The sequence below is a fragment of the Klebsiella sp. PL-2018 genome (assembly GCF_019048985.1).
GTDB classification, from domain to species: Bacteria; Pseudomonadota; Gammaproteobacteria; order Enterobacterales; family Enterobacteriaceae; genus Klebsiella; species Klebsiella michiganensis.
The window spans coordinates 5,393,450-5,451,120 of the sequence record NZ_CP077673.1; the positions used below are offsets into that span (position 1 = coordinate 5,393,450).

The 57,671-nt window shown below is 56.8% G+C and carries 47 protein-coding genes (2 of these 47 running past the window's edge); 13 read left to right on the forward strand and 34 right to left on the reverse strand.

Features of this window, described 5'->3' with window-relative positions; translation table 11 throughout:
- The 5 genes from argD to ppiA form a co-directional block, all read right to left on the reverse strand.
- Positions 1 to 673, reverse strand: partial view of a bifunctional acetylornithine/succinyldiaminopimelate transaminase gene (gene argD, locus MKleb_RS25555; RefSeq protein WP_025107834.1) — the 5' portion only. 548 nt of this gene lie to the left of the window's left edge; 673 of the gene's 1,221 nt are visible here — the first part of the coding sequence; it begins with the start codon at positions 671 to 673; its stop codon lies beyond the left edge, outside the window.
- An 89-nt stretch (positions 674 to 762) separates the two neighbouring features.
- On the reverse strand, positions 763 to 1,326 hold the full coding sequence (gene pabA, locus MKleb_RS25560; RefSeq protein WP_014227049.1) for an aminodeoxychorismate synthase component 2: 564 nt from the start codon (positions 1,324 to 1,326) through the stop codon (positions 763 to 765).
- Between the two features lie 31 nt (positions 1,327 to 1,357).
- Positions 1,358 to 1,960 carry a putative adenosine monophosphate-protein transferase Fic gene (locus tag MKleb_RS25565; protein ID WP_009654847.1) on the reverse strand — a complete coding sequence of 201 codons (603 nt, stop codon included), beginning with the start codon at positions 1,958 to 1,960 and terminating at the stop codon, positions 1,358 to 1,360.
- Entirely contained in the window at positions 1,950 to 2,117 is a 168-nt protein-coding gene (locus MKleb_RS25570; RefSeq protein ID WP_102803170.1) for a YhfG family protein, read from the reverse strand. Before MKleb_RS25570 ends, MKleb_RS25565 begins: the two co-directional genes overlap by 11 nt.
- Positions 2,118 to 2,225: 108 nt before the next feature.
- Positions 2,226 to 2,795, reverse strand: a complete 570-nt coding sequence (gene ppiA, locus MKleb_RS25575; RefSeq protein WP_004854889.1) for a peptidylprolyl isomerase A — start codon at positions 2,793 to 2,795, stop codon at positions 2,226 to 2,228.
- Between the two features lie 277 nt (positions 2,796 to 3,072).
- On the opposite strand from ppiA, the gene tsgA reads away from it, so the two are divergent.
- Entirely contained in the window at positions 3,073 to 4,257 is a 1,185-nt protein-coding gene (gene tsgA, locus MKleb_RS25580; RefSeq protein WP_004854892.1) for an MFS transporter TsgA, read from the forward strand.
- On the opposite strand, the gene MKleb_RS25585 is transcribed toward tsgA, so the two are convergent.
- On the reverse strand, positions 4,254 to 5,576 hold the full coding sequence (locus MKleb_RS25585; protein ID WP_102803171.1) for a cytosine deaminase: 1,323 nt from the start codon (positions 5,574 to 5,576) through the stop codon (positions 4,254 to 4,256). The two genes, tsgA and MKleb_RS25585, sit on opposite strands and share 4 nt — an antisense overlap.
- A 240-nt stretch (positions 5,577 to 5,816) precedes the next feature.
- Here MKleb_RS25585 and nirB point away from each other — a divergent pair, with 240 nt between their 5' ends.
- From nirB to cysG, 4 genes are all read left to right on the forward strand, one after another.
- A complete protein-coding gene (gene nirB / locus MKleb_RS25590) occupies positions 5,817 to 8,360 on the forward strand; it encodes an NADPH-nitrite reductase large subunit (protein WP_217076353.1) in 2,544 nt (847 codons plus the stop codon).
- A complete protein-coding gene (gene nirD / locus MKleb_RS25595; RefSeq protein WP_004854898.1) occupies positions 8,357 to 8,683 on the forward strand; it encodes a nitrite reductase small subunit NirD in 327 nt (108 codons plus the stop codon). Before nirB ends, nirD begins: the two co-directional genes overlap by 4 nt.
- A 136-nt stretch (positions 8,684 to 8,819) precedes the next feature.
- The gene (gene nirC / locus MKleb_RS25600) at positions 8,820 to 9,626 is read left to right on the forward strand and encodes a nitrite transporter NirC (RefSeq protein WP_032751537.1); all 807 of its coding nucleotides are present in this window, start codon (positions 8,820 to 8,822) and stop codon (positions 9,624 to 9,626) included.
- Positions 9,627 to 9,733: 107 nt separating this feature from the next.
- On the forward strand, positions 9,734 to 11,107 hold the full coding sequence (gene cysG / locus MKleb_RS25605; RefSeq protein ID WP_004854905.1) for a siroheme synthase CysG: 1,374 nt from the start codon (positions 9,734 to 9,736) through the stop codon (positions 11,105 to 11,107).
- Between the two features lie 89 nt (positions 11,108 to 11,196).
- Here the strand turns inward: cysG and trpS are convergent, their stop codons facing one another.
- The 12 genes from trpS to MKleb_RS25665 all read right to left on the reverse strand — a co-directional run bounded on the left by trpS (position 11,197) and on the right by MKleb_RS25665 (position 21,173).
- The gene (gene trpS, locus MKleb_RS25610; RefSeq protein WP_217076354.1) at positions 11,197 to 12,201 is read right to left on the reverse strand and encodes a tryptophan--tRNA ligase; all 1,005 of its coding nucleotides are present in this window, start codon (positions 12,199 to 12,201) and stop codon (positions 11,197 to 11,199) included.
- 3 nt (positions 12,202 to 12,204) lie between these two features.
- Positions 12,205 to 12,954: a phosphoglycolate phosphatase gene (gene gph / locus MKleb_RS25615; RefSeq protein WP_025107839.1), complete on the reverse strand. Its 750-nt coding sequence runs from the start codon at positions 12,952 to 12,954 to the stop codon at positions 12,205 to 12,207.
- Positions 12,947 to 13,624 (reverse strand): ribulose-phosphate 3-epimerase, encoded by a 678-nt coding sequence (gene rpe, locus MKleb_RS25620; RefSeq protein ID WP_004126039.1) that lies wholly within the window; start codon positions 13,622 to 13,624, stop codon positions 12,947 to 12,949. Before rpe ends, gph begins: the two co-directional genes overlap by 8 nt.
- 17 nt (positions 13,625 to 13,641) lie before the next feature.
- Positions 13,642 to 14,469, reverse strand: coding sequence for an adenine-specific DNA-methyltransferase (gene dam, locus MKleb_RS25625; RefSeq protein WP_025107840.1), 828 nt, complete (start codon positions 14,467 to 14,469; stop codon positions 13,642 to 13,644).
- Between the two features lie 78 nt (positions 14,470 to 14,547).
- Positions 14,548 to 15,849 (reverse strand): cell division protein DamX, encoded by a 1,302-nt coding sequence (damX, locus tag MKleb_RS25630; protein ID WP_064378157.1) that lies wholly within the window; start codon positions 15,847 to 15,849, stop codon positions 14,548 to 14,550.
- 84 nt (positions 15,850 to 15,933) lie between these two features.
- Complete coding sequence (gene aroB / locus MKleb_RS25635) at positions 15,934 to 17,028, reverse strand: 3-dehydroquinate synthase (RefSeq protein WP_004854923.1); 1,095 nt, start codon at positions 17,026 to 17,028, stop codon at positions 15,934 to 15,936.
- Positions 17,029 to 17,082: 54 nt separating this feature from the next.
- A complete protein-coding gene (gene aroK, locus MKleb_RS25640) occupies positions 17,083 to 17,604 on the reverse strand; it encodes a shikimate kinase AroK (RefSeq protein WP_004106441.1) in 522 nt (173 codons plus the stop codon).
- A 270-nt stretch (positions 17,605 to 17,874) separates the two neighbouring features.
- Positions 17,875 to 19,116, reverse strand: coding sequence for a DNA uptake porin HofQ (gene hofQ / locus MKleb_RS25645; RefSeq protein ID WP_025107842.1), 1,242 nt, complete (start codon positions 19,114 to 19,116; stop codon positions 17,875 to 17,877).
- On the reverse strand, positions 19,025 to 19,432 hold the full coding sequence (locus tag MKleb_RS25650; protein ID WP_014839685.1) for a HofP DNA utilization family protein: 408 nt from the start codon (positions 19,430 to 19,432) through the stop codon (positions 19,025 to 19,027). The genes hofQ and MKleb_RS25650 overlap by 92 nt, the downstream gene beginning before the upstream one ends.
- Positions 19,422 to 19,862 (reverse strand): HofO family protein, encoded by a 441-nt coding sequence (locus MKleb_RS25655; RefSeq protein ID WP_025107843.1) that lies wholly within the window; start codon positions 19,860 to 19,862, stop codon positions 19,422 to 19,424. Before MKleb_RS25655 ends, MKleb_RS25650 begins: the two co-directional genes overlap by 11 nt.
- Positions 19,846 to 20,385, reverse strand: coding sequence for a PilN domain-containing protein (locus MKleb_RS25660; protein ID WP_047722861.1), 540 nt, complete (start codon positions 20,383 to 20,385; stop codon positions 19,846 to 19,848). Before MKleb_RS25660 ends, MKleb_RS25655 begins: the two co-directional genes overlap by 17 nt.
- Positions 20,382 to 21,173: a type IV pilus biogenesis protein PilM gene (locus MKleb_RS25665; protein WP_047722860.1), complete on the reverse strand. Its 792-nt coding sequence runs from the start codon at positions 21,171 to 21,173 to the stop codon at positions 20,382 to 20,384. The genes MKleb_RS25660 and MKleb_RS25665 overlap by 4 nt, the downstream gene beginning before the upstream one ends.
- A 117-nt stretch (positions 21,174 to 21,290) precedes the next feature.
- Between MKleb_RS25665 and mrcA the strand changes: the two genes are divergently transcribed.
- Positions 21,291 to 23,849: a peptidoglycan glycosyltransferase/peptidoglycan DD-transpeptidase MrcA gene (gene mrcA, locus MKleb_RS25670; RefSeq protein WP_009654857.1), complete on the forward strand. Its 2,559-nt coding sequence runs from the start codon at positions 21,291 to 21,293 to the stop codon at positions 23,847 to 23,849.
- 145 nt (positions 23,850 to 23,994) lie between these two features.
- Here mrcA and nudE read toward each other — a convergent pair whose 3' ends face one another.
- Positions 23,995 to 24,555, reverse strand: a complete 561-nt coding sequence (nudE, locus tag MKleb_RS25675) for an ADP compounds hydrolase NudE (protein ID WP_004854946.1) — start codon at positions 24,553 to 24,555, stop codon at positions 23,995 to 23,997.
- 327 nt (positions 24,556 to 24,882) lie between these two features.
- Between nudE and MKleb_RS25680 the strand changes: the two genes are divergently transcribed.
- From MKleb_RS25680 to pckA, 5 genes are all read left to right on the forward strand, one after another.
- On the forward strand, positions 24,883 to 27,012 hold the full coding sequence (locus MKleb_RS25680; RefSeq protein WP_046877919.1) for an intracellular growth attenuator family protein: 2,130 nt from the start codon (positions 24,883 to 24,885) through the stop codon (positions 27,010 to 27,012).
- 61 nt (positions 27,013 to 27,073) lie between these two features.
- Complete coding sequence (yrfG, locus tag MKleb_RS25685) at positions 27,074 to 27,745, forward strand: GMP/IMP nucleotidase (protein ID WP_029946960.1); 672 nt, start codon at positions 27,074 to 27,076, stop codon at positions 27,743 to 27,745.
- Positions 27,746 to 27,756: 11 nt separating this feature from the next.
- Positions 27,757 to 28,158 (forward strand): ribosome-associated heat shock protein Hsp15, encoded by a 402-nt coding sequence (gene hslR / locus MKleb_RS25690; protein ID WP_014227064.1) that lies wholly within the window; start codon positions 27,757 to 27,759, stop codon positions 28,156 to 28,158.
- A gap of 18 nt (positions 28,159 to 28,176) precedes the next feature.
- Entirely contained in the window at positions 28,177 to 29,061 is an 885-nt protein-coding gene (hslO, locus tag MKleb_RS25695; protein ID WP_160741635.1) for an Hsp33 family molecular chaperone HslO, read from the forward strand.
- Positions 29,062 to 29,409: 348 nt separating this feature from the next.
- Positions 29,410 to 31,032, forward strand: coding sequence for a phosphoenolpyruvate carboxykinase (ATP) (gene pckA / locus MKleb_RS25700; protein WP_217076356.1), 1,623 nt, complete (start codon positions 29,410 to 29,412; stop codon positions 31,030 to 31,032).
- Positions 31,033 to 31,092: 60 nt separating this feature from the next.
- On the opposite strand, the gene malQ is transcribed toward pckA, so the two are convergent.
- Positions 31,093 to 33,186: a 4-alpha-glucanotransferase gene (gene malQ / locus MKleb_RS25705; protein ID WP_025107848.1), complete on the reverse strand. Its 2,094-nt coding sequence runs from the start codon at positions 33,184 to 33,186 to the stop codon at positions 31,093 to 31,095.
- Positions 33,187 to 33,196: 10 nt separating this feature from the next.
- Complete coding sequence (gene malP / locus MKleb_RS25710; RefSeq protein ID WP_025107849.1) at positions 33,197 to 35,587, reverse strand: maltodextrin phosphorylase; 2,391 nt, start codon at positions 35,585 to 35,587, stop codon at positions 33,197 to 33,199.
- 619 nt (positions 35,588 to 36,206) lie between these two features.
- On the opposite strand from malP, the gene malT reads away from it, so the two are divergent.
- Positions 36,207 to 38,912 (forward strand): HTH-type transcriptional regulator MalT, encoded by a 2,706-nt coding sequence (gene malT, locus MKleb_RS25715; protein WP_014227069.1) that lies wholly within the window; start codon positions 36,207 to 36,209, stop codon positions 38,910 to 38,912.
- 165 nt (positions 38,913 to 39,077) lie between these two features.
- Here malT and MKleb_RS25720 read toward each other — a convergent pair whose 3' ends face one another.
- Genes MKleb_RS25720 through glpE form a run of 3 tightly spaced genes read right to left on the reverse strand, consistent with a single transcriptional unit; the run spans position 39,078 to position 41,075 of the window.
- Positions 39,078 to 39,836, reverse strand: a complete 759-nt coding sequence (locus MKleb_RS25720; protein ID WP_004106478.1) for a DeoR/GlpR family transcriptional regulator — start codon at positions 39,834 to 39,836, stop codon at positions 39,078 to 39,080.
- A gap of 19 nt (positions 39,837 to 39,855) precedes the next feature.
- On the reverse strand, positions 39,856 to 40,686 hold the full coding sequence (gene glpG, locus MKleb_RS25725; RefSeq protein ID WP_014227070.1) for a rhomboid family intramembrane serine protease GlpG: 831 nt from the start codon (positions 40,684 to 40,686) through the stop codon (positions 39,856 to 39,858).
- Between the two features lie 59 nt (positions 40,687 to 40,745).
- Positions 40,746 to 41,075 (reverse strand): thiosulfate sulfurtransferase GlpE, encoded by a 330-nt coding sequence (glpE, locus tag MKleb_RS25730; protein WP_004126086.1) that lies wholly within the window; start codon positions 41,073 to 41,075, stop codon positions 40,746 to 40,748.
- Between the two features lie 212 nt (positions 41,076 to 41,287).
- Between glpE and glpD the strand changes: the two genes are divergently transcribed.
- Positions 41,288 to 42,796, forward strand: a complete 1,509-nt coding sequence (gene glpD / locus MKleb_RS25735) for a glycerol-3-phosphate dehydrogenase (RefSeq protein ID WP_025107851.1) — start codon at positions 41,288 to 41,290, stop codon at positions 42,794 to 42,796.
- Between the two features lie 51 nt (positions 42,797 to 42,847).
- On the opposite strand, the gene glgP is transcribed toward glpD, so the two are convergent.
- The 10 genes from glgP to MKleb_RS25785 form a co-directional block, all read right to left on the reverse strand.
- Positions 42,848 to 45,295: a glycogen phosphorylase gene (gene glgP / locus MKleb_RS25740; protein ID WP_004854983.1), complete on the reverse strand. Its 2,448-nt coding sequence runs from the start codon at positions 45,293 to 45,295 to the stop codon at positions 42,848 to 42,850.
- Positions 45,296 to 45,310: 15 nt separating this feature from the next.
- The gene (gene glgA, locus MKleb_RS25745) at positions 45,311 to 46,744 is read right to left on the reverse strand and encodes a glycogen synthase GlgA (RefSeq protein ID WP_004854984.1); all 1,434 of its coding nucleotides are present in this window, start codon (positions 46,742 to 46,744) and stop codon (positions 45,311 to 45,313) included.
- Positions 46,744 to 48,039 (reverse strand): glucose-1-phosphate adenylyltransferase, encoded by a 1,296-nt coding sequence (gene glgC / locus MKleb_RS25750; protein WP_004106488.1) that lies wholly within the window; start codon positions 48,037 to 48,039, stop codon positions 46,744 to 46,746. The genes glgA and glgC overlap by 1 nt, the downstream gene beginning before the upstream one ends.
- Positions 48,040 to 48,119: 80 nt before the next feature.
- Positions 48,120 to 50,096: a glycogen debranching protein GlgX gene (glgX, locus tag MKleb_RS25755; RefSeq protein WP_025107852.1), complete on the reverse strand. Its 1,977-nt coding sequence runs from the start codon at positions 50,094 to 50,096 to the stop codon at positions 48,120 to 48,122.
- Positions 50,093 to 52,279, reverse strand: coding sequence for a 1,4-alpha-glucan branching enzyme (glgB, locus tag MKleb_RS25760; RefSeq protein WP_014227074.1), 2,187 nt, complete (start codon positions 52,277 to 52,279; stop codon positions 50,093 to 50,095). Before glgB ends, glgX begins: the two co-directional genes overlap by 4 nt.
- Positions 52,280 to 52,526: 247 nt before the next feature.
- Positions 52,527 to 53,633, reverse strand: a complete 1,107-nt coding sequence (gene asd / locus MKleb_RS25765) for an aspartate-semialdehyde dehydrogenase (protein WP_004854992.1) — start codon at positions 53,631 to 53,633, stop codon at positions 52,527 to 52,529.
- Between the two features lie 452 nt (positions 53,634 to 54,085).
- The gene (gntU, locus tag MKleb_RS25770; protein WP_014227075.1) at positions 54,086 to 55,426 is read right to left on the reverse strand and encodes a gluconate transporter; all 1,341 of its coding nucleotides are present in this window, start codon (positions 55,424 to 55,426) and stop codon (positions 54,086 to 54,088) included.
- Positions 55,426 to 55,956 (reverse strand): gluconokinase, encoded by a 531-nt coding sequence (gene gntK / locus MKleb_RS25775; protein ID WP_004854998.1) that lies wholly within the window; start codon positions 55,954 to 55,956, stop codon positions 55,426 to 55,428. The genes gntU and gntK overlap by 1 nt, the downstream gene beginning before the upstream one ends.
- A 181-nt stretch (positions 55,957 to 56,137) precedes the next feature.
- The gene (gene gntR / locus MKleb_RS25780; protein ID WP_004106498.1) at positions 56,138 to 57,133 is read right to left on the reverse strand and encodes a gluconate operon transcriptional repressor GntR; all 996 of its coding nucleotides are present in this window, start codon (positions 57,131 to 57,133) and stop codon (positions 56,138 to 56,140) included.
- Between the two features lie 114 nt (positions 57,134 to 57,247).
- Positions 57,248 to 57,671, reverse strand: the 3' portion of a protein-coding gene (locus tag MKleb_RS25785; RefSeq protein ID WP_025107853.1) for a pirin family protein. 272 nt of this gene lie beyond the right edge of the window; only the last 424 of its 696 coding nucleotides appear in the window; the start codon falls outside the window, past its right edge; it ends in the stop codon at positions 57,248 to 57,250.

Below are 57,671 nucleotides of genomic sequence, written 5' to 3' on the forward strand. Positions count from 1 at the left end.
ACACCAGCAGTGCCTGGTGCTGGTCGCAGAGATCGCGCAATCCTTGCAGGAATTCCGGCGTCGCCGCCGTCACTCCGCCTTCACCCTGAATCGGCTCGACCACCACCGCGCAGGTATGATCGTCCATCACGGCTTTCACCGCGTGTAAATCGTTAAACGGCACGTGAACGATATCGGCCGGTTTCGGCCCAAACCCGTCGGAATATTTCGGCTGACCGCCGACCGAGACGGTGAAAAGCGAGCGACCGTGAAACGCATTATGGAAAGCGATGATTTTGGTTTTGTACGGGCTATGGCGGGTCACGGTGTAATGGCGAGCCAGCTTGAAAGCCGTTTCGTTAGCTTCCGTACCGGAGTTCATAAACACGACGCGATCGGCAAAAGTCGCATCCACCAGCTTCCGCCCGAGTCGCAGGGCCGGTTCGTTGGTAAAAACGTTGCTGGTATGCCACAGCTTTTCACCCTGCTCATGCAGTGCCGCCACCAGCGCCGGATGGCAATGACCGAGCGCGGTCACGGCAATCCCACCGGCGAAATCAACGTACTCTTTACCCTGCTGATCCCATACCCGGCTTCCCTTACCCTTCACCGGAATAAATTCTGCCGGTGCATAAATCGGCAAAATGACCTCATCGAATGTAGCGCGGGTGATTGCCGGTTGTTCAGTTGCCATGTGGTGCCCATCCTTTACGTTATGCAGCAATGATTATGATAATCTAATCACAAAATATGCATAAAAAATCAACTCATGGCAACTACAAATCACCGATTGAGGAAGTTTGCCAGCAGCTGGTGGCCCTGCTCGCTGAGAATACTCTCCGGATGAAACTGCACGCCCTCGAGATCGAACACGCGGTGGCGAATGCCCATGATCTCTCCCTCTTCGCTGCGGGCGGTCACCTCAAAGCATTCAGGCAGCGTTAGCGGATCAATGAGCAGGGAGTGGTAGCGGGTCACCGTAAGCGGGTTATTCAGTCCAAGGAACACCCCTTGGCCGGTATGGCTGACGGGGGACGTTTTCCCGTGCATGACTTTGGCGGCTCGTACGATAGCGGCGCCGAAAACCTGGGCGATGGCCTGATGGCCGAGGCAAACGCCTAAGATCGGCGTTTGGCCGGAAAAATGGCGGATCGCCGCCAGTGAAATCCCCGACTCATCCGGCGTACAGGGGCCCGGCGAGATAACGATTTTCGCTGGCGCCAGGGAAATAATGTCCGCTAACGTCAGCTCGTCGTTACGCCTGACCAGCACTTCCGCCCCAAGTTCGCAGAAATACTGGTACAAATTCCAGGTGAAAGAATCGTAGTTATCGATAAGCAGGATCATAGCGGCTCCGGGAACAAAGAACCGCGCTATTCTACTCAGTTTCCGTCGCTTCGCTTACCACTTTGCGAAATATCGTCCGCAGTGGAGAAAGGTCGCCCATCGCTCCGCTCTGGTTGGCCTGGTTCCACGCATCGACCGCAATATCGCGCCAATCCAGCGTATAGCCCGCATGAATAGCCAGCTGCTCAAAGAAAATGCGTTGCGCCATGCCGTTACCGAGACGGAAAGGATGCAGGACGTTAATTTCGCAGTAGTAATGAGCAAGACGTTCAATGAATTTATCCTGCGCGAGACCCACCAGATAACCTTCCTCTTCAAGATCCTGAAGCAGCGCGTTCCCCTCTTTTTCGATATAGGCAAAATGGCAGAAACGGGTGTCGCCCTGATAGATATCAACTTCACGCAGCTGCCCTGCCCAGTCGAAGACATCCTGATAGAGCTGGCGATGAATAGCGCAGAGATGAGGCAATCCCCGCACCAACGGCCCGAGTTCAATGGTTGCCGCGCGTAATGCGGTCAGCTCCCACGCCGCCTGCTCAAGTCGCTGAGCCTGGCGAATTCCCAGGCGGTTGCGCATCACCTTAAGACCGGGGTAGAGATAGGGGTCCCGCCCCTCGCCGAATTTATCGCTCATAGTGGCTCCTTAACGCCGCAATGCGCGCCAGGACTTCTTCGGGGGTAAGGGTTATCAGCGGAACATCGACGCCCTCCAGCCGTCGGCTGGCCTGAAAATTCACGTTACGTCGATCCTCCCAGAGACGGGACTTCTGTTTTTCGGTGAGCTTTTTCATTTAACACCTCCCTGACGCGTCCGCAGTTGCCACAAGTATAAGCGGCAAAAAACGATTTCGCAGGGAAGCGGGGGCTGCGCGGGTACGGGTTACCCGGGCAAAATAAAATTACGGCAGAACTTTTGCGGAAAGGATCACGATAGGTTTGGACGGTACATTCTGATACGGCCCAACGTTATGGGTCGGCACCTGAGAAATCTTATCCGCCACGTCCATACCTTTAACGACTTTACCAAACACCGCATAGCCAAAATCACGCTGGCCATGATCGAGGAAGGCGTTATCCGCAATATTGATAAAGAACTGGCTGGTGGCGCTGTCCTGATCGGCGGTACGCGCCATGGCGATGGTGCCACGCGTATTGCGCAGGCCGTTGTCGGCTTCGTTTTTAATCGGTGGATTAGGCTGTTTCTGCTGCATCTGCTCGTTAAAGCCGCCGCCCTGCACCATAAAGCCCGGGATCACCCGGTGAAAAGTGGTGTTGTTATAAAAGCCGCTGTTCACGTACTTGAGGAAGTTATCCACCGAGATGGGTGCTTTCTGGCTATTCAGCTCAAGCTCAATATTGCCCGCAGACGTGGTCAGCAACACATGGGGATCCCCTTTTGCCGCCATGGCCGGGGAGAATGCTGAAATGGCGAAAACGGCAGCCACCGCCGCGAGAGTTGATTTGAGCATGGAAATTCCTTAACGGAGCAGAATAAAAACCGAGTGCTTTGATTCTAAAGAGCCTTTGCATCCTGGGCCAGCCTTTTACCTAATTTTACTTAGCTGAAACAGTTGTAACGGTGGGCCTGGCGATCGGCCAAATAGATAAATGTGATATGAGTCACACTAAGAATTGCAAAAAGATATAAATTTCAGAATAAACGTTTGCTTGAATCACGCTAACGCATAAAATCTGTCCGCCCGGCGCAGAGTCAACGCGCTTTACATTTCTATTCACAGGCCAGTCATGACTAACAGCAATCGTATCAAGCTCACATGGATCAGCTTCTTCTCCTACGCCCTGACCGGCGCGTTGGTGATTGTCACCGGGATGGTGATGGGAAATATCGCAGATTATTTTCATCTGCCCGTTTCCAGTATGAGCAACACCTTTACTTTCCTTAATGCCGGTATCCTGATCTCTATCTTCCTGAACGCCTGGCTGATGGAAATTGTTCCGCTGAAAACCCAGCTGCGTTTTGGCTTTATCCTGATGGTTCTGGCCGTCGCGGGTTTAATGTTCAGCCACAGCCTGGCGCTGTTTTCCGCTTCGATGTTCGTGCTTGGCCTGGTCAGCGGGATTACCATGTCGATTGGTACCTTCCTGATCACCCATATGTATGAAGGCCGTCAGCGCGGAGCGCGTCTGCTGTTCACCGACTCCTTCTTCAGCATGGCGGGGATGATCTTCCCGATGCTGGCCGCTTATCTGCTGGCGCGCAGCATCGAATGGTACTGGGTTTATGCCTGCATCGGCCTGGTCTACGTCGCTATTTTCATTCTGACCTTCGGCTGCGAATTCCCGGTATTGGGCAAAAAAGCCCTGCAGGATAGCCAACCGGTAGTGAAAGAGAAATGGGGTATCGGCGTGCTGTTCCTCTCCATCGCTGCGCTATGCTACATCCTCGGTCAGCTGGGCTTCATCTCCTGGGTGCCGGAATACGCCAAAGGCCTGGGCATGAGTCTTGGCGACGCGGGTAAACTGGTGAGCGATTTCTGGATGTCGTACATGATCGGCATGTGGTCTTTCAGCTTCATCCTGCGCTTCTTCGACCTGCAGCGTATTCTGACCGTGCTGGCGGGCGTAGCGACGGTACTGATGTATCTGTTTATCAACGGTTCGCCGGAGCATATGCCATGGTTTATTCTGACCCTCGGCTTCTTCTCCAGCGCCATCTATACGTCGATCATCACCCTGGGTTCACAGCAAACCCGAGTGTCGTCGCCGAAGCTGGTGAACTTCATTCTGACCTGCGGCACCGTGGGTACTATGCTGACTTTCGTCGTGACCGGCCCTATCGTTGCCGCCAGCGGTCCGCTGGCAGCGCTGCATACCGCTAACGGCCTCTATGCCGTGGTGTTTGTGATGTGTCTGATCCTCGGCTTCGTCTCCCGCCACCGTCAGAACAACGCGGCAGCGGAATCGCACTAAGCCTCAGGCCCCTTTGTTCCGGCAAAGGGGCTATTTCGGGTAAAGAACAGCTCCTCCCCGCCCCGATCCATCTGAACCCAGGTTTGCGCCAGCTGCGTGGTGGCAATGACTCTCCCCTGGCGGATTGACCAACGCACCGGAACCTGACAACGCACGGCCTCAAACCCGTTTTCCGCGGGCAGAATCACCAGATTCGCCGTGTTCCCCGTCGCAATACCGTAATCGCTCAGGCCAAACGTGCGCGCGCTATTTTCCGTGACCAGCTTCAGTCCCTCGTTAATCTGCTGATAGCCCATCATCTGGCAAACGTGCAGACCCATGTGCAGCACCTGCAGCATATTGCCGGTCCCCAGCGGATACCAGGGGTCAAATACATCGTCATGGCCAAAGCAGACGTTAATGCCCGCCGCCATCAGCTCCTTCACGCGCGTGATACCGCGACGCTTCGGATAGTCGTCAAAGCGTCCCTGGAGGTGAATATTGACCAGCGGGTTAGCGACGAAGTTAATGCCGGAGAGCTTCAGCAAACGAAAAAGACGTGACGTATAGGCGCCATTGTAGGAGTGCATCGCGGTGGTATGGCTGGCGGTTACTTGCGGACCTATCCCCTCTTTTAACGCCAGGGCCGCCACGGTTTCAACGAACCGCGACTGTTCATCATCAATTTCATCGCAGTGGATATCCAGAGGCCGCTGATACTTTTTCGCCAGACGGAAAGCAATGTGCAGGGATTCCACGCCATATTCGCGCGTAAATTCAAAATGCGGAATCGCGCCCACCACGTCGGCACCCAGACGCAGCGCCTCTTCCAGCAGGCCCTCACCATTGGGGTAGGATAAAATGCCCTCCTGGGGGAAGGCGACAATCTGCAGCTCTACCCACGGCGCGACCTCCTGCTTTACCTCGAGCATGGCTTTGAGCGCGGTCAGCGTCGGATCGGAAACATCAACGTGGGTACGAACAAACTGGATGCCGTTGGCGATCTGCCACTTCAGCGTCTTCCACGCGCGGGCTTTAACGTCCTCATGGCTCAATAAAGCCTTACGCTCCGCCCAACGCTCAATCCCTTCAAACAGCGTCCCGGACTGGTTCCAGTTCGGCTCTCCGGCGGTTTGGGTCGTATCAAGGTGGATATGCGGCTCAATAAAAGGGGGGATGGCCAGTCCGCCGCGGGCGTTCAGCACTTCAAAATTCTCTTTGCGCGCCTCCCCCATAGGGGTGATATCCCCGAAGCGCCCCTTGTCTATCGCTATCTGCCATAACCCTTCGCGATCGGGCAGACGAACGTTCTCAATTAACCAAAGCGGCGCTGCTGTCATATCGATGACTCCCGTAATTGTTGCTGAAGTTTTACTCAACCCGCCGGGGGTATCCGTTGCTAATTTTGTACATAAAAAAAGCAAAAAGGAAAAGCCAGCGTTTTCCGTTACTTATAAAAATACTGACAAATCATAAACATACCACTTAAGTAGTAGGCAAAGGTGTAATTGATTTGCATCAATAAGTGTCGCGGCTGAATCGTTAAGGTAGGCGGTAATATAAAAGAAATCGAGGCAAAAATGAGCAAAGTCAGACTCGCTATCATTGGTAATGGTATGGTCGGCCACCGCTTTATTGAGGACCTTCTTGATAAATCCGACGCCAGCCTGTTCGATATTACCGTCTTCTGTGAAGAACCCCGTATCGCCTACGACCGCGTGCACCTCTCCTCCTACTTCTCTCACCATACCGCCGAAGAACTCTCTTTGGTACGGGAAGGTTTCTACGAGAAGCACGGCGTTAAGGTGCTGGTCGGCGAACGCGCCATCACCATCAACCGCCAGGAGAAGGTTATCCACTCCAGCGCGGGGCGTACCGTTTTCTATGACAAGCTGATTATGGCGACCGGTTCCTATCCGTGGATCCCGCCGATTAAAGGTTCTGAAACCCAGGACTGCTTTGTTTATCGTACCATTGAAGACCTTAACGCGATTGAAGCCTGCGCCCGCCGCAGCAAACGCGGCGCGGTCGTCGGCGGCGGTTTGTTAGGCCTCGAAGCCGCGGGCGCGCTGAAAAATCTCGGCGTTGAGACCCACGTGATTGAATTCGCACCCATGCTGATGGCGGAACAGCTGGATCAGATGGGTGGCGAACAGCTACGTCGCAAGATTGAAAGCATGGGCGTGCGCGTGCACACCAGTAAAAACACCAAAGAGATCGTTCAGGAAGGTACCGAAGCGCGTAAAACCATGCGTTTTGCCGACGGCAGCGAGCTGGAAGTCGACTTTATCGTCTTCTCTACCGGTATCCGCCCGCGCGATAAGCTGGCCACCCAGTGCGGTCTGGAAGTCGCTCCGCGCGGCGGCATCGTGATTAACGACGCCTGCCAGACCTCTGACCCGGATATCTACGCCATCGGTGAATGCGCCAGCTGGAACAACCGCGTTTACGGCCTGGTCGCCCCGGGCTACAAAATGGCTCAGGTTACCGTTGACCATATCCTCCAGACCGAAAACACCTTTGAAGGCGCGGATCTCAGCGCCAAGCTGAAGCTGCTGGGCGTTGACGTCGGCGGCATTGGCGACGCTCACGGTCGTACGCCGGGCGCGCGCAGCTACGTTTACCTCGACGAAAGCAAAGAGGTCTACAAACGCCTTATCGTCAGCCCTGACAACAAGACCCTGCTCGGCGCGGTGCTGGTGGGCGATACCAGCGATTACGGCAACCTGCTGCAGCTGGTGCTGAACGCCATAGAACTGCCGGAAAACCCCGACTCGCTGATCCTCCCAGCGCACGCGGGCAGCGGTAAGCCGTCCATCGGCGTCGATAAACTGCCGGACAGCGCGCAAATTTGCTCCTGCTTCGATGTCACCAAGGGCGCATTGATTGCCGCCATTAATAAAGGCTGCCACACGGTGGCGGCGCTGAAGGCGGAAACCAAAGCCGGTACCGGCTGCGGCGGCTGTATCCCGCTGGTGACTCAGGTGCTCAACGCCGAACTGGCGAAACAGGGCATCGAAGTTAACAATAACCTGTGCGAGCACTTTGCATACTCCCGTCAGGAACTGTTCCACCTCATCCGGGTGGAAGGCATCAAAACCTTTGAAGAGCTGCTGGCGAAACACGGTAAAGGCTACGGCTGTGAGGTTTGTAAACCGACCGTGGGCTCGCTGCTGGCTTCCTGCTGGAACGAATATATCCTCAAGCCGCAGCATACCCCGCTGCAGGATACCAACGACAACTTCCTGGCCAACATCCAGAAAGACGGCACCTACTCCGTTATCCCGCGCTCTGCGGGCGGCGAAATCACGCCGGAAGGACTGGTGGCCGTCGGCCGTATCGCCCGCGAATTTAATCTGTACACCAAGATCACCGGCTCTCAGCGTATCGGCCTGTTCGGCGCGCAAAAAGACGATCTACCGGAAATCTGGCGTCAGCTGATCGACGCGGGCTTCGAAACCGGTCACGCGTATGCCAAGGCGCTGCGGATGGCGAAAACCTGCGTAGGCAGCACCTGGTGCCGCTACGGCGTAGGCGACAGCGTGGGTTTCGGCGTCGAGCTGGAAAACCGCTACAAAGGCATTCGTACGCCGCATAAAATGAAGTTTGGCGTCTCCGGCTGTACCCGCGAATGTGCGGAAGCCCAGGGTAAAGACGTCGGCATCATCGCCACTGAGAAAGGCTGGAACCTTTACGTCTGCGGCAACGGCGGCATGAAGCCGCGCCACGCGGATCTGCTGGCAGCGGATCTTGACCGCGAAACGCTGATGAAATACCTCGACCGCTTCATGATGTTCTACATCCGTACCGCCGACAAACTGACCCGTACCGCGCCGTGGCTGGATAACCTGGAAGGCGGCATCGATTATCTGAAGTCGGTCATCATCGACGACAAGCTGGGCCTGAACGAACATCTGGAAGAAGAGATGGCCCGCCTGCGTGAAGCGGTAGTCTGCGAGTGGACGGAAACCGTTAACACCCCAGCGGCCCAGGTGCGCTTTAAACACTTCATCAACAGCGATAAGCGCGATCCGAACGTCCAGGTGGTCCCTGAGCGTGAACAGCATCGCCCGGCCGCGCCCTACGAACGTATCCCGGTAACTCTGGTGGAGGAAAACGCATGAGCCAGTGGAAAAACATCTGCAAACTCGATGACATCCTGCCGGAAACCGGCGTCTGCGCGCTGTTAGGCGACAAACAGGTGGCGATTTTCCGCCCCTATCACGGCGACCAGGTGTTTGCGATTAGCAATATCGACCCGTTCTTTGAATCCAGCGTCCTGTCTCGCGGCCTGATCGCCGAGCATCAGGGCGAACTGTGGGTGGCCAGTCCGCTGAAAAAGCAGCGCTTCCGCCTGCGCGACGGCCTGTGTATGGAAGATGAAAGCCATTCGGTGGCGCACTATGAAGCCCGAGTGAAAGACGGCGTCGTGCAGCTACGCGGTTAATCACTTTACGGGAGGCGCAACGCCTCCCTTTTTTTGCATTTTTTTCTTCAATTGATGGCACAACGTCATTTGTACTGCATCGCGAAGGCAGCTAACCAAGAGCCAGCGCAAGGGATGAGGTGCTAAAGGAACTCCTATGTTTACGGACACAATAAACAAGTGCGCGGCCAACGCCGGGCGCATTGCGCGCCTCTCGGCCAATCATCCACTCAGCTTCTGGGTAAGCGCCATGATGGCGGGTGCCTACGTCGGCCTCGGCATCATCCTTATATTCACCCTCGGCAACCTGCTCGACCCTGCCGTTCGCCCGCTGGTGATGGGCGCCACCTTTGGCATTGCGTTAACGCTGGTGATTATCGCCGGCTCTGAATTGTTCACCGGCCACACTATGTTCCTGACCCTGGGCGTGAAGGCGGGGACCATCAGCCAGGGGCAGATGTGGGCGATTCTGCCGCAAACCTGGATGGGTAACCTTGCGGGTTCCGTTTTCGTGGCGCTGCTGTATAGCTGGGGCGGCGGCAGCCTGCTGCCGGTCGATACCAGCCTCGTCCACACCGTCGCGCTGGCAAAAACCAGCCAATCCGCGATGGCGCTCTTTTTCAAAGGCGCACTGTGTAACTGGCTGGTGTGTCTGGCGATCTGGATGGCAATCCGTACCGAAGGCGCGGCAAAATTTATTGCTATCTGGTGGTGTCTGCTGGCGTTTATCGCGTCCGGCTATGAGCACTCCGTCGCGAATATGACGCTGTTCGCCCTCTCCTGGTTTGGCCATCATAGCGATGCCTACACGCTTGCGGGAATCGGTCACAATCTGTTATGGGTAACACTCGGCAATACTTTGTCCGGTGTCGTATTTATGGGATTGGGTTATTGGTATGCTACGCCGCAATCGGAGCGCCCCGCCCCGGAAAAAACTAACGAGACTAAGAGTCTGGCTCAGTAGACGTAATCGGTGCAGGCAGGTTGAACATTGCCCAGGTTCAACCTGATAAATAAGATAGCCTGATAGCCAGATTCTAAGGCTGCTGCCAATAATTAAGAGGGAATGTCGTGGACCATTTGCCTATATTTTGCCAATTACGCGATCGCGACTGCCTGTTAGTCGGCGGCGGCGATGTGGCTGAACGTAAAGCTCGCCTGTTACTGGACGCTGGCGCCAGATTAACGGTCAATGCCCTGGATTTTGTGCCGCAATTCCAGGTATGGGCCGATGCAAACATGCTGACCCTGGTTCAGGGCGAGTTTAATCCTGCTCTGCTGGATAACTGCTGGCTGGCCATTGCCGCAACCGACAACGAAGCGGTTAATCAACGAGTCAGCGCGTCAGCGGAAGAAAGGCGAATATTTTGTAACGTGGTCGACGCCCCTCAGCAGGCCAGCTTTATTATGCCGTCGATTATCGACCGCTCGCCGCTGATGGTGGCCGTCTCATCCGGCGGCACCTCGCCGGTTCTGGCGCGCCTGCTGCGCGAAAAGCTGGAATCAGTTTTACCGCTGCATTTAGGCCAGCTGGCCCACTACGCAGGTCAGCTGCGCTCAAGAGTAAAGAAACAGTTTGCCACCGTCGGCGAGCGCCGACGCTTTTGGGAGAAACTGTTTGTTAACGACAGGCTGGCGCAGTCGCTGGCCAACGAGGACCGCCAGGCCGTCGCTGACGCCACGGAGCAGTTGCTGACCGAGCCGCTGGATCATCGCGGTGAAGTGGTACTGGTGGGCGCCGGCCCCGGCGACGCCGGACTGCTGACCCTCAAAGGCCTGCAGCAAATACAGCAGGCCGATGTCGTGGTTTATGACCGCCTGGTCTCCGACGATATCATGAATCTGGTGCGCCGCGATGCCGACCGGGTCTTCGTGGGTAAACGCTCGGGCTACCACTGCGTACCGCAGGAAGAGATTAACCAGATTCTGCTGCGCGAAGCCCAGGGGGGGAAACGCGTTGTACGACTGAAAGGCGGCGATCCGTTTATCTTTGGCCGCGGCGGCGAAGAGCTGGAAACCTTGTGCCATGCCGGTATTCCGTTCTCCGTTGTACCGGGAATTACCGCGGCCTCAGGCTGTTCCGCCTACTCGGGCATTCCCCTGACCCACCGGGATTTTGCCCAGGGCGTGCGCCTGGTCACCGGCCACCTTAAGACCGGCGGCGAGCTGGACTGGGAAAACCTGGCGGTTGAAAAGCAAACCCTGGTGTTTTATATGGGCCTGAACCAGGCCCCGGCGATCCGGGAAAAACTGATTGCCCACGGCATGGCGGCGGATATGCCCGCAGCCATCGTTGAAAACGGAACGGCGATAACGCAGAAGGTTGTCACCGGCACATTAGAACAATTGGATATTCTGGCCCAGCAAATGGCCAGCCCGGCGCTGATTATTGTCGGCCGCGTGGTCGGCCTGCGCGATAAGCTAAACTGGTTCTCCAACCATTAATGACGCTGATGTAGCTCAAAACCGCTCACAAATTAAAAAGCCGGATGCATTGCACCCGGCTTTTTATTGCGCTGAGACCAGCAAATTGCTCAGGGCTTAGCGACGAAACCAATCGCTTCGTAAACCGCTTTCAGGGTAATGGAAGCGCGAGCGCTGGCTTTCTCTGCACCCTCTTTCATGACCTGATTGAGGAATGCTTCATCACCGCGGAATCGGTGATAGCGCTCCTGCAGTTCGGTCAGCATGCCGGAAACGGCTTCAGCCACTTCGCCCTTCAGGTGACCGTACATTTTGCCTTCAAAATGCTGCTCCTGCTCTGGAATGCTCTGACCGGTAACGGCAGAGAGGATATCCAGCAGGTTGGAGACGCCCGCTTTGTTCTGGATGTCGTAGCGAACAACCGGCGGCTCGTCGGAGTCGGTGACCGCGCGTTTGATCTTCTTCACCACAGATTTCGGGTCTTCCAGCAGGCCGATAACGTTGTTGCGGTTATCATCTGACTTGGACATCTTTTTGGTCGGCTCCAGCAGCGACATCACGCGCGCGCCGGATTTTGGAATAAACGGTTCCGGCACTTTAAACACGTCGCCGTAGATAGCGTTGAAACGCTGGGCGACATCGCGACTCAGCTCCAGGTGCTGTTTCTGGTCTTCGCCAACCGGGACCAGGTTAGTCTGATACAGCAGAATGTCGGCAGCCATCAGTACCGGATAGTCAAACAGACCGGCGTTAATGTTTTCCGCATAGCGCGATGACTTGTCTTTAAACTGGGTCATACGGCTCAGTTCGCCGAAATAGGTGTAGCAGTTCAGCGCCCAGCCGAGCTGCGCGTGCTCCGGCACGTGGGACTGAACGAAGATGGTGCTTTTTTGCGGGTCGATACCGCACGCCAGATACAGCGCCAGGGTGTCCAGCGTGGCCTTACGCAGCTGCTGCGGGTCCTGACGAACGGTAATCGCGTGCTGGTCAACGATGCAGTAAATGCAGTGGTAATCGTCCTGCATGTTTACCCACTGACGCAGCGCACCCATATAGTTGCCAATGGTCAATTCACCGGAGGGCTGTGCGCCACTAAAAACGATGGGCTTAGTCATTTTTTATTCCTGAGTTTCACTGTACGGTAGCCCGAAAGCGGGCAAGAGTTCATTAAATTGGTCAAAGATATAATCCGGCTCGCTCAGCGAAATCGGCTCGCCGTAGTTGTAGCCGTAGGTCAGGCCGATCGAGCTGCAGCCCGCGGCCTTCGCGGCCTGAATATCGTTGCGCGAGTCGCCAACGAACAGCAGATCCGCGGGTGCCAGCCCCAGTTTCTCCGCGACCAGAAGCAGCGGTTCCGGATGAGGTTTTTTGTTTTTTACATCATCGCCGCCGATAACAACGGTAAAATATTTCGCGATATCCAGCGACGCCAGAATCGGCGCGACAAACGGCGTCGGTTTATTGGTTACCAGCGCCAGCGGCAGACCCTTTGCGTGCAGCGCGCCCAGCGTATCGGCAACGGCGGGAAACAAAAAGCTCCCCTCTTCCGCCACTTCGCCATAGTAGCGGTCGAACAGCTTGCGCAAAATGGCCTGCTGTTCAGCCTGCGGGATATCGTCATGATCGACGGAAGGTTTACCCTGCGCCGCTCTCAGCGCCGCGCGCTCCTGACGGGCCCAGGTCAGAGCCCGCTGGATCAGAACGTCAGCGCCGTTGCCAATCCAGGTCACGACGCGCTCTTCGCCCGCCATCGGCAGTTCCAGCGCATACAGGGCGTTATCAACGGCAGCAGTCAATCCCGGCGCGCTGTCTACCAGCGTCCCGTCGAGATCGAACGCCACGCCGCGAATATTTTGTAACTTATCCATGGCTAACCTTTGCTAATTCGCTACGCATTTGATCGACCACTTTTTTGTAGTCAGGCTGATCGAAAATGGCCGATCCGGCAACAAACATATCCGCACCGGCTGCGGCAATCTCAGCGATATTGCTGACTTTTACGCCGCCGTCGACTTCCAGACGGATGTCGTAGCCGGATTCATCAATGCGACGACGAACTTCACGCAGTTTTTCCAGGGTGTGCGGAATAAAAGACTGACCGCCAAAGCCTGGGTTGACGGACATCAGCAGGATGACATCCAGCTTATCCATCACGTAGTCGAGGTAGCTCAGGGAAGTGGCCGGGTTAAACACCAGACCGGCTTTACAGCCGTGCTCTTTGATAAGCTGCAGCGTGCGGTCAACATGTTCAGAAGCTTCCGGATGGAAAGTAATGATGCTGGCGCCCGCGGCGGCAAAATCAGGAACGATGCGGTCAACGGGCTTGACCATCAAATGCACATCAATCGGCGCGGTGATACCGTAATTTCGCAGTGATTTAAGCACCATCGGACCAATGGTCAGATTCGGCACGTAGTGGTTGTCCATCACGTCAAAGTGCACAACATCCGCACCCGCAGCCAACGCATTGGCGGTATCCTCGCCCAGACGGGCAAAATCAGCCGACAGAATCGAAGGGGCAATCAAATACTGCTTCATCCGCATCTCCTTGAAATTTATTTGGTCTTGGGCGGACGGTACAGAGCCAGAAGCTCGTCCACCTTCTTACGTGTACCACCGTTGCTGCTGATGCTGCGTCGAACCTTCACAATATGCGTCTCAGCGGCGTTTTTGTACCACTCCTCAGTGAGCGGCGTGCGATGGTTTGAAATCAGCACTGGAATGCGCTTTTTCATCAGCGATTCCGCCTTTTTAGCCAGCAGCTCCTGCTGCTCCTGGCTAAAGCTATTCGTATGATAAGCCGTAAAATTCGCCGTTGATGACAGCGGCGCATAGGGCGGATCGCAGTAAACAACGGAGCGGTTATCTGCCCGCTTCATGCACTCTTCATAAGATTCACAATGAAACTCTGCATGCTGCGCCTTCTCCGCGAAATGATACAGCTCAGCTTCGGGAAAATAGGGCTTCTTATAGCGACCAAACGGCACGTTAAACTCACCGCGCAGATTGTAGCGACACAGGCCATTGTAGCCATGACGATTCAGATACAGGAACAGCACCGCGCGACGCAGCGGCTCCTGACTCTGGTTGAACTCATCACGGAACCGATAATACTGCTCTGCGACGTTGTTCTCTGGCGTAAACATCTCACGCGCCGCCGTAACATAGTCATCGGTACGCAGCTTGACGATGTTATACAGACTAATCAAATCACTATTGATATCAGCGAGGATATAACGAGAAAAGTCGGTATTCAGAAATACCGACCCGGCGCCCACAAAAGGCTCAATCAAGCAGTCGCCCTGCGGCAAATGCTTCTTAATATCGTCAAGCAGGGGGTATTTACCCCCTGCCCATTTCAGAAAAGCGCGATTCTTTTTCATGCTGCCTAACTAATTACACATTCTCCGGCTGTGGAGAAAGCTCCGACAGCATCCTGCGCTTCAGACTACACTGCGGCATTATTTCAGGTCAGACTGAACCTGATGCAGCGGTTTTGCCCACGGATTTTTTGCCTGTACATCTGCTGGCAGCGTAGCAACAGCACGTTTCGCTTCATCTTTCGAAGCGTAGATGCCGCTCACCAGGACATACCAGGGCTGACCGTTACGCGTAGTCTCATAGACAACATATTTTTCCAGCTTCTCTTTCTTCGCCCAACTGTTGAGGTTGTTGTAGTTAGAAGAGCTGCTGAGCTGCAGCGTGTAGTGACCGGACGGCGCAGATTTCATCGAACTGACGTCACCCGCACTTTTACCCGCAGCGGCCGTAGCAGCCGGAGCGGCAGCGGCAGTTGCTGCTGGCGCAGTGGTCGCGGTCGCAGCAGGCGCGGTAGTCGCGGCTGGTTTGGCCTGGGCAGTTGCGGCAGGCTTAGTCGGCTGCGCGGCTGCCGGCGTCGTGGTCGCGACGTTTTCGACACGCTTAGGCTGGACCGCTGCCGGCTTCGGCTGGGTCGGCGCTTTCGCCGTGGCCTGCGGTTTCGGTTCGATAACCGTATGCTTACGCTCCGCCGGGCGCGGTGTCGCCGCCGTCTGACGCTCTGTCGTCGCCTGGCGCGGGGCCGCGGTGCCATTGCGCACTGGCGCAACGGTGGCTGGTTCAGTTGGCAGAGTAGAATTCGCGACCGCGCTATCAATCTGACCCTGCTGCTGGGTCAGCGCATTGTTCAGATCGCCCTGAACCTCAACGCGCTGCTGGCCTTGGGGTTCAGCCGTCGCCTGACCTTGAGTCGGGTTAGACGCGATAGGCGGCAGAGAAACATCCTGCGGCTGCGCGTTGTTTGCCGCTGATGAATCCTGAGCAGCAGGCTGGGTATTATTATTGTCCTGCTCGCCGGACAGGTTGATGCTCTTCTCGCCGGAAGCCGTTTGCTCGCTGGATGAGGATGGTGATTTCAGCGCGGAACCCACGCCAACGATCAGCAGCAGCAGAACGAGGATCCCCACGCCCATCATGATGTACTGACGGGAAGCCGGTTTCGCAGGCGCCTTCTTACGCTTACGAGGACGACGCTCAACCTGACGCTCTTCGTCATCGTCTTCGTCAGACTCTACTTCTTCTTCGTACTCTTCATACTGTTCTTCATCGCGCTCACGGCGTGCTTTGCTGCCGCGCGTCGGGCGACCATCGTCAGCATCATCAAGTTCGACATCATCAAAATTGATTTGCGGATCGGCATCACGCTCTGAAGACTGACGAGAACGACCAGTACGACGATCGCTGCGATCGGCTTTCATATCGTCTTCTGGTTTTAATTCATCCATTTAACACCCCACTAAAAGGCTTATGCTCACGACTATTGCACGTCACCCGAAATGATAACGCCGCGCGAACGCGGCCAGACCTTCTTATTGTTGCGCCTGCTGAGTATCAGCAATCGCGCCAAGAACAACATCATGCGGGACTCCGCCGCGTATCTCGCTCTTCCCTATCGCGAGGGGTAGCACCAGCCGCATCTCGCCCGCCAGCACCTTTTTATCACGCATCATATGGGGCAAATACGCCTCTGCTGCCATCTCCTGCGGGCCACTTACCGGCAAGCCAGCACGCTGCAGCAGATGAATAATGCGCTGCGTATCCTGCGGATTAAACCGCCCCAGACGTTCGGATGCACGCGCCGCCATCACCATACCGGCAGCGACCGCTTCACCATGTAACCAGTTACCGTAGCCCATCTCAGCTTCGATAGCATGACCAAAAGTATGGCCAAGATTGAGTAAAGCACGTAACCCGGTTTCGCGCTCGTCGGCGGCGACAACTTCAGCTTTCAGCTCACAGCAGCGACGGATACAGTACGCCATCGCTTTTTCATCCAGCGCCAGCAATGCATCAATATTATTTTCCAGCCAGTCGAAGAATTCGCCGTCAAGAATAACGCCGTACTTGATCACTTCAGCCAGGCCGGAAGAGAGCTCACGCTTCGGCAGCGTTTTGAGACAGTTAAGATCGACAACAACAGAAACCGGCTGCCAGAAGGCGCCAATCATGTTTTTGCCGAGAGGATGGTTGACGGCCGTTTTGCCGCCGACCGAAGAATCCACCTGCGACAGCAGAGTGGTAGGAACCTGAATAAAGCGCACGCCACGCTGGTAGCTGGCCGCTGCAAATCCCGTTAAATCACCAATCACCCCACCGCCGAGCGCCACTAACGTCGTGTCGCGGCCGTGTGGTTTTTGCAATAGCGCGGTAAAAACGGTATCCATCACCGCCAGGCTTTTAAACTGCTCGCCGTCGGGAAGAATCACGCTATCGACTTTTACGCCCGCTTGCTCAAGTACGGAGCGTACGGTATCCAGATAAAGCGGCGCCAGCGTTTCATTGGTGACCAGCATGACCTGGTCGCCTGATTTCAGTGGCAGGAAGGAAGCTGGATCGTTAAACAAACCAGCCGCGATGGTAATCGGGTAACTACGTTCCCCGAGGGTTACAGTAAGCCTCTCCATAACGCGACGTCCACCTCAGTTGCTTTTACTCTGACGCACTTTATTAAGCCAGAATCAGTTGCTTTCCAGCATATGAATAATCTGGTTTGCTACCACTTTCGCGCTTTGATCGTCAGTGCGGATAGTGACATCTGCAATCTCTTCGTACAGCGGATTGCGTTCATCCGCCAGCGCTTCCAGTACTTCGCGAGGCGGAGCATCAACCTGCAGCAAAGGACGCTTTTTATCGCGCTGCGTACGGGCAAGCTGCTTTTCGATAGTTGTTTCCAGGTAGACCACCACGCCGCGGGCGGAGAGACGGTTACGCGTTTCACGGGATTTTACAGAGCCACCGCCGGTTGCCAGCACGATTCCCTGTTTTTCCGTCAACTCATTGATGATTTTTTCTTCACGGTCGCGGAAGCCGTCTTCGCCTTCTACATCAAAGACCCAACCCACATCTGCGCCAGTGCGTTTCTCAATTTCTTGATCGGAATCGTAAAATTCCATGTTGAGCTGTTGGGCTAACTGGCGCCCAATAGTGCTTTTGCCGGCACCCATAGGCCCAACCAGAAAGATATTGCGTTTCTCTGCCATTTTTTCGGTACTACTAAGACTATTCGTTAATGGTAAACCCGCTTCGCAGACACCCAGCGCAGCAGGACATGAACTGAAACCTCATATGCAATTAGAGCGAGAGTCAGACTAAAAATTATCTCAATACTCCGGCTGGTTTGGCAACAGAATAAATCACCGGACAAGAAAGGGAGGATTGATGTCGTACCCGACTCTCAAATCGGTACCCCTTGTATGCTAAATCCGTCCTCACGTCAAACACCTGAAACGTGTTTAGCATGAAAAACCCGCTTAATGCACTGCCAGAATACGTGGAGTGATGAAGACAACCAGTTCACGTCGTTCGTTATCCTTACCGTCACGGCGAAATAACTGACCAAGCCAGGGGATGTCGCTAAGGAGAGGAATACCATCGCGAGACGTTTTATTTTTCTGCGCAAAGATCCCGCCTAACGCCAGGGTCTCGCCGCTTTTCATTTCAACCTGCGTTTCTATTTCTTGTTTATCGATAGCCAGCGCTTCACCATTTTCCTGTTTGAGCACCTGGCCCGGCGTATTTTCGCTAATCCTGAGTTTTAAACGCACGCGATCGTGATGCAGCACCGTCGGCGTCACCTCCATCCCCAGCACCGCCTCTTTAAACTCAACGGAGGTCGCCCCGCTTTCGCCGCTGGAGACCTGATAAGGTATCTCGCTGCCCTGCTTAATGCTGGCGGGCTGCATATGGGAAGCCAACAGCCGAGGGCTGGCGATAATGTCCACCTGCTGCTTCTGCTCAAGCGCGGAAAGTTCCAGCTCCAGAAGCCGCCCGCTGATACGGCCGATGTTAAACCCGGCCCTCGTGCTGGCATCCCCTACCGCCAGGTTGCTGCTCAAGGTGGTTAATTTACCGGAGCCCGGCGGGCTGCTGGCGTCGGCCAGGCTCCACTTAACGCCTAGTTCGCGCAGGCTGGTTTCGCTTATTGAGACGATGTGCGCCGCCAGCTCAACCTGGCCGACGGGCACATCCATTTCCTGGGCCCACGCTTTTAACGCCGGGAGGTGCCGGGCATCATCACGAATCAACAGGCGGTTGGTTCGCTTATCGACCATCATATGCCCGCGAGCGCTGAGCAGTTTTTCACCCGCCTTCGCTAAATCTTCTGCATCCGCATAATGCAAGGTCACGCTATGCCCCTGCAAAGGAAGATTCTGCAGGCGCTTTGCTTTTTCCGCTTCCAGCTGCAGCCGCTGCGCCTTTTGCCACGCCTGAGTGTGCACGTACAGGACCGAACCTTGCTGAGTCAGGGCCAGACCGGCGCTGTCGATAACCGAGCGCAGCGCCTGTAACCAGGGCACCTCCTTCAGATGAAGAGATACCGTACCGCTGACGTCAGGAGCCACCACGAGATTTTTTTGCTTCAGCTCCGCCAGCGTTTGCAGTACCTGAGACACCGGCGCATCATCGACGACCAGCGACACGGGAAGATCCTTTTTGGCCGCGACGACCATCAGCGGCAGGAGCAGAAACAGCAGGCTTGTCCATCGCATTATTCTTTATTCCCTTTCGCAGCCAGACCCACTGTGCGGGTTCACACCCAGGACCGGTTGATATTGTCATTTTCTCTGGCGTCAGGCGCGTCACCCGCCAGCCCGTGGGCAAAATCGCCTCCGCCCTCACGCGACGCCATTTCCCGGCGCTATCCTGCACGATACCCATAAGCGCCAGCGAATCGCCGATAGCACCGCCGTAGCGCCACTGGCTAAGCTGCGCCGTCCGGCAGCGGTCCACCGGGGGCTGAAACGGATCGCGCTCTTCAGCCAGCAGCGGGAGCGGGAACAGCAGCCAACACCACCATTTAAGGCGCATCTTCCGCCTCCAGATGCAGGGTCAACCGTAACGCCTGCTTTTCCGGCTGCAGGGAGAAAGCCGTAGCGCGCATCCCGCAGCGAGCCAGCCAGGAAAAGAGCGCGGGCACCGCTTGCCAGTCAACAGCCAGCTGCATCTCGCCTGCGGAGCCCCCTGGCCGCCAGGCGATAAGCGTCGCCCCGGCAATCGGAAGATCAATAGGCGTAAAAACCTGGGTCGCGTCTTCCTCCATGCCGGCGGTCTGTAAAGCGCTACGCAGCGGCAGCAGTTTTCGCCACTGCGCCTGTACCTGCGGCGAGCGCCCCGCCGACGTTTCTGCCTGGAGAGGCAGCAGTAGCCAGAACCCGATTACGGCGATGAGGACCAGAGCGACGGATATCATGAACAGATATTTGCGCCCCGTCAGCCAACGTTCAACGTCCCACTGCATTGTCGTCCTCTTCGGCCATGGAAAAGTGAAATAACCAGCGCCCTTCGCTGTCGCGGTGCGTTTCTCCCGCCTTTGGCGGACGCAAGCCGGCAACGCTCCCCAGCGCCTTTTCAAGCTCAGCCAGCCCCTTTAGATGCAACGTGAGTCCGCTCAGTACCAGGGTATTCTGTCGGTATTCCAGCAGCGTTAACCAGGCGTGCTCCGGCATACGCGACGCTATCGCCTGTAACGTTGGCTGCCAGGCGGCGGTTCTCTCGCGCCGCAGATAGCGCAGGCGCCGTTGTTCCTGCTGCTGCAGGCGCTGGCGCATGGCGCGTTCACGCTGCTGTAATGCGCTATAAAGCAGGTCGTCAGCGCTTATCCTCGCCGTTTCAAGCGAGTGGCTGGCCCGTTTGTTGAGCCGTGAGGCGAGGATCGCCACAAGCAGAATAAGTAGCAAACCCACAATCAGCAGTCCTGCCATCCGCAGACGTTGCCGTCGACGCGTTTCGCGCCAGGGAAGGAAGTTAACGATGTGGCTCATGGCTGACCCGCTCCCAGCGCCAGGCCGAGGGCAACGGTAAAGCTATCGCCACGGGCCGGGAGCGGGGGCTGCAGGCGATGAATGACGCTCCATGCGTCAAAATTCTGCCCGTCGAGCGAGGCAGAGTTGCAAAGGCGAAACTCTCCGGCGTTCACCCGGGAAACCAGGCCGGGAAAAGAGGGTACGTCGCTGCATGGACAGCATCCCCAGCTATCGGCGGTCGCCCAAAGCCAGCTCGCTTCGTCACGCCACGCCAGCCCCTGAACCTCGACGGGCAGCCAGGGGAAAAAGGCGCCAAGCGCGCTGGCGTCCGGCACAATTCCGACCACCTTCAGCTTAAGGCGGCTTGCCAGCTGGCCGAGGACGTTAATATCCAGGCGCTGCGCGGCGGTGACCCGCCAGCCATCGGCCGCTCTGGCGTCCACATAATCGACGCAGAGCGATGACGCGGGCATTTCCAGCTGCTGCGCCATCGCGCTGGCGATCCAGGTCGCCTGCTCGCTTTCTCGTAATGAAATCTGCGGGCGCGGAAGCTGCTTTTGCAGCGTTCGCGCCGCCGGGAAGGCAATACACGCCTGATGCTGCAAAGGCAGCTCCCGCCGCCAGGGCTGCAGCTGGCGGGCCAGCGACTCAACGTCCACCACGATGCCCTGCCGCACGGTGCCGGGCATCAGCGGAATACTCCACCAGCGACGTAGCGCCCAGCGTGAACGCTCGAGTAATAACGCGACGATAGCAATATGGTCCTGCTGAATATGCATTCCTATGCGCCAGTTTCTAAAAGCCATGCCTACGATCTCCTTATCCGCCGATATGCTTCGATATATCAATGCTCCAGGCTTGCCTTTATACTACTGCGCGTTTGTTTATAAACTGCCCAATGAAAACTAAATGAGAAATCTCCGGTGAAGTTCGTAAAGTATCTTTTTATCCTTGCAGTCTGTTGCGTACTGCTGGGAGCAGGCTCGATTTTTGGTCTCTATAAATATATAGAGCCGCAGCTCCCCGACGTCGCAACCCTGAAGGATGTGCGCCTGCAGATCCCGATGCAGGTCTATAGCGCGGATGGCGAGCTGATTGCGCAATATGGCGAAAAACGCCGTATTCCCGTCACGCTGCAGCAAATGCCGCCTGAGCTGATAAAAGCGTTTATCGCCACCGAAGATAGCCGTTTTTATGAGCATCATGGCGTTGACCCGGTCGGAATTTTCCGCGCGGCCAGCGTCGCGATGTTCTCCGGCCACGCCTCGCAGGGCGCCAGTACGATTACTCAGCAGCTGGCGCGCAACTTCTTCCTGAGCCCTGAGAAGACGCTGATGCGTAAGGTGAAAGAAGCCTTCCTCGCGATCCGCATCGAGCAGTTGCTCAATAAAGATGAAATCCTTGAGCTGTACCTGAACAAAATCTATCTTGGCTACCGCGCCTACGGCGTCGGCGCGGCCGCGCAGGTCTATTTTGGGAAATCCGTCGACCAGCTTACGCTGAGCGAAATGGCGGTCATTGCGGGCCTGCCTAAAGCGCCGTCGACGTTTAACCCGCTCTACTCCATGGATCGCGCAACCGCCCGCCGCAACGTTGTTCTCTCACGGATGCTGAGCGAAGGCTACATCACGCAGTCGCAGTACGATCAAGCGCGTAGCCAGACGATTGACGCCAGCTACCATACGCCGGAAATCGCCTTCTCCTCCCCGTATCTTAGCGAAATGGTGCGTCAGGAAATGGTCAGCCGCTACGGCGAGCAGGCTTATGAAGACGGTTATCGCGTCTACACCACCATTACCCGTAAAAATCAGCAGGCAGCCCAGCAGGCGGTGCGGAATAACGTGCTGGATTACGACATGCGCCACGGCTATCGCGGCCCGGAAAAGGTGCTGTGGAAGGTGGGCGAAACGCCGTGGGATAACCAGAAAATCCTCGATACCCTGAAAAAAACCCCGAGTACCGGACCGCTCTCTCCGGCGGTAGTCACTTCGGCAAGCCCGCAGGAAGCCGTCGCACTCATGAGCAACGGCACCTCGGTGTCGCTGAATATGGAAGGCGTCCGCTGGGCGCGTCGGTTTATCTCTGATACCCAACAGGGCGCCACGCCGCGTAAAGTGAACGATGTGGTACAGGCCGGGCAGCAGGTGTGGGTCCGCCAGGTGGGTAGCAGCTGGTGGCTATCGCAGGTGCCTGATGTCAACTCGGCGCTGGTATCGATCAACCCGCAAAACGGGGCGATCATTGCGCTGGTCGGCGGCTTCGATTTCAACCAGAGCAAGTTCAACCGCGCGACTCAGGCGCTGCGCCAGGTCGGTTCTAACATTAAGCCGTTCCTCTACACAGCGGCAATGGATAAAGGCTTAACGCTGGCGAGCATGCTCAACGATGTGCCGATTTCCCGCTGGGATGCCGGCTCCGGCTCCGACTGGCGGCCAAAAAACTCCCCGCCGCAGTATGCGGGCCCTATCCGCCTGCGTCAGGGGCTGGGTCAATCAAAGAACGTTGTCATGGTTCGCGCGATGCGCGCCATGGGCGTGGACTACGCGGCTGAGTATCTCCAGCGCTTCGGCTTCCCGGCGCAGAACATCGTGCGGACAGAATCGCTGGCGCTGGGCTCCGCGTCTTTCACCCCGCTTCAGGTTGCTCGCGGCTATTCGGTGATGGCTAACGGCGGTTTCCTGGTCAGCCCTTATTTCATCAGCAAAATCGAGAACGATCAGGGCGGCGTCATTTTTGAAGAGCGGCCAAAAATTGCCTGCCCGCAGTGCAATATTCCGGTGATTTATGGCGATACGCCGAAGTCCGATGTGCTCGAGAACAAAGACGTTGAGGACGTAGCGACCTCTCAGGACCCGCAAAACCCTGGCGTTCCTCCGCAGCCGCAGCTGGCGCAGGCGAACCAGTCGCTGGTGGCGCAAAGTGGCGCACCGGAGTATGCGCCGCACGTGATCAACACCCCGCTGGCGTTCCTGATTAAAAGCGCCCTGAACACTAATATCTTCGGCGAACCGGGCTGGATGGGCACCGGCTGGCGAGCGGGACGCGATCTGCAGCGTCACGATATCGGCGGCAAAACCGGGACCACCAACAGTTCAAAAGATGCGTGGTTCTCGGGCTACGGCCCTGGCGTGGTGACGTCGGTATGGATTGGCTTCGATGACCACCGTCGCGACCTTGGCCGCACCACCGCCTCCGGGGCAATCAAAGATCAGATATCGGGCTATGAAGGCGGCGCCAAAAGCGCTCAGCCGGCCTGGGATGACTTTATGAAAAACGTGCTGCAAGGCGTACCGGAAGAACCGCTTACGCCGCCGCCGGGTATTATTACGGTCAACATTGACCGCAGTACCGGTCAGTTGGCCAGCGGCGGTAACAGCCGCGCTGAGTACTTTATTGAGGGCACTCAGCCTACCCAGCAGGCGGTTCATGAAGTCGGCACCACCATTACCGATGGCGGGGGGGAAACCCACGAACTGTTCTGACAAAAAAAGCGCCTGCGGGCGCTTTTTTTTGGCTGACGGAAAACCGGTTGTAGATATCGTGCCACGGCTGGCGCCTTTACCACGACCTACCGCAACGGCTCCGTGGGGCCCGCCGCGGGGCATTTTTCGTTATCCGGGAGTGACGCTACAGCCGCCCCTGAGCCTGCAGCCATTCGCGCAGCAGGAACAGCGCGCTAACGTTACGCGCTTCGTTAAAGTCTTCTTCATCAAGCAGCGTCATCAGCTGCGACAGCGGCCAGCGAACCTGGGGCAGCGGCTCGGGCTCGTCGCCGGGCAGCGATTCCGGATAAAGATCTTCCGCCACCAGAATGTTCATCTTGCTGGAGAAGTAGGAGGGGGCCATGCTCAGCTTTTTCAAAAACGTCAGTTTTTGCGCGCCAAAGCCGACCTCTTCTTTTAGCTCGCGGTTGGCGGCCTCCAGTACGCTTTCACCCGGATCGATCAGGCCTTTTGAGAAGCCCAGCTCATAGGATTCCGTACCGACAGCGTATTCGCGAATCAAGATTATATGGTCATCGACAATCGGCACAATCATCACGGCTTCACGGGTAGAAGGCCGCATCCGTTCATACACTCGGCGCACGCCGTTGCTGAACTCGAGGTCCACGCTTTCAACATTAAAAAGGCGCGAACGCGCGACTGTTTCAACGTTGAGAATAGTGGGTTTTTGTAATGATTTGCTCATTGTCATCGGTCTATGCTGTGATTACAGCGGCCATTGTGCGATACGCAGCACGGTTTCGGCAATCCTAATCGCTACTAATTTACATAGTTGCAACTTTCCCGTCCCGAGCCCGATTATCACAATGACTAAAAAGTCAATAGGTTGAATAGTATTTGAGAATATACTGATTCCTGGATTTTAACGTTTTTGATAAGGTTGTATGCTGCTGCTTTGCATAAGAGATGTTCCCGCTTTAACAGAGTGCCGATTGCGACGGCTGTTTTACCTCCATTGATGAATGGCAACCGACGATACCAGTAAGAAAAGAATAACTATGATGGGATGGGCATGGGCACCTTTCTGATATTTTTGATAGCTCTGCTAATCTGCGCATTGCTTATCGGGTGGTGGTATCGCACGCATGCAAGACGTCGTCGCCTGCCGCTGCTGCAGGCCTTTAGCGATGCCGCGACGCGCAAGCTTTCCGATGAAGAGCGCAGCGCCGTAGAAAAATACCTCGACCGTCTCAGCCGCAACCAGCAGCTGCCGGCATCAGGCGCCAGCAGCGCGCCGGTAAACCTGACCCTGAACGAACAGAGCGGCACCGTTTATAGCGTCACCCGAGCCATCACTCGTTACGGCATCACCACCGACGACCTCAACAAATGGCGCTACTTCCTTGATTCCGTGGAAATTCATCTTCCCCCCTTCTGGGAACAACACATCAATGATGAAAACAGCGTCGAATTAATCTCCACCGATAGCCTGCCGCTGGTGATTGCTCTCAACGGGCAAACTCTCAGCGACTACCCGCACGAGTCCAGAGGGTTGGCGCTTGAAAAATCCTCCGTGCCTCAGGCTTCCATCCGCGGAGAAGAGAGCGAACAAATTGAGCTGCTGAACATCCGCCCGGAAACCCCTGAAGAGTACGCGCTCAGCCGCCCTGACGGTCTGCGCGAAGCCATCCTGGTGGTCACCGCTTTCCTGCTGTTTTATTGCAGCCTGATGACTCCCAACGTTTTTTCCCCCTGGCTACTGGGCGGCGGGTTGCTTCTCCTGCTTGCGGGCATATGGGGTATTTACGCCCCCCCACGTAAAACATCGCTGCGGGAAATTCACTGCCTGCGCGGCATGCCTAAACGCTGGGGGCTGTTTGGTGAAAACGACCAGGAACATATCAATAATATTTCCCTCGGTATTATCGATCTTATCTACCCGCGCCACTGGCAGCCGTGGATCGCGCAGGACCTCGGCCAACAAACGGATATCGACATCTATCTTAGCCGCCACGTTGTCCGCCAGGGGCGCTTCCTGTCGCTACATGATGAGGTTAAAAACTTCCCGCTTCAGTACTGGCTCCGCAGCGCGATTATCGCCCTGGGCGCGCTGCTGGTCGTCGTGATGCTGTGGGCCAGCGTACCGCTGAATATGCCCTTTAAATTCACCCTTTCATGGCTCAAGGGCGCACAAACTATCGAAGCCACGACGGTTGCCCAGCTGGAGAAGTCAAAGATTCGCATCGGCGACACGCTGCGCCTGAAAGGCACTGGAATGTGCAACATCCACTCGCCGGGCGCCTGGACGGCAAAAGAGAACTCGCCGTTTATGCCGTTCGATTGTTCACAAATCGTCTGGAATGATGCCCCTCCCCTGCCGCTGCCGGAGTCAGATATCGTCAGTAAAGCCACCGCCCTGATGCAGACAGTTCAGCGCCAGCTCCATCCCGAATCCGATGACGATTCGCGCGTCAGCCCGGCGCTGCGTTCCGCCATTCAGAAGTCAGGCATGGTGCTGCTGGATGACTTTGGCGATATCGTCACCAAAACTAACGACCTGTGCTCTGCGAAAGACGATTGCGTTCGTTTGAAGAATGCGCTGGTTAACCTCGGTAATACCCGCAACTGGGAAACCCTGACCAAACGCGCAAACGCGGGCAAGCTGGATGGCGTCAACGTCCTGTTACGCCCGGTAAGCGCGGAGTCGCTGGAGAATCTGGTCACCACCTCCACCGCCCCGTTCATCAGCCGTGAAACCTCGCGCGCGGCGCAGGCGCTGAATAGCCCGGCGCCCGGCGGTTTCCTGATTGCCAGCGATGAAGGCAGCGACCTGGTGAATCAGCCATGGCCAGGCACCGGGTTATACGACTTCCCTGCACACCAGCAGTGGAGCGAACTGCAGCGCCTGGCGGGCATGTTAATGCACACGCCGTTCCAGGCAGAAGGCATCGTCACCAATCTTTATACCGATGCCAACGGGACGCAGCACATCAACCTGCATCGTATTCCCGATCGCACCGGTCTGTGGCGCTATCTCGGCACCACTCTGCTGCTGCTGACCATGCTGGGCTGCACGGCGTATCACGGCCTCCAGGCTTTTCGTCGCTATCAGCGCCATCGCCAGCGTCAGGAAGAGATTCAGAAATACTACGAAAGCTGCCTGAATCCGGATCTCCTTTCCTCGCCGGAACCGCAAGAATAATTCTCTGCGCGACCGGGTATGATACCCTGTCGCGCAATTTCCCCCTCGCTGGAGACTCACCATGCATTTTGATATCGCCTGGCAGGAGGTTGATACCGTTCTGCTGGATATGGACGGCACGCTGCTCGACCTCGCCTTCGACAACTACTTCTGGCAAAAACTGGTGCCGGAAACCTGGGGCGCCGCGCGGGGTCTCAACCTGCAGGAAGCCAGGGACGCAATGCGCCAGGAGTACCACGCGGTGCAACATACGCTAAACTGGTACTGCCTGGACTACTGGAGCGAGCGCCTGGGTTTGGATATTTGTGCGATGACCAGCGAGCAGGGGCCAAGGGCCGCGCTGCGTGAAGATACCGTGCCGTTCCTCGAGGCGCTAAAAAACAGCGGCAAACGGCGGATTTTGCTGACCAACGCCCATCCGCATAATCTGGCGGTGAAGCTAAAGCACACCGGGCTGGATGCACACCTTGATTTATTGCTTTCCACCCACACATTTGGTTATCCGAAAGAAGATCAGCGGCTGTGGCACGCCGTGGCTGAAGAAACCGGCTTCGACGCGCGTAATACGCTCTTCGTCGACGATAACGAGGCGATTCTGGACGCGGCGGCGGAGTACGGCATCCGCTATTGCCTCGGTATCACCAACCCCGATTCCGGGCTGGCGGAAAAAAGCTACGCTCGCCATCCGGGGTTGAATGACTACCGGCATCTGATCCCCTCGCTGACCCTATAACAGGAGAGGCCATGAAAGAAAAACCCGTCGAAGCCGTCAGGCTGGACAAATGGCTGTGGGCGGCCCGCATTTATAAAACCCGTGCGCTGGCGCGCGAGATGATTGAAGGCGGCAAGGTGCACTATAACGGACAACGCAGTAAGCCGGGCAAAGTGGTCGAGCTGAACGCGACCCTGCTGCTTCGCCAGGGCAATGACGAACGAACCATCGTGGTAAAGGGCATTACCGAACAGCGCAGACCCGCCAGTGAAGCCGTCGCGCTTTATGAAGAGACGGCGGAGAGCATCGAGAAACGCGAGAAAATGGCGCTGGCGCGGAAGATGAACGCGTTAACCATGCCGCATCCCGACAGGCGACCGGATAAGAAAGAGCGCCGCGACCTGATGAGATTTAAACACGGCGATAGTGAATAACTGTGGCCCGCAAGAGAGATGATTATGACTCAACACGATCAATTACACCGCTATCTGTTTGAAAACTATGCCGTACGCGGTGAGCTGGTAACCGTTTCAGAAACTTTAGAACAGATTCTGACCAACCATAGCTACCCGCAGCCGGTGAAAACCGTGCTGGCGGAACTGCTGGTTGCCACCAGCCTGCTGACCGCCACGCTGAAGTTCGCCGGCGATATTACCGTTCAGCTGCAGGGCGATGGCCCGCTGTCGCTGGCGGTGATCAACGGCAACAACCAGCAGCAGATGCGCGGTGTAGCCCGCGTCCAGGGCGAGATCCCGGAAGGGGCGGACCTGAAAACCATGGTCGGTAACGGATATCTGGTCATTACCATCTCTCCGGAAGAGGGCGAGCGCTATCAGGGCGTGGTCGGTCTCGAGGGGGATACCCTTGCGGCCTGCCTCGAAGATTACTTCCAGCGCTCCGAACAGCTGCCGACCCGACTGATCATTCGTAGCGGTGAACACGACGGTAAACCGATGGCCGGCGGCATGCTGCTGCAGGTTCTGCCGGCGCAGGACGCACAGGCGGCGGATTTCGAACATCTGAGCACCCTGACTGAGACCATCAAAGCTGAAGAGCTGTTTACCCTGCCAGCAAACGATGTGCTCTGGCGCTTGTATCACGAAGAAGAAGTCACCGTTTACGAGCCGCAGAACGTCGAGTTTAAATGCACCTGCTCTCGCGAGCGCTGCGCCGGCGCGCTGAAAACGCTGCCGGATGAGGAGATCGATAGCATCCTGGCCGATGAAGGTGAAATCGATATGCACTGCGACTACTGCGGTAATCACTACATCTTTAATGCGATGGATATTGCCGAAATTCGTAACAACGCCTCCCCGGCCGACCCGCAGCTCCACTAATCATCGCTTCGTCAGGCGCGGTTTCCCTTTTCGCGCCTGGCGTCAACGCTTTTTCTGCGCGTGGTGAATCGATTCCCCATGAAAGAGTTACGTAATTTTCTTTCAGGTAAGCGATTACATTCACATTTCAACAGTTTTTTTAATTACTTTTTAACCATTAAGAAACATCTACCCCCAACTATGCCCCAATTCCTGAGATAATCCCCTACGCCTCGTGACAGGAGTCACAACGTTTTTCGTAAGTCCGCCGTTTGTCGAGATACGTAAATCTATGAGCCTGGTCGCGGTCTATACCCCGTAATAAACCCTACAATTTAAAGCAGTACATATTGGCTAAGGAGCAGTGACATGCGCGTTAATAATGGTTTAACCCCGCAGGATCTCAAGGCTTATGGTATCAATGACGTCCAGGATATCGTTCATAACCCCAGCTACGATACTTTGTATGAAGAAGAGCTCGCCCCCAATCTGGAAGGCTATGAACGTGGCGTATTAACAAATCTTGGTGCAATCGCCGTAGATACCGGTATTTTTACCGGCCGTTCTCCAAAAGATAAGTATATCGTTCGTGACGACACCACCCGCGATACGGTGTGGTGGGCTGATAAAGGCAAAGGCAAGAACGACAACAAGCCGCTCTCTGAGGAAACGTGGCAGCACCTGAAGGGGCTGGTGACCCGCCAGCTCTCCGGCAAGCGTCTGTTTATCGTTGACGCCTTCTGCGGCACCAATGCCGACACCCGCCTGAGCGTCCGCTTTATTACCGAAGTCGCCTGGCAGGCGCATTTCGTGAAGAACATGTTTATCCGACCAGGCGATGAAGAGCTGGCAAACTTCAAACCGGACTTCATCGTGATGAACGGCGCCAAGTGCACCAACCCGCAGTGGAAAGAACAGGGTCTGAACTCCGAGAACTTCGTCGCGTTCAACCTGACCGAGCGCATTCAGCTCATCGGCGGCACCTGGTACGGCGGCGAAATGAAAAAAGGGATGTTCTCGATCATGAACTACCTGCTGCCGCTGAAGGGCATCGCCTCCATGCACTGCTCCGCCAACGTAGGGGAAAAAGAGGATGTCGCCATCTTCTTCGGCCTTTCCGGTACCGGCAAGACCACCCTCTCTACCGATCCGAAACGCCGTCTGATTGGCGATGACGAACACGGCTGGGATGACGACGGGGTCTTCAACTTCGAAGGCGGCTGCTACGCCAAGACCATTAAGCTTTCCGAAGCCGCGGAGCCGGATATCTACCATGCGATTCGCCGCGATGCGCTGCTGGAGAACGTGGTGGTGCTGGCCGACGGCACCGTCGATTTTAACGACGGTTCGAAGACCGAAAACACCCGCGTTTCTTATCCGATCAACCATATCGAGAACATCGTTAAGCCGATCTCTAAGGCCGGTCATGCCACCAAGGTTATCTTCCTGACCGCCGACGCCTTTGGCGTCCTGCCGCCGGTTTCTCGCCTGACCGCCGACCAGACCCAGTACCATTTCCTGTCTGGCTTCACCGCCAAACTGGCAGGTACCGAGCGCGGCGTTACGGAGCCGACGCCAACCTTCTCCGCCTGCTTTGGCGCGGCGTTCCTGTCGCTGCACCCGACGCAGTACGCGGAAGTGCTGGTGAAACGCATGCAGGCGTCCGGCGCGCAGGCCTATCTGGTCAACACCGGCTGGAACGGTACCGGTAAACGTATCTCTATCAAAGATACTCGTGCCATTATCGACGCCATTCTTGATGGTTCGCTGGACAACGCCGAAACCTTCACTCTGCCGATGTTTGAGCTGCAGATCCCGACCGAGCTTCCCGGCGTGGATACCCATATCCTCGACCCGCGCAACACCTACGGATCGCCGGAGCAGTGGCAGGAGAAAGCGGAACAGCTGGCGAAGCTGTTTATTGAGAACTTCGAGAAGTACACCGATACGCCGGCGGGCGCTGCGCTGGTGGCCGCGGGGCCGAAACGCTAATCGGGTCCGCAGAAATGAAAAAGCCGGGAATCGCTTCCCGGCTTTTTTATCGCGTTGACATCACGCAGGCTTCTTCTTACTCGCCGCCTTACGCCGCTTATCCAGATCCTTAAGCAGCTTATTCACCTGCTCATCGGCAAACATCGCCTCGAGGGTGGTGGAGAGCTTGCGACGCCAGTTTGGATACTCCGTGCTGGTGCCCGGAATATTGACCGGCTCGGCCATCTCCAGCCAGTCTTCCGGCTGCAGGCCCAGCAGGGCGCTGTTGCTGTCGGCAATATAGCGCTGCATTCCACGATTGAGGGTCGATGTCATCGCCATCAGCGACGCTTTGTGCCCGGTACGCTTCGGCAGACAGCCGTAGCGGTGCAGAGCGTCCAGCAGCCCCTGCTTCGCCCGCTCGCGGTCCTGATACAGTCCGCGCAGTACCACCGCATCCGGATACAGGCCAAGCGATTTACCCAGCGTCAGGTCGCCGCTTTCCCAGTAGCCGCGCAGCGTTGGCAGGTCATGCGTCGTAGCCACAGCCATTGATTGCTCCGGATACGCCTTCGGCGCACGGAAAGTCTTCTCGTGGTCATTTTCGAAATAGAGCACTTTGTAAGAGTAAACGCCGCTTTTACGCAGCTTACCGACTATCTCTACCGGTACGGTTCCCAGATCCTCGCCGATCACCATACAGCGATGACGCTTACTCTCCAGCGCCAGAATCGACAACAGATCGTCGACCGGGTACTGCACATAGGCGCCGTGATCGGCCGTTTCACCGTAAGGGATCCACCACAAACGCAGCACCGACATCACGTGATCGATGCGCAGCGCCCCGCAGTTTTGCATGTTGGCGCGCAGCAGTTCGACAAACGGCTCATAGGCGCGCGCCACGATGATATGCGGATCCATCGGCGGCAGGCCCCAGTTTTGTCCCAGCGGGCCCAGGATATCCGGCGGCGCGCCGACGGAAGCTTTCAGGCAGTACAGCTCGCGATCGCACCAGGTTTCCGCCCCGCCTTCCGCAACGCCCACCGCCAGGTCGCGATACAGGCCGATCGGCATGGCGTCGTTCTGGCTGGTATGCCAGCATTCGGCAAACTGAGTGAAAGCGAGCCACTGCAGCCACAGGTAAAAATTCACCTCATCGGCGTGTTCGGTGCAGAACGCTTTAACCTCCGGGCTATCGGTATCCTGATAAGCCTTCGGCCACGCGGGCCAGCCCCAGCGCAGCGGATCCTGCTTAACCTGCCAGGCGTGCAGCGCGTCAAACGCCGCCTGCCAGTACAGGCTTTCCCCCTCGCGCGCCACAAACTGACGGAACTCCGCCGTCGTCTCATCGTTACGTGCGGAAAAACCTTTCCAGGCCATGCGCAGCGCAGTGAGCTTAAGGGCGGTCACGGCGGTGTAGTCAACATCATCGGTCTGACGCGCGGCCTGCAGGGCCTGCTGCGTAGCCGGTGATTGCCACCATTTCTGCGCCTCTTTGCTGTGTCGGAAATCCTCTACCGCATTGACATCAATATAGATAACGTTGAGCCAGCGGCGTGAAGAGGGGCTGTACGGACTGGCGCTCTCCGGATTAGCCGGATAGAGCGCGTGAATCGGGTTAAGCCCGATAAACGCACCGCCGCGGCGGGCGATTTCCGGCAGCATCGCGCGTAAATCGCCGAAGTCGCCAATCCCCCAGTTCTTCTCCGAGCGCAGCGTATACAGCTGTACGCAGGTTCCCCACAGCTTCTTGCCATCCTTCAGCGCCTGCGGTTCGTAGCAGCGCGCGGGCGCAACGATGACCCGGCAGTGCCAGCGGTCGCCGTCCTGAGTCAGCGTCAGCGTGTGGTACCCTTCCGGCAATCTTGCCGGCAGCGGCAGCGTTTCACCGCCGCGCGCCTGGCCCTGATACTGTTTCCCTTCTTCGGTGGTGAGGATCCAGTGGAACTCCCCCTGGCCCGCCACCGGCAGAGACATCTTTTTGCCGTAGGTGAACACCTGCACCGCAGGCAGCGGGTTAACCGCCGCCTTCACGGCGGTCGCTGTACGATGCATCGCATCAAGCAGCCGCTGCTTGGTCACCGCAGCAATGGACTGCGGCTTTCCGTGAGCGTTGATGTAGCTTGGGCTTATTCCCGCCGCCAGGGCAGCGTTATCAAGGCGTTTAGTCTCCATAGGCCTGTCCTTAGCGTTTTGCCTGCCAGATACGTTGCTGATAATCGCGAATCGAGCGGTCGGAGCTGAACATGCCGCAGCGCGCGGTGTTCAGGATCGCTGCGCGCGTCCAGGCCTCCTGGTCGCGATACAGCGCATCAACCTGCTTCTGCGCCGCCACGTAGGCTTCAAAATCCGCCAGCACCAGGTACGGATCGCCGCCTTTCAGCAGGCTATGCAGCATCTGGTCAAAGGCATGCTTATCGCCATCGCTATATTTGCCGCTCTCCAGCTCTTTCAGCACCGCGTCCAGCAGCTTGTCTTTCTTACGCCATTTCAGCGGATCGTAGCCTTTGGCCTTCAGCGCTTTCACTTCTTCCACGGTATGACCGAAGATAAAGATGTTTTCGTCGCCCACCTGCTCAGCGATTTCCACGTTCGCCCCGTCCAGGGTTCCCACGGTCAGCGCGCCGTTCAGCGCCAGCTTCATATTGCCAGTACCGGAGGCCTCTTTACCCGCCGTAGAGATCTGCTCGGAGACATCCGCCGCCGGGATCAGCATTTCCGCCGCCGAGACGCAGTAGTCCGGCAGGAATACCACTTTCAGCTTATCGCCAACCAGCGGATCGTTATTGATCGCTGCGGCAACCTTGTTGATCGCCCAGATAATATTCTTCGCCAGGTAGTAGCCCGGCGCCGCTTTCGCACCGAACAGGAACACGCGCGGTACGCGGTCCGCCTGCGGGTTCTCGCGGATTTCTTTGTACTGCGCGAGGATGTTCAGCAGGTTGAGGTGCTGACGTTTGTACTCGTGCAGACGTTTAATCTGGATATCGAAAATCGCCTGCGGATTAATCTCGATACCGGTACGCCGCTTCACAAACTCCGCCAGACGAACCTTGTTGGCCAGCTTAATGTCGCGATACGTCTGACGGAACTTCGCGTCATCGGCATATTTTTCGAGATTGATCAGCTGGTCGAGATCGTTGGCCCACTCTTTCTTCAGGGTTTTATCCAGCAGCGCGGCCAGAGCCGGGTTGCACTGTTTGATCCAGCGGCGCGGGGTAATACCGTTGGTGACGTTATGGAATTTATTCGGCCACAGCTGGTGATATTCCGGGAACAGATCTTTCACCACCAGGTCGGAGTGCAGCGCGGCAACGCCGTTAACCGCAAAGCCGCTCACCACGCACATGTTCGCCATGCGAACCTGTTTATCGTGCACCACCGCCAGTTTCGCCCATACCTGCTTATCGCCCGGCCAGGTTTTATCCACCAGCGTTTTAAAGCGGTCGTTAATCTGTTTGATGATCTGCATGTGGCGCGGCAGAAGCGCTTTCACCAGCTTCTCATCCCAGCACTCCAGCGCTTCCGGCATCAGGGTGTGGTTGGTATACGCGAAGGTTTTGCTGGTAATCGCCCAGGCGTCGTCCCAGCTCAGCTGATGCTCATCAATCAGCACGCGCAGCAGTTCCGGAATCGCAATCGTCGGGTGAGTATCGTTAAGCTGGATGACTTCATAATCCGCCAGCTCCGCCAGCTTGCGGCCCGCCAGATGGTGGCGACGCAGAATATCGGCAACCGAGCAGGCGCACTGGAAGTACTGCTGCATCAGACGCAGTTTTTTACCCGCCTGATGGTTATCGTTCGGGTAGAGAACTTTCGTCAGTTTTTCGGCGTCAATGCCCTGCTGTTCGGCACGCAGGAAATCGCCGTCGTTGAATTTGGTCAGGTTAAACGGATGCGCGTGCTTAGCCTGCCACAGGCGCAGCGGCTGAGCCACGTTGTTGCGGTAGCCCAGCACCGGCAGATCCCAGGCTTCGCCGGTAATCACGAATGCCGGTATCCACTCACCGCTTTTGGTCACTTTACCGCCGAGGCCAACCTGCACGTCCAGCGCTTCGTTGTGGCGGAACCACGGGTAGCTATTACGCCCCCAGTCATCCGGCGCTTCCATCTGCTGGCCGTCAGCGAAAGACTGGCGGAACAGACCGTACTGGTAGTTCAGGCCGTAGCCGGTCGCCGACTGGCCAACGGTAGCCATTGAATCAAGGAAACAAGCCGCCAGACGGCCAAGACCGCCGTTGCCCAGACCCGGGTCGATTTCCTCTTCCAGCAGGTCGGTCAAATTAATGTCGTGGGCCTGAAGCTCATCGCTGACCTGCTGATACCAGCCAAGGTTAAGCAGGTTGTTGCCGGTCAGGCGACCGATCAAAAACTCCATGGAGATATAGTTTACGTGGCGCTGCCCTTCGGCCGCTTTTGCTACCGGCTGAGCCGACAACAGCTCGGACAGCGCACCGCTAACGGCGCGCCACCACTGACGCTGGGTCATCTCGGAAGCGGACTGTAAACCAAAATGCTGCCACTGACGCGTCAGTGCAGCCTGAAACTGAGCTTTGTTAAAAGAAGTCTGTGACATAAGTAATCCGGGTCCTTTACTAAAACGTTAGCGTTAGTGTGCCGACCTCCCGGAGTCGCGTCCTCATCCCGCCAGGGATTAGCCGGGGAGGAGTAGCAGGGATGAGCGAAAAGTGTGATCGTGGCCACTATTACGTTAGCCTACCGGCAAAAATTATGCTGCAAAATTCGCCATACCGAAACAACAAACCGGCCCGCCTGGCGCTCAAAATTTTGTTACAAGCCAGGACGATAAAAGCAAGCGAAATGCCGTTGTGTAAATATTGCCAAATAAAAGTAAATATCAGGGGAATAAACGTACTTTAATGTAGAAATAGCTCAAAAAGATGACTTATAAGATTTCGCTGATAATATTTTATTAAAAACAAACAGCTACTAATTTTGTAATAAAAGATTAGCTTATCGTGCCTGTAACCTGCGCAATCCCAATAACCGCGCACGCTGACGCGGATTTCTGTGAATTTCTCTCTATGTCCAAATTTGTGACATAGAGCAAATTCAAGAGCATAAAACTCGGACATAACTTGCAATAAAATTCATTATGGCCGACCTTATTGGATATTAATTACGAAGCGCAAAAAAATTCGCAACTCCTCCCTTGCACAGCGAAATGAAGAACTATGTTGATTCCGTCTAAATTAAGTCGCCCGGTCCGCCTTGAACACACTGTGGTTCGTGAGCGATTGCTGGCGAAACTTTCCGGCGCGAACAATTATCGTCTCGCGTTGGTGACCAGCCCGGCTGGCTACGGTAAGACCACGCTCGTGTCTCAATGGGCGGCGGGGAAAAACGATCTCGGCTGGTTCTCCCTGGATGAAGGCGATAACCAACAGGAGCGTTTTGCCAGCTATCTTATCGCCGCCGTTCAACAGGCAACCGGCGGCCACTGCGCGGCCAGCGAAGCGATGGTGCAAAAGCGCCAGTACGCCAGCCTGCCTTCCCTCTTCGCACAACTGTTTATTGAACTGGCCGACTGGCAGCGCCCGCTGTTCCTGGTGATTGATGATTACCATCTGATCAGCAATCCGGTAATTCATGACGCAATGCGTTTCTTCCTCCGCCATCAGCCAGAAAATATGACGCTGGTGGTGCTGTCGCGTAATCTGCCGCAGCTGGGTATCGCCAACCTGCGCGTGCGCGATCAGCTGCTGGAAATCGGCAGCCAGCAGTTGGCTTTTACCCATCAGGAAGCCAAGCAGTTTTTCGACTGTCGTCTCAGTTCGCCCATTGAGGCCGACGACAGCAAAAGGCTGTGCGACGATGTTGCCGGCTGGGCCACCGCGCTACAGCTGATTGCCCTCTCGGCGCGCCAGAACAATACTTCCGCCCACCACTCCGCTCGTCGTCTTGCCGGCATTAACGCCAGCCATCTTTCTGACTATCTGGTCGATGAGGTGCTGGATAACGTGGACCCGCGGACGCGTAATTTCCTGCTGAAAAGTTCGCTACTGCGTTCAATGAACGATGCGCTCATCGTCCGCGTTACCGGCGAAGAGAATGGCCAGATGCAGCTGGAAGAAATTGAACGTCAGGGCTTATTCCTGCAGCGGATGGACGATTCCGGCGAATGGTTCCGCTACCATCCGCTGTTCGGCAACTTCCTGCGCCAGCGCTGCCAGTGGGAGCTGGCGGTTGAGCTGCCGGAAATTCACCGTGCCGCGGCAGAAAGCTGGATGGCGCAAGGCTTCCCGAGCGAAGCCATTCACCACGCCCTGGCCGCGGGTGACGCCAAAATGCTGCGCGATATTCTGCTCAACCACGCGTGGGGCATGTTTAACCACAGCGAACTGAGTTTGCTGGAGCAGTCCCTCGCCGCGCTGCCGTGGTCAAACCTGCTGGAAAACCCGCGTTTAATTCTTTTGCAGGCCTGGCTGATGCAGAGCCAGCACCGCTATAGCGAAGTGAATACCCTGCTGGCGCGCGCCGAGCAGGAGATGGATACGGAAATGGACACCGCCATGCACGGGGATTTCAACGCCCTGCGCGCCCAGGTGGCGATCAACGCAGGCGATCAGGACGAAGCCGAGCGCCTGGCGATGGTGGCCCTTGATGAACTGCCGCTGGCCAGCTACTACAGCCGTATCGTTGCCACATCCGTACACGGTGAAGTTCTGCACTGCAAAGGCCAGCTGAGCAAATCGCTGGCGGTCATGCAGCAGACGGAACAGATGGCCCGCCGTCATGACGTCTGGCACTACGCGTTATGGAGCATGATCCAGCAAAGCGAAATCCTCTTTGCGCAGGGTTTCCTGCAGGCCGCCTGGGAAATTCAGGAAAAAGCGTTCCAGCTGATTCGCGAACAGCACCTTGAGCAGCTGCCGATGCACGAGTTCCTGCTGCGGATTCGCTCCCAGCTGCTGTGGGCCTGGGCGCGGCTGGATGAAGCGGAGACCTCCGCGCGCAGCGGCATGAACGTGCTTTCCTCCTATCAGCCGCAGCAGCAGCTGCAGTGCCTGACGCTGATGGTACAGTGCTCGCTGGCGCGGGGCGACCTGGATAACGCCCGCAGCCATTTGAATCGCCTGGAAAATCTGCTTGGCAACGGCCATTACCATAGCGACTGGGTATCCAATGCCGACAAAGTCCGGGTGATCTACTGGCAGATGATCGGCGATAAAGCCGCCGCGGCAAACTGGCTGCGCCAGACGCCAAAACCGGAATTCGCTAACAACCATTTCTTGCAGAGCCAGTGGCGCAATATCGCCCGCGCGCAGATCCTGCTCGGCGATTTTGATTCCGCCGAGATGGTGCTGGAAGAGCTAAACGATAACGCCCGCTCGCTGCGTTTGATGAGCGACCTGAACCGCAACCTGCTGCTGCTCAACCAGCTCTACTGGCAGGCCGGGCGTAAGAGCGAAGCGCAAAAAGCGCTGCTGGAAGCGCTCACCCTCGCTAACCGCACCGGGTTTATTAATCATTTTGTCATTGAAGGCGAAGCGATGGCGCAGCAGCTGCGCCAGCTGATTCAGCTCAATACGCTGCCGGAGCTGGAGCAGCACCGCGCCCAGCGTATTCTGCGCGATATCAACCAGCATCATCGGCATAAGTTCGCCCACTTTGACGAGAGCTTCGTCGAACGGCTGCTGAACCACCCGGAAGTGCCGGAGCTTATCCGCACCAGCCCGCTGACCCAGCGCGAATGGCAGGTCCTGGGACTTATCTATTCCGGCTACAGCAACGAGCAGATCGCCGGTGAGCTGGACGTGGCCGCCACTACGATTAAAACGCATATCCGTAACTTGTATCAGAAGCTGGGCGTGGCGCACCGCCAGGATGCCGTTCAGCATGCCCAGCAGCTGTTGAAAATGATGGGATACGGGGTTTAAGCCGCTATCGGCTCGCTTCAGGCAACATAACCGTTACGTCATCGCCGGCGGCAGGTTTCCCTCCGCCTGGCGGCGGAGATAATCCTGTCACTCATCAACATCACGCCATCAATCGCGCGCGTCAGGCGGAGCAACGCTCTGGCATGACCCGGAAATGCTAAAGGTTCAGCACAGCTCCAGCTGAAGGTTGTTATCGGTAATCACCTTCAGTACGCCGGCGGGCGGCATCACATCGGTGTAGACCGCATCAACCATACTGATGCTGCCCATGTTGACCATCGCATTACGGCCAAATTTAGAATGGTCAACGACCAGCATCACGTGGCGGGAGTTTTCAATAATCGCCCGTTTGGTGCGAACTTCGTGGTAGTCGAACTCCAGCAGCGAGCCATCGCTGTCGATACCGCTGATGCCGAGAATGCCGAAATCAAGGCGAAACTGGGAGATAAAGTCCAGGGTGGCCTCACCGATAATACCGCCATCCCGGCTGCGCAGCTCGCCGCCGGCCAGGATAATGCGGAAGTCCTCTTTCACCATCAGCGTATTGGCGACGTTGAGGTTATTGGTGACGATGCGCAGATCGTTATGGTTAAGCAGCGCGTGGGCCACCGCTTCCGGCGTGGTACCGATATCGATAAACAGCGTCGCGCCATCGGGGATTTCGCTCGCCACCTTGCGGGCGATGCGCTCTTTTTCCTGGGTCTGGGTCGATTTTCTGTCGTGCCAGGACGTATTCACCGAGCTGGACGGTAGCGCAGCGCCGCCGTGATGACGCAGAATCATTTTCTGATCGGCTAAATCATTCAGATCGCGGCGAATGGTCTGCGGGCTGACGGCAAACTGCTCGACAAGCTCCTCGGTACTGACGTATCCCTGTTTTTTTACCAGCTCGATAATCGCGTCATGACGTTGTGTTTGTTTCATGAAATATCCCTGGGAATCTCTACGTTCGTTTTCGCACATTCTGCGTATCAACAAACGCCATCGCCAGCCCGGTCACCAGACCGGCCACGTGCGCACCGTTCGCAATCGACATGCCGAAAACATCAAACCATCCAGCAATTAACCATACTAAAGAGAAGAGTATCAAGCCGCGCTGTAAATAAACGCCGCTCTGCGGATCGCGCTCGCCCCGTAGCCAGACATAGCCCATTAGCGCATAGACTACGCCGGAGAGTCCGCCAAACCACGGGCCGCTGAACTGATGCTGCACAAAGCCGCTCAGCAAAGCGGCGATCACCGTAATCACCACCAGCTTGCCGCTGCCGATGCGCTTTTCTACCGCTCCGCCGAGGTACCACCACCATAGCAGGTTGAACAGAATATGCATCAGCGAGAAGTGCATAAGCGCATGGCTAAAGTAGCGCCAGACTTCAAATTTCAGCGAAGGATCGTAGGGCCAGGCCAGCAGCAGCATGACCGGTTGATCGCCAATGACCGTTTGCAGGACAAAGACGGCGATGCAGGCGAAGAGCACGCCCCAGGTCACCGGCCCGGCATTATGGCGAAGCGTCGCTAAAAAGGGAAAGCGCTGGTAGTGCAGCCCGCTATTGGTGTGCCCCGACTGCCAGCTGGCAGCGAGGTAACGCGGATCGGCGGGATTTTCCAGAAAGCGGGCCAGCTCGGCCTGTACGCGTCCGGCCTGGGACTCATCAGCCAGCCAGATATCGCTCTGCGTATGCTGCTGAATAGTCAGAATAATGCCCTGCGTCGCCATATAGTCGACAAACGCCTGGGCCACGCGCGGGTTGGCAAAAGAGGTAATCATTAACATGCAGCGGATCGCTTATTCCACACAAAGGGAGATATTATAGCCACAACCGGCGCTAACGCCTAAAGTGCGCCATGCGCGACTTCCGCCGGAAAATGCCGGTGCCAGGCATCAAACCCGCCGTCCACGCTGTAAACCTTGTCGTAACCCTGCTGCAGCAGATACTGCGCGGCGCCTTTGCTGCTATTGCCGTGATAGCACATCACCATGACCGCCGTATCAAAGTCGTTGTCGCGCATAAACGCGCCCAGCGTATCGTTGGTCAGATGGAATGCGCCCGGCGTGTGGCCCATCGCATAGCTTTGCGGGTCGCGAATATCGACCAGCACCGCCGTCTGCTGGTGCATTTTCTGGTGGGCTTCTTCTACGTTAATACATTCAAAGCGATCCATAAGCTCTCTTCTTTATATACGGATATACAGACAGGCGGCGAAACGCCCTGGATTTTAGCGTCTAGTGTACAGCCTGGCGCTAAATAAACGCCAATATGTTACACGCATCACTCTGAAATGTTTTTTTGATGTTACCAATAGCGCGATTGTTTGCTATATTGAGCGATATCGAACATTTGTGAGCTTAAACGAAAGTGTAAGAGGTGGCGAGCGTGGAAACCAAAGATCTGATTGTGATAGGGGGAGGCATCAACGGTGCCGGTATCGCGGCAGACGCCGCAGGGCGTGGTTTATCCGTACTGATGCTGGAGGCAAGCGACCTTGCCTGCGCCACATCCAGCGCCAGCTCAAAGCTGATTCACGGCGGGCTGCGCTACCTTGAACACTATGAGTTCCGCCTGGTGAGCGAAGCGCTGGCCGAACGCGAAGTGTTGTTAAAAATGGCCCCGCATATCGCCTTCCCGATGCGCTTTCGTTTACCGCATCGCCCGCACCTGCGTCCGGCGTGGATGATCCGCATTGGCCTGTTTATGTACGATCATCTGGGCAAGCGCACCAGCTTACCCGGCTCAACCGGGTTGCGTTTTGGCACAGAATCGGTACTTAAACCTGAAATCGTGCGCGGTTTCGAATATTCCGACTGCTGGGTTGACGATGCGCGTCTGGTGCTGGCCAATGCCCAGATGGTTGTGCGTAAAGGCGGGGAAGTGCGCACGCGGACCCGCGCCATCTCGGCAAAACGTGAAAACGGTTTGTGGATTGTCGAAGCCGAAGATATTGATAGCGGCGAGAAGTTTACCTGGCAGGCGCGCGGTCTGGTTAACGCCACCGGCCCGTGGGTCAAACAGTTCTTCGACGAAGGGATGCATCTGCGCTCGCCGTACGGTATTCGCTTGATCAAGGGCAGCCATATCGTGGTGCCGCGCGTGCACACGCAGAAACAGGCCTACATCCTGCAAAATGAAGATAAACGCATTGTGTTTGTGATCCCGTGGATGGATGAATTTTCCATCATCGGCACCACCGACGTGGAGTATAAAGGCGATCCTAAAGCGGTAGCGATCGACGACAACGAAGTTAACTACCTGCTGAACGTCTATAACGCCCACTTTAAAAAGCCTCTCACCCGGGACGATATCGTCTGGACCTACTCCGGCGTGCGCCCGCTGTGCGACGATGAATCCGACTCGCCGCAGGCGATCACCCGCGATTACACTCTTGATATCCATGATGATAACGAGCAGGCGCCGCTGCTGTCGGTCTTTGGCGGCAAGCTGACCACCTATCGCAAGCTGGCCGAGCATGCGCTGGAGAAACTAACGCCTTACTACAAAGGCATCGGCCCGGCATGGACCAAAACCGCGGTGCTGCCCGGCGGCGATATCGGCAGCGACCGTGACGACTACGCGGCGAAACTGCGCCGCCGCTTTTCGTTTATCAGCGAATCGATGGCCCGCCATTACGCCCGCACCTACGGCAGCAACAGCGAGCTAATCCTTGATAAGGCGACCTCACTGGACGATCTGGGTGAGCATTTCGGCCATGAGTTTTTTGAAGCCGAACTGCGCTATCTGGTTGAGCACGAATGGGTTCGTTCGCTGGATGACGCGATCTGGCGTCGCACTAAACAAGGTATGTGGCTGAATGACGAGCAGCAGGCGCGCATCAGCGAGTGGCTGGCGCAGCACGCGGGAAAGTCTGAGCTGTCGCTGGCGTCGTAACACCGCAAACAGTAACGGGGCCTGTAGGCCCCGTTTTTTATGGCTAATCCGTTACAACCTTACCGGATCGATATGCCAGATATGGTCGGCATACTCCTTAATCGTGCGGTCGGAAGAGAAGTAGCCCATATTGGCGATATTCAGCATCGCTTTATTGGCCCACTCCTCCGGATGACGGTACAGCTCATCCACCTTATCCTGACAATCCACGTAGCTACGGTAATCCGCCAGAACCTGATAGTGGTCGCCGAAGTTAATCAGCGAATCCAGCAGGTCACGGTAGCGTCCCGGCTCCGATGGGCTGAACAGGCCGGTGCCGATCTGCGTCAGCGCCTGGTGCAGCTCTTCATCCTGCTCATAGTAATCACGCGGTTTGTAGCCGTTAGCCCGCAGGGCTTCAACCTCTTCCGCCGTATTACCGAAGATAAAGAAATTATCCGCCCCGACGTGCTCCTGCATCTCAACGTTAGCCCCGTCCAGGGTACCGATGGTTAACGCGCCGTTAAGCGCGAACTTCATGTTGCTGGTACCGGACGCCTCCGTCCCCGCCAGCGAGATCTGCTCAGAGAGATCCGCCGCCGGAATGATCAGCTGCGCGAGGCTTACGCTGTAGTTAGGAATGAACACCACTTTCAGCTTATCGCCAACGTCCGGATCGTTATTCACCACCGCCGCGACGTCATTGATTAAATGAATAATATGCTTCGCCATGTAGTAAGCCGAAGCCGCCTTGCCGGCGAAGATATTCACGCGCGGTACCCACTCAGCGTCGGGATCGGCCTTAATGCGATTGTAGCGGGTGATCACATGCAGCACGTTCATTAGCTGACGTTTGTACTCGTGAATACGCTTGATCTGCACATCGAACAGGGCTTTCGGGTTGACCACCACGTTAAGCTGCTGGCCGATGTAGTTCGCCAGCCGCTGCTTGTTTTCCAGCTTGGCCTGGCGCACCGCCTGGTTAACCTTCGGAAAGTCAATATGCTGCTCCAGCTCCTTCAGCTGGCTTAAATCCGTACGCCAGGTGTGGCCGATATTTTCATCCAGCACTTTCGACAGCGGCGGATTCGCCAGCGCCAGCCAGCGGCGCGGAGTGACGCCGTTCGTGACGTTGGTAAAGCGCATCGGGAAGATTTTGGCAAATTCGGCAAACAGCGACTCGACCATCAGCCGGGAGTGCAGCTCCGACACGCCGTTGACCTTGTGGCTTACCACCACCGCCAGCCACGCCATGCGTACGCGACGCCCGTTAGACTCGTCGATAATCGACGTACGGCCCAGCATCGCCGTATCGTTGGGATACTGCTCCTGCAGGGTCTTCAGGAAGTAGTCGTTAATCTCGAAAATAATCTGCAAATGACGCGGCAGGATTTTACCCAGCATATCGACGGGCCAGGTCTCCAGCGCTTCGCTCATCAGGGTATGGTTGGTATAGGAGAAGACCTGGCAGGTCACCTCGAACGCCTCATCCCAGCTAAACTTATGCTCGTCAATCAGCAGGCGCATCAGCTCCGGAATCGACAGCACCGGGTGCGTGTCGTTGAGGTGAATCGCGATTTTGTCCGCCAGATTGGCGTAGGTTTTATGCAGCTGGTAGTGACGGCTGAGGATATCCTGTACCGTCGCCGACACGAGGAAATACTCCTGGCGCAGGCGCAGCTCGCGCCCGGAATAGGTGGAGTCATCCGGATAGAGCACCCGCGACACGTTCTCGGAGTGGTTTTTATCTTCCACCGCCGCGAAGTAGTCGCCCTGGTTGAATTTACCGAGGTTGATCTCGCTGCTGGCCTGCGCGCTCCACAGACGCAGCGTGTTGGTGGCGTCGGTGTCGAAACCCGGGATGATCTGATCGTAGGCTTCGGCAATAATCTCTTCGGTCTCCACCCAGCGCGAGTGTTTACCTTCCTGCTGAATGCGGCCGCCGAAGCGCACTTTGTAGCGCGTATTGTGGCGCTCGAACTCCCACGGGTTGCCGTACTCCAGCCAGTAGTCCGGGGACTCTTTCTGCCGCCCGTCGACGATATTCTGCTTAAACATCCCGTAGTCGTAGCGAATACCGTAGCCGCGGCCCGGCAAACCCAGCGCCGCCAGCGAGTCGAGGAAGCAGGCAGCCAGACGACCAAGACCGCCGTTGCCCAGGCCCGGGTCGTTCTCTTCGTCAATCAGCTCTTCAAGATTCAGCCCCATCTCTTCCAGCGCGCTGTTCACGTCCTCATAAATACCGAGCGATAGCAGCGCGTTGGACAAGGTACGGCCAATCAAAAACTCCATCGACAGATAGTAAACCTGGCGCACTTCCTGAGAGAGCTGCGCCCGGTTTGAACGCAGCCAGCGCTCAACCATGCGATCGCGAACGGCGAACAGCGTGGCGTTGAGCCATTCATGTTTGTTAGCGATAGCCGGATCTTTGCCGATGATAAACATCAGCTTATAAGCAATAGAGTGCTTTAACGCCTCAACGCTCAGGGTGGGTGATGAGTAGCTAAAAGGTACATTCATAGCTTTGGCTCCTGGTTACAGCAAGCGTTGATAAAGTTCGCGGTAAGAATTTGCGGCAACCTGCCAGCTAAAATCCATATTCATCGCCTGACGCTGGACGTAGCGCCAGAGCGACGGGCGCGACCACAAGACGAATGTGCGTCGAATAGCCCGCAGCAGCGACAAAGCGTTGCTATCTTCAAAAACAAAGCCGGTAGCCAGACCGTCGGCGAGGTTCTCCAGCGAGCAATCGGACACGGTGTCCGCCAGTCCGCCGGTACGCCGCACCAGCGGTAGCGTGCCGTACTTCAGGCCGTACAGCTGGGTTAAGCCGCACGGTTCAAAACGGCTGGGCACCAGAATCACATCGGCGCCGCCCATAATGCGGTGCGAGAAGGCTTCATGGTAGCCAATCTGTACGCCGACCTTGCCCGGATGCTCGGCCGCGGCGGCCAGGAAGCCCTCCTGCAGCACCGGATCGCCCGCCCCCAGCAGCGCCAGCTGACCGCCCTGCTCCAGCAGGCCCGGCAGCGCCTCAAGCACCAGGTCCAGCCCCTTCTGGCTGGTCAAACGGCTGACAACGGCAAACAGCGGCGCTTTGTCATCCACCTTCAGCCCCATGGCGATTTGCAGCTGGCGTTTGTTTTCCGCTTTTTCTTCCAGCCGATCGCGATCGTAGCGCGCGGCCAGCAGCAGGTCGCTTTCCGGATTCCAGATATGATCATCCACCCCGTTGAGGATCCCGGAGAGGCGGCCCTCATGCTGCCGCTGACGCAGCAGCCCTTCCATGCCGTAAGCGAACTGCGGCTCGGTGATTTCGCGCGCATAGGTCGGGCTGACCGCCGTAATATGGTCGGCGTAGTAGAGCCCCGCCTTCAGAAAGGAGATCTGGCCGTTAAATTCAAGGCCATGAACGTTGTAGAACGACCACGGCAGCTCAATGTCGTTCATATGCCACGAGTAGAACATCCCCTGGTAGGCCAGGTTATGCACCGTAAAGACCGACTTAGCCGGGTGGCCGCGCGCCGCCAGATAGGCCGGGGTCAGGCCCGCATGCCAGTCGTGGGCGTGAACAACGTCAGGGCGCCAGAAAGGATCCAGGCCGCAGGCCATCTCGCTACCGACCCATCCCAGCAGCGCAAAGCGCAGCACGTTGTCGGTATAGGCGTGCTGATTGGTATCGTGGTAAGGGCTCCCTGGGCGATCGTAGAGATGCGGGGCATCAATCAAATAGATGCCCACGCCGTTAAAGTGACCGAACAGCAGAGTGATGCGCCCGGCAAACGTCTCGCGGCGCGTCACCACCTGCGCATCCGTCACGCCGCGGCGGATATCAGGAAACGCGGGCAGCAGTACGCGCGTGTCGACGCCCCCGGCAATTTGCGCTGCAGGCAGCGCGCCGATCACATCCGCCAGTCCACCGGTTTTTAACAGCGGGAACATCTCTGAACATACATGTAATACCTGCATTAGCGCTCCTGTGGATACCCCAATTTCCGCAGCATGTCGCGGGTGACCAGCACGATACCTTCCTCCGAGCGGTAGAAACGGCGTGCATCCTCTTCCGCGTTCTCCCCAACAACCATACCTTCCGGGATCACGCAGGCGCGGTCAATAATGCAGCGACGCAGGCGGCACGAACGGCCAACCCAAACCTCTGGCAACAAGACTGCCGAATCAATATTACAGAATGAATTCACCCGCACGCGCGGGAACAGCACCGACTGCACAACCACCGAGCCGGAGATAATACAGCCGCCTGAAACCAGCGAGTTCAGGGTCATCCCGTGGCTGCCCGAGCGGTCCTGGACGAATTTTGCCGGAGGCAAAGGCTCCATATGAGTGCGAATCGGCCAGTTCTGATCGTACATGTCCAGTTCCGGGGTCACCGAAGCCAGATCGAGGTTGGCTTTCCAGTACGCTTCCAGGGTCCCGACATCACGCCAGTAGGGCTCAGACTGCGGATCGGACTGCACGCAGGAGAGCGGGAAAGGATGTGCATAAGCCATGCCAGCTTTGGTGATTTTCGGAATGATGTCTTTACCAAAATCGTGGCTGGAGCTTTCATCGCTGTCGTCTTCTTCCAGAAGCTCATAAAGGTAATCCGCGTCAAAGACATAGATACCCATACTCGCCAGCGATTTGCTGGCATCGCCCGGCATCGCAGGCGGATTAGCCGGTTTTTCGACGAAATCGATAATCTTATCGCTCTCGTCCACCGCCATGACCCCGAACGCCCGTGCTTCTTCAATAGGCACTGGCATACAGGCCACGGTGCAACGCGCGCCTTTTTCGACGTGATCGATAAGCATGCGCGAGTAGTCTTGTTTGTAAATATGGTCGCCCGCGAGGATAACGACGTACTCCGCCTTGTAACGACGAATGATGTCGAGGTTCTGCGTCACCGCATCCGCCGTGCCGCGATACCAGTTTTCCCCCTGCATCCTTTGCTGGGCGGGCAGCAGGTCAACAAACTCGTTCATCTCTTCATTGAAGAACGACCAGCCGCGCTGGATATGCTGCACCAGCGTATGCGATTGATACTGGGTGATGACGCCGATGCGTCGAATGCCTGAGTTAATACAGTTAGATAACGCAAAATCGATAATGCGGAACTTGCCGCCGAAATGGACAGCAGGTTTCGCGCGTTTATTGGTCAGATCCTTCAGACGGGTACCACGTCCCCCGGCAAGGATCAGCGCAACGGATTTGATCGGCAACTGACGCGCCAGCATCAATGGATCGTTCTTTTCTACCCCAACCATAATTAACTCCTTTTTAACTCCCCAGCTTGCCTGCCCTTCTCGTCGCGCCGCCGCTTCGAGACCAACCGGAAGCCCCGAGGTTACGACCTTTGAAATACGCACACTCCGTGCGCGGGCCCATGCCAGACAGCTATAGTGACCGGATTATCCTCTCCGGCGAAAGGTGGAATGGCGCGCCATTCCCCCGCGGGTAAAACCATCTCTGCCACCTCGGCGGTGGCGTTGAGCGCCATCAGCCAGCGATCGGACAATATGATCTGCATACGCGGCGCACCGTGCTGCCATTCATCGGCGGACAGCGGCTGCGCATGTTGGTTTAACCAGCGAACGCTGCCGTCTCCCTCCTGCCACCAGCGATTCTCGGTTAAAGCCGGAACCCGCTGGCGCAGATGAATTAACGCGGCGGTGAACGCGGTCAGCCCGCGGTTAGTATGGTTCCAGTCCAGCCAGGTCAACGCATTGTCCTGACAGTAAGCATTGTTGTTGCCATGCTGGCTGTGACCGTGTTCGTCACCCGCCAGCAGCATCGGCGTTCCCTGCGCCAGCAGTAGCGTCGCCAGAAGAGCGTGAACGCTGGCACGGCGCCGTTCAATCACGGCAAGACTCCCTTCTAATCCTTCTATACCATGATTGTTGCTGTAGTTATTGTTAGTCCCATCGCGATTCTCCTCCCCGTTTGCCTCATTATGTTTCTGATTGAAACAAACGCAGTCGCGCAGGGTGAAACCATCGTGCGCGGTGACCAGGTTAACCGCCGCCGAAGCCGCTCTGCCGTTACGCTGAAAAACGTCGCTGGATGCGGCAAAACGCTGAGCGAAGTCGCCCAGCGAGACGTTCTGCTGCAGCCAGAATCGACGCGCGGTATCGCGGAAATGGTCGTTCCACTCGGCGAACAGCGGCGGAAAGTTACCCACCTGGTAGCCGCCCGGGCCGATATCCCAGGGTTCCGCGATCAGCTTGACCTCCGCCAGACGCGGGTCGTTACGGATGGCCTCAAACAGCGGCGCATCCTGACGAAACGCCGGCGTCCGCCCCATCACCGAGGCGAGGTCGAAACGAAAGCCGTCAACGTGGCACTCGTCAACCCAAAAACGCAGGCACTGGCGGGCATACTCCACCACGCCGGGGTGGCTGAGGTTGAGGGTGTTCCCGCAGCCGGTCCAGTTGTGGTAATCGCCGTCTTCCCTGATCCAATAATAGCTACGGTTATCGATTCCGCGCAGGGAGAAGGTCGGCCCTTCCAGGTCTATCTCCGCGCTATGGTTCAGCACCACGTCAAGGATCACTTCGATGCCCGCCGCATGCAGCGCTTTTACCGCATCGCGAAACTCGTTTAACGCCTGCTTCGGCGCGCTGGCGTAGCGCGTGTCGAGGGCGAAAATCGCCAGCGGGTTGTAGCCCCAATAGTTGCTTAACCCCATCCGCTGAAGGCGCGGTTCGCTGGCGAACTGCGCCACCGGCATTAACTCTAGTGCAGTAATGCCCAGCATGCGGAAGTAATCGATCATCACCGGATGACCGAGCGCTTTATAGGTGCCGCGGATATTCTCCGGCAGATCGGGGTGCAGATACGTCAGCCCCTTGACGTGGGCTTCATAAATCACCGTCTGGCCCCACGGCGTGCGCGGCGGCTTATCGCCGCGCCAGTCGTAATGCAGGTCGATCACCCGCGACTTCGGCGCTATCGCCGCGCTGTCGCGACGATCGGGAACGCGATCGCCGCCGTGGAGACGTTCATCGTCAGGCAACCCGCCGTCTACCTGATGGCAGCAGGGGTCAAGCAGCAGCTTCGCCGGGTTGAAGCGGTGCCCTTGCGTTGGGTCCCAGGGCCCGTGGACGCGGTAGCCGTAGCGCAGGCCAGGCCCGACATCGGCGAGCCAGCCGTGCCAGATATCGCCGCTGCGCGCGGGCAGGTCGACGCGCCGTTCATTACCCTGCTCGTCAAACACGCAGAGTTCCACCCGCTCCGCATGGGCGGAAAAGAGCGCGAAATTCACGCCCTTACCGTCGTAGCTGGCCCCTAAAGGCGCGGGCTTTCCTGCCGCGAGTGCGATCATTGCGCCTCCCGCACCAGCCACACCGTCGCCAGCGGCGGCAGCGTAATGGAGAGGGAGTGTTCACGACCGTGGCTGGCGATCGGGTCGCTCTCAACGACGCCGCCGTTGCCGGTGTTGCTGCCGTGGTAATGCATGGAGTCGGTGTTGAGCTCTTCACGCCAGCGGCCGGGCTGGTTGATGCCAAAACGGTACTCATGACGCGGGACCGGGGTGAAGTTGCTGGCGACGATAATTTCATTGCCCGCCCTGTCGCGACGAACAAAGATAAATACCGAACGCTCATGGTCGTCCACCACCAGCCATTCGAAGCCGTAGGGATCGAAATCCAGCTCGTGCAGCGCTTTATGGTGACGATAGGTATGGTTGAGGTCGCGCACCAGCCGCTGGACGCCGTGGTGCCAGTTATCGCCGCCTTCCAGCAGATGCCAGTCGAGGCTTGCGTCGTGGTTCCATTCGCGCCCCTGAGCAAACTCATTGCCCATAAACAGCAGCTTTTTACCCGGGAAGGCAAACAGCCAGCCGTAGTAGGCGCGCAGGTTAGCGAACTTCTGCCAGGCGTCGCCCGGCATGCGGTCGAGTATCGATTTTTTGCCGTGCACCACTTCATCATGAGAGAGCGGCAGGACAAAGTTTTCGGTGTAGTTGTAGAGCATACCGAAGGTCATCTTGTCGTGATGATGACGGCGATGCACCGGGTCCAGCTTCATGTAGTCGAGGGTGTCGTGCATCCAGCCGAGGTTCCACTTGAACCAGAAACCCAGCCCGCCGGTGGAGGAAGGACGGGAAACGCCGGGAAAATCGGTCGACTCTTCCGCCATGGTTACCGCGCCCGGCGTCTGTTCGCCCAGCACGCGGTTGGTATTGCGCAGAAACTCAATCGCTTCAAGGTTTTCCCGACCGCCGAATTCGTTCGGCACCCACTCGCCCTGCTTGCGGCTGTAGTCGCGATAAATCATCGACGCCACCGCATCAACCCGCAGCGCGTCAATGCCGAAGCGTTCGATCCAGTACAGCGCATTGCCGACCAGGTAATTGCTGACCTCGCGGCGGCCGTAGTTGTAAATCAGGGTGTTCCAGTCCTGATGGTAGCCTTCGCGCGGGTCGCTATGTTCATACAGCGAGGTGCCGTCAAACGAGGCGAGCGCAAAGTCATCCGCCGGAAAATGGCCAGGCACCCAGTCCAGAATAACGTTAAGCCCCGCGGCGTGCGCGGCGTTGATAAAGTAGCGGAAATCCTCCCGGGTACCGAAGCGACGGGTGGGCGCGTACAGCCCGGTCGGCTGGTAGCCCCAGCTGCCGTCAAACGGATGCTCGTTAACCGGCAGCAGTTCGAGGTGGGTAAAGCCCATCCATTTGGCATACGGGACCAGCTGGTCGGCAAGCTCGCGATAGCTCAGCCAGAAGTTATTATCGGTGTGGCGGCGCCAGGAGCCGAGGTGTACTTCATAAATCGAGATCGGCGCATCAAACTGGTTAGCCTGCTTGCGCTCCGGCGGCTGTGCGACCTTTTCCGGCAGCCCGCAGATGAGCGAGGCGCTCTCCGGGCGCATTTGCGCTTCAAAAGCGTAAGGATCGGACTTCACCCGCAGGTTGCCGTGGGCATCGATAAGCTCGAATTTATACAGCTGGCCGTTCAGCGCGCCGGGAACAAACAGCTCCCAGATGCCGGACTCTTTACGCAGGCGCATCGGGTGGCGGCGGCCGTCCCAGTAGTTAAACTGGCCGACGACCGATACCCGGCGGGCATTCGGCGCCCATACGGAGAAACGCGTACCGACCACGCCGTCCATGGTATCGGCATGCGCGCCCAGCGTTTCATAAGGACGCAGATGCGTGCCTTCCGACAGCAGCCAGACATCGAGATCCTGCAACAGCGGACCAAAACGGTATGGGTCATCAATCAGGTTCTGCTGCCCGTGCCAGGTGACGGCCAGCTGATAGCGAAAAGGATTTTTACGACGCGGCAGAACGCCGCTGAAGAAACCGCGCGAGTCGAGGCATTCCAGCTTGCCGACTTTGCGTCCGGTTTTTGGTTCAATGACCCACACATCGGTGGCATCGGGTAATAATGCACGAACTTCCAGCCCGGCGTCGGTGTAATGCATGCCAAGCACGGAAAAAGGATCCGCAAAATGGCCGGCGATAAGCGCATTAATCACGTCCTTATCAATACGATTAGACATGGTTTCATCCTGTTGTAGGTGTCGCCCTTTCCTGTATCCGGCGACTTTTTTTGACCTGAACGGCGCAGCACGTTATGCGTCCCCCTGCTCCGTCCCACCTTCAGGTAAGGAGACATCGTGACTCCTTACTTAAAGCATAGCCAAGGCTGAGTTACCTCCGTTGGGAAAAATCTAACATTCGCGTTTACTCCTTGTATTACGCAAAAAAAAGGGGTGTTTCAACACCCCTTTTTTCATCTTGTGACGACTACGCCAGCTGTCTTAGCATGCGGCGGAGCGGCTCGGCGGCCCCCCACAGCAGCTGGTCACCAACGGTGAAGGCCGACAGGTACTCCGGCCCCATGTTCAGTTTACGCAGGCGACCCACCGGGGTGGTCAGGGTGCCGGTAACGGCAGCCGGAGTCAGCTCACGCATGGTGATATCACGATCGTTCGGTACCACTTTGGCCCACGGGTTATGCGCGGCCAGCAGTTCCTCAACGGTCGGAATAGAAACATCTTTTTTCAGCTTGATGGTGAACGCCTGGCTATGGCAGCGCAGCGCGCCAACGCGAACGCACAGGCCGTCTACCGGAATCGGTGAGGCGGTCGCGAGAATTTTGTTGGTCTCCGCCTGGCCTTTCCACTCTTCACGGCTCTGGCCGTTATCCAGCTGTTTGTCGATCCATGGGATCAGGCTGCCCGCCAAAGGAACGCCAAAGTTGTCTACCGCCAGCTCGCCGCTGCGGGTCAACGAGGTGACCTTGCGTTCAATATCCAGGATCGCGGAAGCCGGATCCGCCAGCTCAGCCGCAACATGGCTGTGCAGCTGGCCCATCTGGGTCAGCAGCTCGCGCATATGCCGCGCACCGCCGCCGGAAGCCGCCTGATAAGTCGCCACGCTAACCCACTCAACCAGATCCTGAGCAAACAGGCCGCCGAGAGACATCAGCATCAGGCTGACGGTACAGTTGCCGCCGACAAAGGTTTTAACGCCGTTGTTCAGACCTGCGGTGATAACGTCCTGGTTCACCGGGTCGAGAATGATGATGGCGTCGTCTTTCATGCGCAGCGAAGAGGCGGCGTCAATCCAGTAGCCCTGCCAGCCGCTTTCACGCAGCTTCGGGTAAATATCGTTGGTGTAATCGCCGCCCTGACACGTGACAATAATGTCCAGCGCCTTCAGTGCTTCCAGATCGAATGCATCCTGAAGCGTGCCACCGGTACTGCCACCAAAAGATGGAGCAGGCTGCCCCAGCTGGGAGGTGGAGAAAAAAACAGGGCGAATGGCATCAAAATCGCGCTCTTCAACCATGCGTTGCATGAGGACAGAGCCGACCATTCCGCGCCAGCCGATAAAACCAACATTTTTCATAACGTATTCCTGCGAGGTGTGTGCTGTTTGTTCCAGGCCAGTTTCCTACTGGTTAGTCCTTCACATTACAAAATGCAGCTAAAGTCGCAAGTGAAATTAATCAATGATTGCCAGGCAATCAGTAACGTAACTAATTTTGCATAGCGGCAGCCGTCGCTGGCCCCCCGGAATACCCTAATAATTATCAGGGAATTTATATCGCGAAGGAAATATTTTCCGCCGCTATTTTATTGATCAGGATTATGGATTACGGCAGAAATTCGGTTGTTTTACTCTTGCTAACCAAACCGGTTAAAGCCAGGCGTGGCGCGGGTTTGTGAGCCGTATGACGTTTATCGTATTTCTGATAGTGGCAGATCGGGAGAGGGGTAAAGCTAAGGGTTTTCGATATAAGTAGAGCGGAAAAATTAACCCGGCATCGCCTCGCTCCGCCGGGTGTTTCACTTTGTCGTTTAGCTCAATAGCGTAAACGCAATCATGCCGACAATCGCCCCGACGGTGCCGAGGATGGTTTCCATCATCGTCCAGGTCTTCAGCGTTTGCGCTTCGGTCGCGCCGGTAAACTTACCGAACAGCCAGAAGCCCGCGTCGTTAACGTGGCTGACGACAATAGAGCCGCCGGCGATGCAGATAGAGAGCGCCGCCATCTGCGCGCCGCTGTAGTGCAGCTGTTCGATAACCGGCATCACCAGCCCAACGGCCGTCAGGCAGGCAACGGTCGCGGAGCCCTGAATAATACGCACCGCCGCCGCCAGCACGAAGCAGGTGATGGCAATCGGCAGGCCCATACCGGTCAACGCTTCGCCGAGGGCAGGACCGACGCCAGAGTCGACCAGCACCTGTTTGAACACGCCGCCCGCACCGATGACCAGCAGGATAATGCCCGCAGGCTGGAGCGCATGACCGCAAATCTCCATCACCCGATCTTTGGCCATCCCCTGACGTACCGCCAGGCCATAGATAGCCACCAGGCACGCCACCAGAATCGCGGTAAACGGATGGCCGATAAACTCAAACCATTCGTAGGCGGTAGAGCCTTCCGGCACAAAGCGCGCGGCGATAGTTTTCAGGCCAACCAGCACCAGCGGCAGCAGAATCAGCGACAGGCTGAAGCCGAATGACGGCATTTTGCCTTCGCCGAGGTGCGGCTCGCTAATATCGTCCGGAATATGCAGCTCAACGTAACGGCTGATAAAGTTACCCCACAGCGGTCCTGCGATAATCATCCCCGGGATCGCGGCGCACAGGCCAATCAGGATCATCCAGCCAAAGTCGGCGTGCATCTGCGAGGCCAGCAGCATCGGCGCGGGCCCCGGCAGCAGGAACGCGGCCGCAGCGGCTACGCCAGCAAACAGCGGGATCACCAGCTTCACCAGATTGGTGCCGGTGTGGCGCGCCATTGAGAAAGCCACGCTGATCAGCAACACGATCGCCACTTCGAAAAACAGCGGCAGCGCGCAGATAAGTCCGGCCAGGCCTATCGCATAGTGGGCGCGATTGTGGCCGAAAGATTTCAGCATCTTAACGGCAATCTGGTCGACCGCGCCGGTTTCATGCAGGATCTTACCGAACATAGCCCCCAGCGCGACGACGATAGCCAGAAAGCCCAGCGTGCCGCCCATGCCTTTTTCCATCGTCGCCGCGATCTTGTCCAACGGCATTCCGGAAAAAAGCCCTGCTCCAATAGAAACCACCATCAAAGCCACGAAGGCATGCATACGCGCCTTCATCACTAAAAACAGCAGCAGCAAAACGGAGCCGACTGCTGTTAAAACAAGCGTTAATGTACTCACTATTTACTGCCTTTGTTGATCACCTCAATGGTGCTGGCGACCACGCCTTCCAATGACTGGTCGATATCGACGATTAAAACATCGTTTTCATCCGCGCCCGGTTCCTGCAGCGTTTCAAACTGCGTGACCAGCATCTGGGTTTTAAAGAAGTGGCCTTTACGCGCCTTCAGACGTTGTTCGATAACCTCGAAGTCGCCTTTCAGGTAGATAAATGAGAGGTTCGGGTTACCTTTACGCAGGATGTCACGGTAGCTCTTTTTCAACGCGGAGCAGACAATCAGCGACACTTTATTGGTACGCTGCATGGCAAACGCGGCATCGTTCAGCGCCTGCAGCCACGGGGTGCGGTCATCGTCATTTAACGGTTCGCCGGAAGCCATCTTGTTGATGTTGCTGCGCGGATGCAGAAAGTCGCCGTCGAGAAACGCGGCGTGCAGTTGATGCGCCACTTCGCTGGCGACAGCGGATTTGCCGCTGCCGGAAACGCCCATCAGGACATAGATGTGGTGATCATGGTTAGTCGTGCTCAAAGCTTCCTCCCACTGGACACATACGCGCAGCCTGGCAGCGTTTAACGGCGTGGAATACTGGCGTACAGGTTAATTGTTACGGGTAACTGTTATCGGTAACATTGTCATGCCGGAGTTGTGGAGAAGCAATAACCATTCGTGCCAGATGTGAATATGTGTGATCTACTTCAAATTTGTCAGTTTAAATAGATCCGCCCGGTGACAATGTGAAACCTAAATCTAACATCTTAGGCGTCACCGCTTCACCGCGAATACGCGCCAGCAGACGTTCAGCACCAATCCGCCCCATCCGCTCGCGCGGCGTCAGCACGCTGGCCAGGCGCGGCTCCATCACCTGGCCGATATCGTGGCCGTGGAAACCGGCAATCGCCATATCGTCAGGGATTTTAAGCCCCAGCCGCTGGCATTCAAACGCCGCGCCGACCGCAAGGTCATCGTTGGTACAGAAAATGCCGTCAAGCTGCGGATATTCGCGACGCGCCTGGCGCATCAGCTCAATCCCCGATGAATAAGAGGAAGACTGCTCAACCATCACGCTGTAGGGCGTCATTCCGGCATCAAGCATCGCCTGCTCATACCCCTTCTGTTTGATGATAGTACGTTCATCAAGACGTGCGCCAAGATAGGCAACGTGACGATGGCCATGATTGATAATCGCCGCGGTCATCTGCCGGGCCGCTTCAAAGTTATCAAAGCCGACGGCGATATCGAGGCACGGCGACTGGCTGTCCATCAGCTCCACAACCGGGATACCCGCCACTTCAATCATCTTCAGGGTGCGCGGCGTATGGGTTCGTTCGGTAAGGATCAGGCCGTCAATATTCCAGGAAAGCATGGATTCCAGGCGTTTTTCTTCCATTTCCGGCTTATAGCCGTAGTGCGCCAGCATCGTCTGGTAACCGAAAGAGTCGGTCACGCTTTCAATACCGCGCAGCACTTCTGAGAAAACCTGGTTAGTTAACGAGGGCAGCAGCACGCCAATAGCGCGGCTGGTGGCATTCGAGAGGATGTCGGGGGCGCGATTAGGAATATAACCCAGTTCATCGAGAGCAACGGCTATCTTGCCACGCAGCGCTTCGGAAACCTGTTCCGGGTTACGTAAGTAGCGACTGACCGTCATTTTGGTCACGCCGACAAGATCGGCTACATCCTGAAGTACGGGTCTTTTCTTTTTCATCGTCCTGACTGCGATCAACGGGGAAACATTTTCTCAGTTTATCACGGACAAAGCGCAACCTTCCCTAACATCAGGGAAGGTTGCGCAATTTATTTAGACCCGATCGGAGAACGATCAGACGGGCGGCAGATCGAACAGCAGAATTTCGCTATCGCCGTCGGCGTGTACGGAAATCGCCTGCTCGTCCCAAATGGCCAGGCCATCGCTGGTGGTGGCCTTCGTTCCGTTGATGGTGACGTCACCTTTCACCACCTGGATCCACACCCGCCGTTCAGCGGCAATCTGGTGCACCGACTGCTCATCTTTCAGCAGCGCCCAGCGGTACAGTTCCATATCCTGGTACACCTTCAGCGAACCTTCGCGGGCATCCGGCGACAGCACCAGCTGTTTGCCCTGCGCGGCGTCAAAGCGGCGCTGTTCGTAGCGCGGCGTGATGCCATTTTTTTCCGGCATAATCCAGATCTGGTACAGATGCAGTTTTTCCGTGTTGCTTGGGTTGTACTCCGAGTGACGAATCCCGGTACCCGCGCTCATGATC

What these genes read in the sequence shown, in the direction of transcription:
- glpE (WP_004126086.1), bottom strand. Translation starts at nt 41,075, where the DNA reads ATGGATCGCTTTGAATGTATTAACGTAGAAGAAGCCCACCAGAAAATG.
- nirB (WP_217076353.1), top strand. Translation starts at nt 5,817, where the DNA reads ATGAGCAAAGTCAGACTCGCTATCATTGGTAATGGTATGGTCGGCCAC.
- MKleb_RS25680 (WP_046877919.1), top strand. Translation starts at nt 24,883, where the DNA reads ATGGGCACCTTTCTGATATTTTTGATAGCTCTGCTAATCTGCGCATTG.
- nirD (WP_004854898.1), top strand. Translation starts at nt 8,357, where the DNA reads ATGAGCCAGTGGAAAAACATCTGCAAACTCGATGACATCCTGCCGGAA.
- malT (WP_014227069.1), top strand. Translation starts at nt 36,207, where the DNA reads ATGTTGATTCCGTCTAAATTAAGTCGCCCGGTCCGCCTTGAACACACT.
- MKleb_RS25665 (WP_047722860.1), bottom strand. Translation starts at nt 21,173, where the DNA reads ATGGCTTTTAGAAACTGGCGCATAGGAATGCATATTCAGCAGGACCAT.
- MKleb_RS25585 (WP_102803171.1), bottom strand. Translation starts at nt 5,576, where the DNA reads ATGACAGCAGCGCCGCTTTGGTTAATTGAGAACGTTCGTCTGCCCGAT.
- glgX (WP_025107852.1), bottom strand. Translation starts at nt 50,096, where the DNA reads ATGATCGCACTCGCGGCAGGAAAGCCCGCGCCTTTAGGGGCCAGCTAC.
- MKleb_RS25570 (WP_102803170.1), bottom strand. Translation starts at nt 2,117, where the DNA reads ATGAAAAAGCTCACCGAAAAACAGAAGTCCCGTCTCTGGGAGGATCGA.
- hslO (WP_160741635.1), top strand. Translation starts at nt 28,177, where the DNA reads ATGATTATGACTCAACACGATCAATTACACCGCTATCTGTTTGAAAAC.
- MKleb_RS25565 (WP_009654847.1), bottom strand. Translation starts at nt 1,960, where the DNA reads ATGAGCGATAAATTCGGCGAGGGGCGGGACCCCTATCTCTACCCCGGT.
- nirC (WP_032751537.1), top strand. Translation starts at nt 8,820, where the DNA reads ATGTTTACGGACACAATAAACAAGTGCGCGGCCAACGCCGGGCGCATT.
- pckA (WP_217076356.1), top strand. Translation starts at nt 29,410, where the DNA reads ATGCGCGTTAATAATGGTTTAACCCCGCAGGATCTCAAGGCTTATGGT.
- glgA (WP_004854984.1), bottom strand. Translation starts at nt 46,744, where the DNA reads ATGCAGGTATTACATGTATGTTCAGAGATGTTCCCGCTGTTAAAAACC.
- malQ (WP_025107848.1), bottom strand. Translation starts at nt 33,186, where the DNA reads ATGGAGACTAAACGCCTTGATAACGCTGCCCTGGCGGCGGGAATAAGC.
- hslR (WP_014227064.1), top strand. Translation starts at nt 27,757, where the DNA reads ATGAAAGAAAAACCCGTCGAAGCCGTCAGGCTGGACAAATGGCTGTGG.
- tsgA (WP_004854892.1), top strand. Translation starts at nt 3,073, where the DNA reads ATGACTAACAGCAATCGTATCAAGCTCACATGGATCAGCTTCTTCTCC.
- aroK (WP_004106441.1), bottom strand. Translation starts at nt 17,604, where the DNA reads ATGGCAGAGAAACGCAATATCTTTCTGGTTGGGCCTATGGGTGCCGGC.
- MKleb_RS25660 (WP_047722861.1), bottom strand. Translation starts at nt 20,385, where the DNA reads ATGAGCCACATCGTTAACTTCCTTCCCTGGCGCGAAACGCGTCGACGG.
- glgC (WP_004106488.1), bottom strand. Translation starts at nt 48,039, where the DNA reads ATGGTTGGGGTAGAAAAGAACGATCCATTGATGCTGGCGCGTCAGTTG.
- glpG (WP_014227070.1), bottom strand. Translation starts at nt 40,686, where the DNA reads ATGTTAATGATTACCTCTTTTGCCAACCCGCGCGTGGCCCAGGCGTTT.
- damX (WP_064378157.1), bottom strand. Translation starts at nt 15,849, where the DNA reads ATGGATGAATTAAAACCAGAAGACGATATGAAAGCCGATCGCAGCGAT.
- glgB (WP_014227074.1), bottom strand. Translation starts at nt 52,279, where the DNA reads ATGTCTAATCGTATTGATAAGGACGTGATTAATGCGCTTATCGCCGGC.
- ppiA (WP_004854889.1), bottom strand. Translation starts at nt 2,795, where the DNA reads ATGCTCAAATCAACTCTCGCGGCGGTGGCTGCCGTTTTCGCCATTTCA.
- dam (WP_025107840.1), bottom strand. Translation starts at nt 14,469, where the DNA reads ATGAAAAAGAATCGCGCTTTTCTGAAATGGGCAGGGGGTAAATACCCC.
- nudE (WP_004854946.1), bottom strand. Translation starts at nt 24,555, where the DNA reads ATGAGCAAATCATTACAAAAACCCACTATTCTCAACGTTGAAACAGTC.
- aroB (WP_004854923.1), bottom strand. Translation starts at nt 17,028, where the DNA reads ATGGAGAGGCTTACTGTAACCCTCGGGGAACGTAGTTACCCGATTACC.
- trpS (WP_217076354.1), bottom strand. Translation starts at nt 12,201, where the DNA reads ATGACTAAGCCCATCGTTTTTAGTGGCGCACAGCCCTCCGGTGAATTG.
- gph (WP_025107839.1), bottom strand. Translation starts at nt 12,954, where the DNA reads ATGGATAAGTTACAAAATATTCGCGGCGTGGCGTTCGATCTCGACGGG.
- MKleb_RS25655 (WP_025107843.1), bottom strand. Translation starts at nt 19,862, where the DNA reads ATGCAGTGGGACGTTGAACGTTGGCTGACGGGGCGCAAATATCTGTTC.
- MKleb_RS25720 (WP_004106478.1), bottom strand. Translation starts at nt 39,836, where the DNA reads ATGAAACAAACACAACGTCATGACGCGATTATCGAGCTGGTAAAAAAA.
- yrfG (WP_029946960.1), top strand. Translation starts at nt 27,074, where the DNA reads ATGCATTTTGATATCGCCTGGCAGGAGGTTGATACCGTTCTGCTGGAT.
- glgP (WP_004854983.1), bottom strand. Translation starts at nt 45,295, where the DNA reads ATGAATGTACCTTTTAGCTACTCATCACCCACCCTGAGCGTTGAGGCG.
- rpe (WP_004126039.1), bottom strand. Translation starts at nt 13,624, where the DNA reads ATGAAGCAGTATTTGATTGCCCCTTCGATTCTGTCGGCTGATTTTGCC.
- gntR (WP_004106498.1), bottom strand. Translation starts at nt 57,133, where the DNA reads ATGAAAAAGAAAAGACCCGTACTTCAGGATGTAGCCGATCTTGTCGGC.
- malP (WP_025107849.1), bottom strand. Translation starts at nt 35,587, where the DNA reads ATGTCACAGACTTCTTTTAACAAAGCTCAGTTTCAGGCTGCACTGACG.
- MKleb_RS25650 (WP_014839685.1), bottom strand. Translation starts at nt 19,432, where the DNA reads ATGCGCCTTAAATGGTGGTGTTGGCTGCTGTTCCCGCTCCCGCTGCTG.
- asd (WP_004854992.1), bottom strand. Translation starts at nt 53,633, where the DNA reads ATGAAAAATGTTGGTTTTATCGGCTGGCGCGGAATGGTCGGCTCTGTC.
- pabA (WP_014227049.1), bottom strand. Translation starts at nt 1,326, where the DNA reads ATGATCCTGCTTATCGATAACTACGATTCTTTCACCTGGAATTTGTAC.